Below are 57,245 nucleotides of genomic sequence, written 5' to 3'. Positions count from 1 at the left end.
TCGCCGGCCGGCTTGTCCGGGTAGTCCGGCACCGTCGTCCACTCGGTCGGCGGCTCGGAGGACGCCTCGCGGACCTCGGTGAAGACGCGCTCCAGCTGCTGCTGGTAGTCGCGCAGCACCTGCTCGGCCTCGTCGATGGTGATGTCGCCACGGCCGATGAGGGACTCGGTGTACAGCTTGCGCACCGAGCGCTTCTGCTCGATGAGGTCGTACATCAGCGGCTGGGTGTAGCTCGGGTCGTCGCCCTCGTTGTGGCCGCGGCGGCGGTAGCAGACGAGGTCGATGACGACGTCCTTGTGGAACGCCTGGCGGTACTCGAAGGCGAGCCGGGCCGCGTGGATGCAGGCCTCGGGGTCGTCGCCGTTCACGTGCAGGATCGGCGCCTGGACCATCCGCGCGACGTCGGTGCAGTACAGCGACGAGCGGGAGGAGCCGGGGGAGGTGGTGAAGCCGACCTGGTTGTTGATGATCAGGTGGATCGTGCCGCCGGTGCGGTAGCCGCGCAGCTGGGAGAGGTTGAGCGTCTCCGCCACGACGCCCTGGCCCGCGAAGGCCGCGTCGCCGTGGACGAGCAGCGGGAGGACCGGGAAGTCCTCGCCCCGGTCCAGCACGTCCTGCTTGGCGCGGGCGATGCCGGTGAGCACCGGGTCCACGGTCTCCAGGTGGGAGGGGTTCGCGGCCACGGACACGGCGATCTTCTCGCCACCGCCGGCGGTGAACTCGCCCTCGGCGCCGAGGTGGTACTTCACGTCGCCGGAGCCCTGGACCGTGCGCGGGTCCACGTTGCCCTCGAACTCGCGGAAGATCTGGCTGTACTTCTTGCCGACGATGTTCGCGAGGACGTTGAGGCGGCCGCGGTGAGCCATGCCGATGGTGACCTCGTCGAGGCCCACCTCCGCGGCGGCCTCGCAGATCTCGTCGAGGACGGGGACGGCGGTCTCGCCGCCCTCCAGGCTGAACCGCTTCTGCCCGACGAACTTGGTCTGCAGGAACGTCTCGAACGCCTCGGCCTGGTTCAGCTTGAGCAGGATGCGCAGCTGCTCCTCGCGCGGCGGCTTGGTGTGCGGCACCTCCACGCGCTCCTGGAGCCAGCGACGCTGCTCCGGGTCCATGATGTGCATGTACTCGATGCCGGTCGTGCGGCAGTAGGAGTCACGCAGGATCCCGAGGATGTCGCGCAGCTTCATGAACGGGCGGCCGGTCGGGCCGAACGCGCCGGTGGCGAACTCGCGGTCCAGGTCCCACATGGTGAGGCCGTGGTTCTCGACCTCGAGGTCGGGGTGGGTGCGCTGGCGGTACTCCAGCGGGTCGGTGTCGGCCATCAGGTGGCCGCGCACGCGGTAGGCGTGGATCAGCTCGAGGATGCGCGCCTGCTTGGAGATCTCGTCGTCGTGCGACGTCGCGATGTCGTTGGCCCAGCGGATCGGCTGGTAGGGGATGCGCAGCGAGCGGAAGATCTCGTCGTAGAAGCCGTCACCGCCCAGCAGCAGCTGGTGCACGCGCTTGAGGAACTCGCCGGACTGGGCGCCCTGGATGACGCGGTGGTCGTAGGTCGAGGTGATCGTCATGACCTTGCTGATCGCGTTTCGCGCGATCGCGTCGGCCGAGGCGCCCTGCCACTCCGGCGGGTAGTCCATCGCGCCGACGCCGATGATGGCCGCCTGGCCACCCATGAGGCGCGGCACCGAGTGGTTCGTTCCCAGACCGCCCACGTTGGTGAGGCTGATCGTGGTGCCCTGGAAGTCGGCGACGGTGAGCTTGCCGTCGCGGGCCTTGACCACGACGTCCTCGTAGGCCGTCCAGAAGCCCGCGAAGTCCATGGACTCGCAGCCCTTGATGCTGGGCACGAGCAGCTGACGGGTGCTGCCCTTCTTGATGTCGATGGCCAGGCCCAGGTTCACGTGGGCCGGCGTCACCAGGTTCGGCTTGCCGTCGACCTCGGCGTAGGAGTTGTTCATCTCCGGCATCGACTTCAGCGCCTGCACCAGGGCGTAGCCGATGAGGTGGGTGAAGGACACCTTGCCGCCGCGCGCACGAGCGAGGTGGTTGTTGATGACGGTGCGGTTGTCCCACAGCAGCTTCACCGGGACGGAGCGCACCGACGTGGCCGTGGGCACCGTCAGCGAGGCGTCCATGTTCTGCGCCGTGCGGGCCGGAGCGCCGCGCAGCACCGTGTAGGTGGGCTCGTCGCTGGTCGCGTTCTTGGCGGCGGGCGCCGACTCCTTGGGCATGGGCGTGGACGTGCCCCGGCTGGGCTCGGCGGCCTTGCCGGACGGGCGCGGCTTGGCGACGGGGGCGGGCTTGCCGGTCGACTTCGCCTCGGCGGGCTTCTCGGCGGGCTTCTCGGCGGGCTTGGCAGCCGGGGCCGGGGCCTTGGCGGGGGCCTTCGCGGTGCCGTTGCTGCTGCCGGTGCTCGGGGCGGCGGGCTTGGCGGTGCCGTTGCTCGTGCCGTTGCTCGTGCCGTTGCTGGTGCCGTTGCCGGCGCCGGGCTGGTGGCTCTTGAAGTACGCGGCCCACGTGGGGTCGACGCTGGCAGGGTCCTTGCGGAACTGCTCGTACATCTCCTCCACGAGCCACTCGTTGGCGCCGAAGTCGTCGGAGACCTCGGTCGTCGTGGCGGAGGTGGAGCTGCCTGGGGACTGCGGCACGGCTGGGTTCGCCTCTTCCGGGTTTCGCGCGCTGGTGGTGGCGGGGTGTGACGGAGGACTCCAGGTTAGACCGGTTCCGCAGGCTGCACCCACGCCGGGTCGCAGCATGCGGGAGCCACCTGCCGGGGTCGCACGCGTCACGGTTGCGCACCATTGTTGCTCGCCCGGTGGCGCGAGGACGACCCCTGGTCCCGAGTCGTGGTCCCGATCGGTCCGGCAGGGATGGACTTGATCGTTCCAGAGGCCGTGGCCACGGCGGGACGGGCCGTCCGGCCCGGTCGATGTGATCCCTGTCCCACCTCCACGTACCGTGGTGCGCCGATCGCGGACGGCACTCGGGCACGACCGCGGCGACGACGTCCCCAGGAGGGTGAGCAGTGACGGTGCGCCGGGGCCGGGGGCCCGACGACGAGGTCGCGCATGAGCGACGCACGGGGGCCGGCGCCACGCCGAGGGCGGCGCTCGTCCCGGCCAGGCTCCTCGCCCTGGCCCTGGCGCTCGCCCTGGGGCTGGGCGGGCTGGCCGCCTGCACCGGGCAGGACGAGGCGGAGCGGCCGGACGCCCCGACGTCGCCTCCCTCGGCCTCGGTCCAGGAGGGGGAGACGCTGACTGCCCGTCCGGTGCGGACGACGGTCCAGGTCGGCACCGTCGTCGGCGCGCTGCCCTTCGACCGCCGACGCCAGGTGGCCGCGTCCGTGGGTCGGGCCGCCGACGCGTGGATCGACGGGGCCTTCGTGGAGCGCCGCTACCCGCGGCCGGGCTCGAGGCAGGCCTTCCAGGGCGCGTTCTCCTCCTTCACCCGCTCCACCGCGCGGCAGGCCGCGACCGACCGTCGTCTCACCACCGCGGCCGCCGTGAGCGCCCGGGTCGACGACCTCGTGGCCGTGCGACGTCGGGTGCTGGTCGACGTGCTCTCGGTCAAGCGCGTGCCGCGCGCCGCCACGGCCCGGGTCGGCCTCGTCTACGCCACCGACGGTCGGGTCCGCGACCGCTTCCTCGTGCAGGCGCGCCTCGCCATGACCCACGACGCCCGCGAGGGCTGGCAGGTCGTGGCCTACGACGTCACGCAGGCGCGCGGCGCGGCGGCCGCACCCCGGGCGGGCGAGCAGAAGAGCAGCAAGCAGAACAACCAGAAGAAGACGCGGACGGGGGCGAGCCGATGAGCCGGTACGTGGTGAGCACGGTCCGCAGGCTCGGCCTGCTCGCCGTCGTCCTGGCCCTCGTGGCCGTGCTGGTGCCCGACAGCGCCACCCCCGAGGACGAGGTCACGGTGGTGGCCCTGCCGCACGCCCGCGGCCTCGACACCAGCGACCGGGTGGTGTGGATCCTCGCGGTCGGCTCGGACGCGCGGCCGGGGCAGGACATGACCCGCTCGCGCGGCGACGCCCTGCAGATGGTCGGTATCGACACCCGCACCGGCGCGGCGGCGAGCATCGGCATCCCGCGGGACTCCTGGGTCCCGATCCCCGGCCACGGCAGCAACCGCGTCAACGCCGCCCTCTACTACGGCGGCCCGCAGCTGCTCGGCCGCACGGTGGGCAGCTTCCTCGGGCTGCAGCCCGACTACGTGATGGTCACGCGGTTCACGTTCTTCGAGAACATGGTGCGCGACATCGGCGGCATCACCGTGAGCAACCCGCGTCCCTTCGCCGACGAGTTCCTCAAGCCGAAGGGGTTCAAGGCCGGACGCATCCACCTCGGCGGCTACGACGCACACGTGTTCTCGCGCATCCGCAAGTCGCTGCCGGGCGGGGACTTCGACCGCTCTGCCAACCAGCAGCGGGTGCTGCGCGGCATCGCGGCCAAGGTGCGCCAGCGTGCCGGCCAGCCGGGCTTCCTCGAGCGGGGCGTGCTCAGCGTGCTGCGCAACACCCGCGCGAACGCGGCGCCCGCCGAGCTGTTCCGGCTCGCCCAGGCCGTGGCGCAGGTGCGCCCCGGGCGGATCTCCACCTGCGTGCTCGGGGGCTCGTTCGCCACCATCAACGGCGCCAGCGTCATCCGCCCCAGCTACGCCCAGGCGCGTCGGCTCGCGAACGCCGCCCGACGCGACGCCACCCTGCCCCGGGGCTGCTGAGCGGGGGCTGCTGAGCGGGGGCTGCTGAGCGAGGGAGAGCCCGAGCGAGCGGAGCGGGAACGACGAAGGCCCGGCCCACTGTGGGCCGGGCCTTCGCTCGTCTGCGCCTCCGGCAGGAATCGAACCTGCGACACCCGGTACCGGAAACCGGTGCTCTATCCCCTGAGCTACGGAGGCACGTCCTCGACGACCGGCGGACCGGTGTCGCGACGGCGACAACATAGCGCGCCGCCGCCCCGGGGGCTCAATCGGCCTCCTCGGCGGGCCGGGTGTCCGCCGCGGGTATTGCGGTTCGGCCGGGGCACCGCCCGCCGATAGGGTGACCTGGTGACTCCCGAGCAGCTCTCCACCGCGATCGTCGACGTGCTGACGACCCTGACCTCGACTGGTGACCTCACCGTCGAGGGCGGCGTCCCGACCTCCGTGACGGTGGAGCGACCCCGGCAGAAGGGTCACGGCGACTACGCCACGAACGTCGCGATGCAGCTGGGCAAGAAGGCGGGGATGAACCCGCGCGCTCTCGCCGAGAAGCTGAAGTCGGGCCTCGAGGCCATCGACGGCGTCGCCGAGGTCGAGATCGCGGGGCCGGGCTTCCTCAACATCACCGTGGCCGCCGGCGCGCAGGGGGAGGTCGCGGCCCGCGTCGTGGCCGCGGGCCGGGCCTACGGCAGCAACGACGCGTTCGCCGGCGAGAAGGTGAACCTGGAGTTCGTCTCCGCCAACCCCACCGGCCCCATCCACATCGGTGGCGTGCGCTGGGCCGCCGTCGGCGACGCCCTGGGCCGGGTGTTCACGATGTCGGGCGCCGCGGTCACCCGCGAGTACTACTTCAACGACCACGGCAGCCAGATCGACCGGTTCTCCTCCTCCGTGCTGGCCTCGGCCAAGGGCGAGCCCGCGCCGGAGGACGGCTACGGCGGCCAGTACATCCACGACATCGCCGCCGCGGTGCTGGCCGAGCGTCCGGACGCCCTGTCCGCCGAGGACCCGCAGGAGGTCTTCCGGGCGGTCGGCGTGGACATGATGTTCACCGAGATCAAGCGCTCGATGACCGCCTTCGGGGTGGACTTCGACGTCTTCTTCCACGAGGACGAGCTGCACAAGTCCGGGGCCGTGGAGCGGGCCGTGGCCCGGTTGCGCGAGCTGGGCAACGTCTACGAGAAGGACGGCGCCACCTGGCTGGCCACCGAGAAGTTCGGTGACGACAAGGACCGCGTGGTCATCAAGTCCGACGGCAACGGCGCGTACCTCTCCGGCGACCTGGCCTACTACCTGGACAAGCGCGAGCGCGGCTTCGACCGCTGCCTGATCATGCTCGGCGCCGACCACCACGGCTACGTCGGCCGGATGATGGCGATGTGCGCCGCGTTCGGCGACACCCCGGGCACCAACCTGGAGATCCTCATCGGCCAGATGGTCAACCTCCTGCGCGACGGCCAGCCGATGCGGATGTCCAAGCGTGCCGGCACCGTCGTCACGATCGACGACCTCGTCGAGGCCATCGGCGTGGACGCCGGCCGCTACGCGCTGACCCGCTACTCCAGCGACGTCAACATCGACCTCGACCTCGAGCTGTGGGCGCGGGCCACCAACGACAACCCGGTCTACTACGTGCAGTACGGGCACGCCCGCACCTGCCGGATGATCGAGAACGCGACCGCCCTCGGCATGAGCCTGGAGGACGCCGTCGCCGGGTTCGACCCCGCGCTGCTCGACCACGAGCGCGAGGGCGAGCTGCTCCGTGCGCTCGCCGAGTTCCCGCGCGTCGTCGCCAGCGCCGCCGACCTGCGGCACCCGCACCGCGTGGCGCGCTACCTGGAGGACACCACGGCGGTGTTCAACAAGTGGTACGACACCAAGGAGTGCCGGATGCTGCCGCAGGGCGACGAGCCCGTCGCCCCGGTCAACCTGGCCCGCCTCGTCCTGACCCGGGCGGCGCAGACCGTCATCGCCAACGGCCTGGACCTGCTCGGCGTCTCCGCGCCCGAGCGGATGTGAGGACGCGACCATGAGCCACACCCACGAGGCCGGCTGGGCGCACGCCGCCGGCGCCCTGCGCGGGCCGTCCTGGCTGCGGCAGCCCACCGACGTCGACGCGCTCGTCCCGCAGCTGTGGTCGGCCACCGCGAGCAAGGACGAGGCGGGCGTGCTGAGCGTCGGCGGCGTCCCGCTCCCGGCGCTGGCCGCCGAGCACGGCACCCCCGCCTACGTCCTGGACGAGGCGGACTTCCGCGCCCGTGCCGGCGCCTTCCGCGACGCGTTCGCCGGCTACGGCGTCTACTACGCCGGCAAGGCGTTCCTGTGCACCGCGGTCGCGCGCTGGATCGACGAGGAGGGGCTCAACCTCGACGTCTGCTCCGGCGGCGAGCTGGCCGTGGCCGAGCGGGCCGGCTTCCCGATGGAGCGCGTCGGCTTCCACGGCAACAACAAGTCCACCGCCGAGCTGGCCACGGCCCTGCGCGTCGGGGTGGGGCGCATCATCGTCGACTCCTTCGACGAGATCGAGCGCCTGGCCGCGTTGACGGCCGAGACCGGCACGAGCGCCCAGGTGCTCATCCGGGTCACCGCCGGCGTCGAGGCGCACACCCACGAGTACATCGCCACCGCGCACGAGGACCAGAAGTTCGGCCTCTCGATCTCCTCCGGTGCCGCCCTGGAGGCCGCGCGCCGCGTGCTGGCGGCCCCGGGCATCGAGCTGCGCGGCCTGCACAGCCACATCGGCAGCCAGATCTTCGCCTCCGCCGGCTTCGAGGTCGCCGCCCGCCGGGTGCTGCGCCTGCACGCGCAGATCGCCACCGAGCTGGGCGTGACGCTGCCCGAGATGGACCTCGGCGGCGGCTTCGGCATCGCCTACACGACGCAGGACGACCCCTCGACGCCGGCCACGCTGGCGTCCGAGCTGACCGCGATCGTCGACGGCGAGTGCGCCGCGCTCGGCATCGAGCGCCCGCACCTCTCGATCGAGCCGGGCCGCGCGATCGTCGGCCCCTCGATGTGCACCGTGTACGAGGTCGGCACGGTCAAGCCGGTCGCGCTCGACGGCGGCGCCGTGCGCACCTACGTCTCCGTGGACGGCGGGATGAGCGACAACGTGCGCACCGCCCTCTACGACGCCGACTACTCCTGCACCCTGGCCGGGCGCCGCTCGGACGCCGAGCCCGTGCTCTCCCGGGTCGTGGGCAAGCACTGCGAGGCGGGCGACATCGTGGTCAAGGACGAGTTCCTGCCCGGTGACGTGGCCGGCGGCGACCTGCTGGCCGTGCCGGCGACCGGCGCGTACTGCCGTTCACTGGCCTCGAACTACAACCACGCGCTGCGGCCCCCGGTGGTCGCGGTGCGGGACGGGGTCGCGCGTACGCTCCTGCGGCGCGAGACTGTTGAGGATCTGCTGTCGACCGACGTGGGTGATCTGTAGAGATGGACGGCGTCAAGCCGCTGAAGGTGGCGGTGCTGGGCTGCGGCTCCGTGGGTTCCCAGGTGGTGCGGCTGCTGCGTGAGCAGGCCGGCGACCTGACGGCGCGCGTGGGCGCGCCCGTGGAGCTGGTGGGCGTGGCGGTGCGCCGCCTCGAGGCGACCCGCGAGGTGGAGGTGCCCGAGCACCTGCTCACCACCGACGCGCACGCCCTGGTGATCCGCGAGGACGTCGACCTGGTGGTCGAGGTCATCGGCGGCATCGAGCCCGCCCGCGGGCTGATCCTGGCCGCGCTCGAGAGCGGGGCCTCGGTCGTGACCGCCAACAAGGCGCTGCTGGCCGAGGACGGCCCGACGCTGTTCGAGGCCGCCGCCAAGGCCGGCCGCGACCTCTACTACGAGGCCGCGGTGGCCGGCGCCATCCCGATCCTGCGCCCGCTGCGCGAGTCGCTGGCCGGTGACCGGGTGACCCGCGTGCTCGGCATCGTCAACGGCACCACGAACTTCATCCTCGACAAGATGGACACCACGGGGGCGGGCTTCTCCGAGTCGCTCACCGAGGCCCAGGACCTGGGCTACGCCGAGGCGGACCCCACCGCCGACGTCGAGGGCTTCGACGCGGCCGCGAAGGCCGCCATCCTGGCGTCGCTGGCCTTCCACACCAGGGTCACCGCCTCCGACGTGCACCGCGAGGGCATCACCGAGGTCAGCGCGGCCGACGTGGCCTCCGCCGCCGACATGGGCTGCGTGGTGAAGCTGCTGGCCATCTGCGAGCTGCGCGAGGGCCCCGACGGCGAGGAGGCGGTCTCCGCCCGCGTCCACCCCGCCATGATCCCGGCGAGCCACCCCCTGGCGTCCGTGCGCGAGGCCTACAACGCGGTCTTCGTCGAGTCCGAGGCCGCCGGCCAGCTGATGTTCTACGGCCCCGGTGCCGGCGGCGCCCCCACGGCGTCCGCGGTGCTGGGCGACCTGGTGACGATCGCGCGGAACCGGCTCGCCGGCGCGCGCGGCGCGGGGGAGTCCGCCTACACCCAGCGGCCCGTGCTGCCGATGGGGGAGACCCGCACCCGCTACCACGTGGCGGCCGCGGTCGACGACAAGGCCGGCGTGCTGGCCGCCGTCGCGCAGGCCTTCGCCGAGCACGGCGTCTCGATCCAGACCGTCCGCCAGGAGGGCCGCGGCGACGACGCGACCCTCGTGGTCGTCTCCCACGAGGCCAGCGACGCCCAGCTGGCCGCGACGGTCACCCACCTGCAGGGCATGGACATCGTCCGCGAGGTCACCTCGGTGATGCGCGTCGAAGGAGGACACGAGTGAGCACCCAGGCGCCCGCCGGGCCCCGCACCCGACAGTGGCGCGGCGTCATCGAGGAGTACCGCGACCTGCTGGAGATCCCCGAGGGGACGCCGGCGGTCACGCTGCGCGAGGGCGGCACGCCGCTCGTGCACTCCGAGTGGCTCTCCGGGCTCACCGGTGCCGAGGTGTTCGTCAAGGTCGAGGGCTCGAACCCGACCGGCTCCTTCAAGGACCGCGGCATGACCGCGGCCATGTCGGTGGCCAAGTTCCAGGGCGCCCAGGCCTGCGTCTGCGCCTCCACCGGCAACACCTCCGCCTCGATGGCCGCCTACGCCGCCAAGGCGGGGATGAAGCCGCTGGTGCTCGTGCCCGAGGGCAAGATCGCCGCCGGCAAGATGGCCCAGGCCATCGTCCACGGCGCCCAGGTGATCATGGTGCGCGGCAACTTCGACGACTGCCTGATGATGGCCCGCGGCCTGTCCGAGAAGTACCCGGTCGCGCTGGTGAACTCGGTGAACCCGGTGCGTCTGGAGGGGCAGAAGACCGCCGCCTTCGAGATCGCCGACTTCCTCGGTGACGCCCCCGACCACCACGTCCTGCCCGTCGGCAACGCCGGCAACATCTCGGCCTACTGGCTGGGCTACCGGCAGTACCGCGACCTCGGCCAGACCACCCGGCTGCCCGTCATGCACGGGTTCCAGGCGGCCGGCGCGGCCCCGCTGGTGATCGGCGAGCCCGTCCCGAACCCGGAGACGAAGGCCACCGCGATCCGCATCGGCAACCCGGCGTCCTGGGACCTGGCCATCGCGGCCCGTGACCAGTCGCGCGGCAGCATCGCCTCGGTCACCGACGAGCAGATCCTCGCCGCCCAGCAGGACCTCGCCCAGCGCGACGGCGTCTTCGTGGAGCCCGGCTCCGCGGCCAGCGTCGCCGGCCTGCTCCAGGAGGTCGCCGCGGGCGTGGAGTACCGCGGCAGCACGGTCGTCGTCACCGTGACCGGCCACGGGCTCAAGGACACCGCGACCGCGCTGGAGGGCTTCTCCGCGGGCGGTCGCAGCGTCGTGGACACCGTGGTCGACGCGGACGTGGACGCCGCGGCCGAGGCCGCGGGCCTGACCACCTCCGGCCTGGCCTGAGCCCCGCGTGGTCTCCTTCGCCTCCGGGCCGGTCCGCGTCCGCGTCCCTGCCACCTCCGCCAACCTCGGCCCGGGCTTCGACTCCCTCGGGCTGGCCCTGGGCCTGCACGACCACCTCGAGGCCGAGGTGCTCGACGAGGGGCTCGTCGTCGAGGTGTCGGGCTCGGGCGCGCAGGACGTGCCGCGCGACGAGTCGCACCTCGTGGTCCGCTCGATGCGGGCCCTCTTCGACCTCGTCGGCGCCCAGCCCCCGGGGCTGCGCCTGTCCTGCGAGAACGTCATCCCGCACGCCCGCGGACTGGGCTCCTCCTCCGCGGCGATCGTCGCCGGCCTGGTGCTCGCCCGCGGCCTCGTGGCCGGCGGTGCCCTGCTGGTCGACGACGACGCGGTGCTCGACCTGGCGGCGCGGATCGAGGGCCACCCCGACAACGTCGCCCCCGCCTTCCTCGGCGGCTTCGTGGTCTCCGGGCAGGACGAGGACGGCACCTTCTACGCCGTGGGCGCGCCGGTCGACCCGCGCGTCGGCGCCGTGGTGCTGGTGCCGCCCACCCCGGTCTCCACCGAGGCCGCCCGCGGCCTGCTCCCCGCCACCGTGCCCCACGCCGACGCCGCCGCGGACGCGGGTCGCACCGCCCTGCTGGTAGCCGCGCTCGGCGGCCGGCCCGAGCACCTCCTGCGGGCCACCCGGGACTACCTGCACCAGGACTACCGCCGCCCGGCGATGCCCGAGTCCCTGGCCCTCGTCGACGCGCTGCGCGCCTCGGGCGTCGCGGCGGTCGTCTCCGGCGCCGGGCCGACGGTGCTGGCGTTCACCGACGGTCCCGACGGCGGGCTGACCGCCGACGTGCTGGCCCGCTGCCCCGAGGGCTGGTGGGTCTCCTACCTGCCGGTGGAGACAGCGGGCGCGGCGCTGGTCTGACGCCGGTCGGGCGCCTGCCCGGTGACCTGCCTGCGCGACCTGGGACGTGCCCGCCCATGGGCCACGGTCGTGCTGCTAGCCTGCTCGCGTCGCTCGGTGGCCGCCTCACGTCGCCCACCTGCGACGTCCCCGCACCGCCCGGCCCGGGTCCACTCCCGGCAACGGTCCTCCGGCGCGGGAGTCCGATCCAGCAGATGGACTCTGGAGATCAACCTCACCGATCAGCCGTCCGGCGTCGTCCGGCGGTACCCCGTCGTGGGAAAGGAACGTACGTGACCGAGAGCCCCGAGGCCGCCACCGCGGCCAAGGCCCGCAAGAAGCCGACCAGCCTGAACGGCATGCTGGTGGCCGACCTCAAGGCCATGGCCGGCGCGCTCGGCATCGCCGACGCCGAGCAGATGCGCAAGCCGCAGCTCGTCGAGGCGATCAAGAACCTGCAGGACGGTGCCGCCGCGGAGAAGGCCGCCGCCCCCGCGCGGCAGCCGGCGCAGGAGACGGCCCAGAAGCGCGCCCGGAAGACCGCCCAGAAGCCGGACGAGAAGGCGGACGAGCCGTCGGCGGACCGGCCCGCCGAGCAGTCTGCCGAGACCGAGGGCGGTGAGCGCCCGTCGCGTCGCTCCCGCCGTTCCCGTGGCCAGGGCGACGGCCAGCAGCCCGACGGCGCCGAGAAGCAGGGCAACCAGCAGGACGAGAAGTCCGGGGGCAACCAGCAGGGGGGCCAGCAGGGGGGCCAGCAGGGCAACCAGCAGAAGGGCCAGAAGGGCCAGCAGAAGGGCGACAAGCAGCCCCAGCAGAAGCAGGGCGGCCAGCAGGGCAACCAGCAGAAGTCCGGCGACAAGCAGCAGGGCGGCCAGCAGAGCAACCAGCAGGGGGGCCAGCAGAACAACCAGCAGGGCCAGAACAACCCCGGCAACCAGAACCTGCAGCAGGACGAGGACGACGACGAGGAGGGCGGCGGCCGCCGCAACCGTCGTCGCCGCGCCCGCGAGCGCGAGCGCGGCCGGACCCGTGGCGAGGTCGACACCACGATCCTCGAGGACGACGTGCTCGTGCCGGCCGCCGGCATCCTCGACGTCCTGGAGAACTACGCCTTCGTGCGCACCACCGGCTACCTGCCCGGCCCGGACGACGTCTACGTCTCGCTCTCCATGGTCCGCAAGCACGGCCTGCGCCGCGGCGACGCCGTGACCGGTCAGGTCCGCACGCCCCGCGAGGGCGAGCGCAAGGAGAAGTTCAACCCGCTCGTGCGCATCGACACGGTCAACGGGCTGGACCCCGAGGAAGCCCGCGACCGTCCGGAGTTCTCCGACCTGACCCCGCTGTTCCCCACCGAGCGGCTGCGCCTGGAGACGACCGCCGACGAGCTGGTCGGCCGGGTTGTCGACCTCGTGGCCCCGCTGGGCAAGGGCCAGCGCGCCCTGCTCGTGTCCCCGCCCCAGGCGGGCAAGACGATGGTGCTCCAGGCGGTCGCCGACGCGATCACCCGCAACAACCCCGAGACCCACGTGATGGTCGTGCTGGTCGACGAGCGGCCCGAGGAGGTCACCGACTTCACCCGCTCCGTGCGCGGCGAGGTCATCCCCTCCACCTTCGACCGTCAGCCGGCCGACCACACGGTCGTCGCCGAGCTCGCCGTGGAGCGTGCCAAGCGCCTGGTCGAGCTCGGGATGGACGTGGTGCTCCTCGTCGACGGCCTCACCCGGCTCGCCCGTGCCTACAACCTGTCGGCCACCGGTGGCGGTCGCGTGCTCGCCGGCGGCGTGGACTCCTCGGCGTTGCACCCTACGAAGAAGTTCTTCGGTGCCGCCCGCAACATCGAGGACGGCGGGTCGCTGACGATCCTCGCGACGGCGCTGGCCGACACGGGCTCGGCGACCGACGAGGTCATCCTGGAGGAGCTCGAGGGCACCGCGAACGCCGAGATCCGGCTGCGCCGCGAGCTGGCCGAGCGGCGGGTCTTCCCGGCCGTCGACGTCACCGCCTCGGGCACGCGACGCTCCGCGGACCTCGCGGCGGCCGCCGAGGTCGCCACGACCGTGGCGGTGCAGGACGCGGTCCGTGACGCGGGCCTGCTCGAGGGCACGACCCGCCTCGTGGAGAAGCTGCGCACCACCGCGTCCAACGCCGACGTCGTGGCGGCCAAGGACCCGCTCGGCTGACGCACCCGCGACGCCCGGTCCGGCCGGGTGCCCGCGTCTCTCCGTCCCGGGGAGGGGCGGGTGCCCGGACCGGTACCGACGTCCGGCGCCGCGACGGGGTCCGCTGTGGCACGCTTCTCCCGTGGCACGCATCCTGGTGGCGGACGACGACGTCGACATCCGCGAGCTCGTCGAGTTCAAGCTCTCCTCGCTGGGGCACGACATCGTCGCCGTCTCGGACGGCGCCCAGGCCGTGGCCGCCGCCCGCGCCGACCGCCCCGACCTGGCCGTGCTCGACGTGATGATGCCGGTCGCCTCCGGCCTCGACGCGATCCGCGAGATGCGGGCGGACCCGGCGCTGGCCGACCTGCCGGTCATCCTGCTGACCGCGCGGGCCCAGGAGTCCGACGTCGAGAGCGGCTTCGACTCGGGCGCCGACGACTACATCACCAAGCCCTTCAGCCCCCGCGAGCTGGCCTCGCGGGTGGAGGCCCTGCTCGAGCGATCCCGCTGAGCACCGCTCCGCGGGACCTGTGACGAAGCCGCCCTCGGGGGAGCCCCGGGCGGTATTCTCGTCGGCACACAACCGTGCCGCCGGGGGCTCAGGCGAGCGGCAGGGGAGGGAGTCTCAGCATGGCCGAGGGGACGAGTCGCAGTGTCGCGTCGACCGTGAACCCGGCGCTGCACCGGCTGATGGGCCTGGTCGTGGCCCTGGTCGTGGTCGGGGTGGTCAGCGTCGTGCTCTCCGCGCAGGCGCTCAGCGGTCTCACCGGCTCCTTCCAGCCCGCGGTCGCCGCCCACGCGGGCGTGCTCCAGGACGTGACCGCCATCGACGCCGCGGTCGGTGACTGGGCGCGCACGGGGGACCCGGCCAAGCCGGCCGAGGTGGCCGACCTGCGGGAGCGGCTGGCCGGACACCTGCTCCGGGTGCGGGCCGGGGTCGGGGACGACGCCGAGCTGCTCGCCCTCGTCGAGGCCGAGGCCGGGGCGGCCGAGACCTGGCTGGACGACTACGTCGAGCCGCGGCTGGCGCTGCCGGGCGCGCGCTACCGCCCGGCGCTCTACGCCGTGGGCCAGGACCGCCTCGCCGACGTCGAGCAGGCGCACCAGTCGACCACCAGCGCGCTCGCCGCGGGCCTGGCCGAGGCCGAGGCCGCCGCGACCTGGCGCCAGTGGGGCGCGGTCGGCAGCCTGCTCGTGCTCGCGGTGCTCGCCGTGTGGGTGCTCGTCACGGCCCGCCGCTCGTTGCTGACCCGCCTGTCCACCCCGCTGCTGGAGCTGGAGGCCTGCGTCCAGCGGATGGCCGCCGACCCGACCGTCCGGGCCCGCCCGGCCGGCCCACGGGAGGTGCGCTCGATCGCGCTGGCCGTCAACGAGCTGGCCGAGGCGCAGGCCCGGGCCCGGGCCGTGGAGTCCCACATCCAGAGCTCGCTGCACACCCTCGACAGCGCCCGCGACGACTTCGTCTCCAACGTCTCCCACGAGCTGCGGACCCCGCTGACCACCATCGCCGGCTACCTGGAGCTCGTCGCCGAGGAGTTCGAGGGCCGCATGCAGCCGCGGCACGAGCGCATCCTCGACGCCACGCGCCGCAACGTGGGCCGGCTCAAGGCCCTCATCGACGACCTGCTGACGCTCTCCCGGGCCGAGACGGTCCGCACCGAGCGCGAGGCCAGCGACCTGGCCACCATCGTGCGCGACGCGGTCACCGACGTGCGGATCACCGCCGCCGGCCGTGACATCCGCGTCGTCATGGACGAGCCCGCGGGCACCGTCCCGACGCTGGTGGACCGGGCCCTCATGGGGCGCGCCCTGCTCAACATCGTCTCCAACGCGGTGAAGTTCTCCCGCCCCGACTCCAACGTCGAGGTCTCCGTGGTCGCCCTGCCCGACGACCAGGTGGCCGCGGTGACGGTGACCGACCACGGCATCGGCATCCCCGAGGACGAGGTGGAGCGGCTGGGCACGCGGTTCTTCCGCGCCCGCAACGCGGTGCAGAACGAGATCGCCGGCACCGGCCTGGGCCTGCGGATCGTCCAGACCGTCGTCGACCGCCACGGCGGCGACCTGCGGCTGAGCAGCGTCGAGGGCCAGGGCACCACCGTCGTCCTGCGGGTGCCGCTGCTGCGGGCGGGGGTCCTGCCCGAGCCCGGCGAGCCCACCGACGACGGCCAGGACGCGCTCGCCGACCCCGAGGAGGCGGGAGCCGCCCCGACGCCCGAGGCAGCCGAGCCCGCCGAGGCGATCGAGGCGGCCGACGACCGCGAGGACGACGCGGCCGAGGACGTCCCCGAGCTGCGTCTGCCGGAGCGCCTCGACCTCAAGCCCGGCGAGGTCTCGACCGGCGGCGGTGAGCGGCTGCCGAGCACGCCGCGCGCGCCACGGCTGGAGCAGCCCGGCGAGCCGACGGTCGACACGCCCCCGCCGTTCGTCGCCTCCGGACGGCACCCCGGCTGAGGCGTCCCCGGCGCAGCGGACGGGACGGCGCGCGGCAACCGGGAGCGCGGGAATTCGCCGCCGCCCGCGGCCGTTGGGCACAATGGTCCGTACGGTCCCGGTTCACGTCCGTCGACGCTCGCGCATCGGCCAGTGACGACCCGGGACGACCCATCGAGAAGGGACTTCCCATGAAGGCTGACATCCACCCGGAGTACGTCGAGACCGAGGTCATCTGCACCTGCGGCTCCACGTTCACCACCCGCAGCACCGTGACCAGCGGCCAGATCCGCTCGGACGTGTGCTCGCAGTGCCACCCGTTCTACACGGGCAAGCAGAAGATCCTCGACACCGGTGGGCGCGTGGCCCGCTTCGAGGCTCGCTACGGCAAGAAGAAGTAGCACCTCCGACCGAGCGCCGGTCTCCGTCCCTTGCGGACGGGGCCGGCGCTCGTCGTGTTCGAAGAGGTGACACCGCAGCGCCGGCGCAGGGCCGGGGGAGGGGACCACGCGTGTTCGAGGCCGTGGAGCACATGCTCGAGGAGCACACCGAGCTGGAGGGGCGGCTGGCGCTGCCCGAGACGCACGCGGACGCGCGCCTGGCCAAGCAGCTGAACCGCCGCTACGCCGAGCTGTCCGCGATCATCACCACCTGGCGCACCTGGGGCTCGCTGGCCGACGACCTCGAGGCCGCCCGTGAGCTGTCGGCCGACGACCCGTCCTTCGCCGAGGAGGCCGACCGTCTGGCGATCGCGCGCGAGGACGCGGAGGAGCGGCTGCGCCGTCTCCTCGTGCCGCGCGACCCCGCCGACGACAAGGACGCCATCCTCGAGATCAAGTCCGGCGAGGGCGGTGAGGAGTCCGCGCTGTTCGCCGGCGACCTGCTGCGGATGTACTCGCGCTACGCCGAGACCGCGGGCTGGGGCGTGGAGGTGCTCGACGCCGCCGAGTCCGACCTGGGCGGCTACAAGTCGGTCACCGTGGCGGTCAAGGCCAAGGGGAGCACCGAGCCCGGCCGCACCCCGTTCGCGCGGCTGAAGTTCGAGGGCGGGGTGCACCGCGTCCAGCGGGTCCCCGTGACCGAGTCCCAGGGTCGTGTGCACACCAGCGCCGCCGGCGTCCTGGTGCTGCCGGAGGCGGAGCAGGTCGACGTCGTCGTGGACGACAACGACCTGCGCATCGACGTCTTCCGCTCCTCCGGACCCGGCGGGCAGAGCGTCAACACCACCGACTCGGCCGTGCGGATCACCCACCTGCCCACCGGCATCGTCGTCTCCTGCCAGAACGAGAAGTCCCAGCTGCAGAACAAGGAGCAGGCCCTGCGCATCCTGCGCTCGCGCCTGCTGGCCGCGGCCCAGGAGGAGGCGGACGCCGCCGCAGGCGAGGCCCGCCGCAGCCAGGTGCGCACCGTGGACCGCTCGGAGCGGATCCGCACCTACAACTACCCGGAGAACCGCATCTCCGACCACCGCACCGGCTACAAGGCCTACAACCTCGACCAGGTGCTCGACGGCGACCTCGGCCCCGTCCTGGACTCCTGCGTCGACGCCGACATGGCCGCCCGCCTCACGGCCCTGGAGGAGTGAGCGTGGCCGCCGTGCGGGCCCTGCTGCGCGAGGCGTCGGCCGTGCTGACGGACGCCGGGGTGGCCAGCCCGGAGCACGACGCCGCCGCCCTGCTGGCGCACGTGCTCGACGTGCCGCGTTCGCGCCTGCCGCTGGTCGACGACGTGGGGGAGCAGGACGCCGGCCGGCTGGCCGCCCTGGTCGCGCGACGTGCCTCCCGGGAGCCGCTCCAGCACCTCGTGGGCACCGCTGCGTTCCGGCACCTCGAGCTCGCCGTCGGCCCGGGCGTCTTCGTGCCGCGGCCGGAGACCGAGCTGCTGGCGGGCTGGGCCGTCGAGGCCGCGCTGGCCCTCCAGGCGGCCGGCACCGCCGAGCCCGTCGTCGTCGACCTGTGCACCGGCTCCGGGGCCATCGCCGGCAGCGTCGCCCACGAGGTGCCCGGCGCTCGCGTGCACGCGGTGGAGCTCTCCGAGGACGCCTTCGACTGGGCCTCGCGCAACCTCGCCGGCAGCGGCGTCGACCTGCGCCAGGGCGACCTGGCCGACGCCTTCGAGGACCTACTCGGGCACGTCGACGTGGTGGTCTCCAACCCGCCCTACGTGCCGCTGGAGGCCTGGGAGTCCGTGGCCCCCGAGGCCCGCGACCACGACCCCCACCTCGCCCTGTTCAGCGGTGACGACGGGCTCGACGCGATCCGGGTCATCGCCCGCCGCGCACAGCGCCTGCTGCGCCCCGGCGGCGTGCTCGGGTTCGAGCACGCCGACGCCCAGGGCGAGTCCGCGCCCGAGGTGCTCGTGCAGGTCGGGGGCTGGGAGGACGTGCGCGACCACGCCGACCTGGCCGGGCGGGCGCGGTACTGCACGGCGCGACTGGCACGATGAGCACCATGGAGCGTTTTCCCACCGGGTCCGAGGAGGAGCGCGAGACCGCCGTCGCGGCCGCGAGCCGGGCCCTCCAGCGGGGCGGCCTGGCCGTCCTGCCCACCGACACCGTCTACGGCATCGCCGCGGACGCCTTCGACGCCGACGCGGTCGCCGACCTGCTGGCCGCGAAGGGCCGCGGTCGCGACATGCCGCCGCCGGTCCTCGTCTCCGCCCGCACGACCCTGGACGCCCTGGCCACCAAGGTCCCGAGCTACGCCCGGGCGCTGGTCGAGGAGTTCTGGCCCGGCCCGCTCACCATCGTGTGCCACCAGCAGCAGTCGCTGCGGTGGGACCTCGGGGAGACCCGGGGCACCGTCGCGGTGCGGATGCCCGACCACGACCTGATGCGCGAGGTCCTCGAGCGCACCGGCCCCCTGGCGGTGTCCTCGGCGAACCTGTCGGGGCGCCCGGCCGCCCTCGACGCGGACGCGGCCGAGGAGATGCTGGGCGAGGCCGTCGACGTGATCGTGGACGACGGGGCCTCGCCGGGCGGTGAGGCCTCGACCATCGTCGACGCGACCGGTGGCCAGGGCCGCGTGCTGCGGCTCGGGGCGCTCAGCCTGGAGCAGCTCAACGCGGTGCTGGAGCCGCTCGGCGCCACGCTGACCCTCGACGAGGACTGAGGCCCGGTGCGGGAGTACCTCCTCGTCCTCCTCGTCGCGGCCTCGGTCACCTACCTGCTGACCGTCGTCGCGCGCGAGATCGCGCTGCGCACCGGGGCCGTGGCCCGGGTGCGCGACCGCGACGTGCACGACGAGCCCACCCCCTACATGGGCGGGCTGGCCATGCTGGGCGGCCTCGGCGCCGCCTACCTGGTCGCCCGGCAGCTGCCGTTCCTCTCCCAGCAGTCGCCACCCTTCGTCTTCCGGGACGCGGCGGTGGTGCTGGTCGCCGGCGCGCTGATCTGCTTCGTCGGCGTCCTGGACGACATCTTCGAGCTGGACGCCCTGACCAAGCTGGGCGGCCAGCTGATCGCGGTCGGCATCCTCATCGGCTTCGGGGTGCAGTTCTACTTCGTGACGCTGCTGGACGGCACGCAGTTCACGCTGGACCTGAGCCAGGGCGCCCTCTTCACCGGGTTCCTGGTGGTGGCGACCATCAACGCGGTGAACTTCGTGGACGGCCTCGACGGCCTGGCCACCGGCGTGGTCGGGATCGGGGCGCTGGCGTTCTTCGCCTTCTGCTACCAGCTGACCAGCATCAACAACACCTCGCGCGCCTCCACGGCCGCCCTGCTGAGCATCGCCCTGGCCGGCGTGTGCCTCGGCTTCCTGCCGCACAACTTCAACCCCGCCCGCCTGTTCATGGGTGACTCGGGGTCGATGCTCATCGGGCTGGTGCTCTCGGCCAGCGCGGTCACCCTGAGCGGGCAGTTCTCCGCCAGCGAGCTGAGCGTGGACGGGTCGGGCTCGCCCGCCAGCCTGGCCCCGACGCTGCTGCCGATCGTGCTGCCCATCTCGATCCTGCTGGTGCCCCTGCTGGACCTCGTGCTGGCCGTGGTCAGACGGACCTGGGCCGGGCGCTCGCCGTTCTCGCCGGACAAGCAGCACCTGCACCACCGGCTGCTCGAGATCGGCCACTCCCAGCGGCGCGCGGTCTTCATCATGTGGCTGTGGGCGGCGCTGGTCGCGTTCGGCACCGTCTTCGCCAGCCTCTACTCGGGGCCGATGGTGGTCGCGGCCCTGGTGGTGGGCCTGCTCGTGACGGTCGCCCTCACCTTCCTGCTCCCCGCCGTCGGCCCGCGGAGGGTGCTGCCGAGCCAGGCCGCCACCGAGGTCGAACGCGTCCTGGACGCCTCGGGGGAGAGGACGCAGGATGGGACGGCCGGCCCCGGTGACGGGCGCCACCCGAGTTTGTGATAACTTTCACGAGCGCTCGGCGCCCCGCGGACCACCTGGTCGCAGGTCCGCGGAGCACGGTGTCCGGCACCGTCCCGGCGTCCCCGAGCGGGTGACTGTCGGGTGCGGACGCACAGCGGAGGGAGGCACATGAGCCAGGCAGCACGAGGCCCGTCGCAGGCACTGCTGCGGCCGCTGGTGCTCGCCCCCGCCGTGGCTCTGGCCGTCGTCGGCGTGGCCGCGTTGCTGGCCGCCGTCACCTCCGGCGGCGACGCCGCGCTGGGGGCCGTGGCCGGAGGCGTCGTCGGCGTCGTCGTCCTCGTCCTGGGCGCCGGAGCCGTGGCCCTGGTCGCCCGCGTCCTGCCGGCCGCGTCCCTGCTCGTCGCGCTCCTCACCTACGGGCTCCAGCTGGTGCTGCTGGTGGTCGCGCTCGGGTCGCTGACGGCAGGGGACGTCCTGGGCTCCGAGGAGGTCCGACCCTGGCTGTCGGGCACCCTGGTGGCCGTCGTCCTCGCCTGGACCCCGGCGCATCTCGTTGCCGCCGTCAAGCAGCGTGTCCCCGTGTACGACGCCCCCGTGAACAGCCCGAACGACACCAGTCGGACGGATGCGGATGCGGGTGCGCGATGAGCACCACAGCCTGCTATCGTCCGTGGCGCGATGGCCCGGCACGACACTCCCGCACGGCGGCCCGACCCCTCGGTGGGGAGCGGCTCCGGTGGGGACCCGTGGTCGGCCTTCGGCTACCTGGTGGCCGGGGTGTTCGTCTACGGCGGCATCGGCTGGGGCCTCGACCGTTGGTGGGGGACCGGCTGGCTGGTGGCCGTGGGGGTCATCGTCGGCGCCGCACTGGGGACCTACCAGACCTGGGCTCGCTTCCGCACACCGGAGGAGGAGCCCGCCGAGCAGCACCCGGGCAGCACGGACCCGGACACGAACTTGACGGGGGAACCACGGGCCGGCGGCCTTCGTTCCACCGACGACCAGACGCAGTGATCACACAGGAGTCACGTTGAGCAGCCTGATCATCAAAGCCGAGGGCTTCACCCCTCCGGGCCCGGCAGACTTCGAGCTCCCGGCCATCGCCTTCGGCGTGACCAAGCCGATGCTGCAGCTGGTGCTGGCTGCGGTCATCGTCTTCGTCTTCTTCTACGTCGCCGCACGCCACCGCCAGGTCGTGCCGGGTCGCCTCCAGTTCGCCGGCGAGCAGGGCTACAACTTCGTCCGCAACTCGATGAGCCGCGACATCCTCGGCACCCACGACTTCATGAAGTTCACGCCGTACCTCTTCGCGCTGTTCTTCTTCATCCTGGTGAACAACGTCTTCGCGACGATCCCGTTCTTCCAGTTCCCCACGTTCTCCCGCTCCGGCATGGTCTACGGCCTCGCGGCGATGAGCTGGATCATCTACAACGCGGTGGGCATCAAGAAGCACGGCTTCCTGGGCTACCTGAAGCTCCAGTCGGTCCCGTCGGGCGTCACCGGCCCGATCCTGGCGCTGCTCATCCCGCTGGAGTTCCTCTCCAACATCATCGTGCGACCGGTCACGCTGGCCCTGCGTCTGTTCGCGAACATGCTCGCCGGCCACCTGCTGCTGATCCTGTTCGCGCTCGGTGGCGAGTACCTGATCGTGGAGCTCGGCGGCGCCTACGCCGCGGTCGGCATCCTCTCGTGGGTCATGTTCATCGCCATCGCCTTCCTGGAGCTGCTGGTCCAGTTCCTCCAGGCCTACGTCTTCGTCCTCCTCAACGCCATGTACATCCAGGGCGCCCTCGCGGACGAGCACTGACCACCATTCTCAGGTAGCCGGCACCGCCGGACCTGCGGTCCCCGACCACCTCAGCTCTGACTCAGCAGAGAAACCCGAAAGGAAACCCCGTGGAACTCACTGGCTCCATGAACATGATCGGCTACGGCCTGGCCGCCATCGGCCCCGGCGTCGGCATCGGTCTCATCTTCGCCGCCTACATCGCCGGCGTGGCCCGTCAGCCGGAGGCCCAGGGCCGCCTGCAGTCGATCGCCATCCTGGGCTTCGCGCTGGCCGAGGCGCTCGCGATCATCGGTATCGCCCTCGCCTTCGTCCTCTGACCGGGCTCTGCGCCCACTTCTGACGTAGTAGCAGCCGGAAGGACCTGCCATGCACACGTTGACGACGGCTCTCGTCGTTGAGGCGGCCGAGGGGGAGCTCAATCCCCTCGTTCCCCACACGGCCGAGATCGTTCTCTCCCTGATCGTCTTCGGCATCCTCTTCTTCGCGGTGCGCAAGTTCGTGGTCCCTGCCTTTGAGCAGGCCTACGCCGAGCGCACGGCGGCGATCGAGGGCGGCATCGCCGCGGCCGAGTCGAAGCAGGCCGAGGCCGACGCCCGGCTCGCCGAGCTGGAGGCCCAGCTGGCCGACGCTCGTCACGAGGCTGCCCGCATCCGCGAGGAGGCTCGGGAGCAGGGCGCGGCGATCATCGCCGAGATGCGCGACCAGGCCCAGACCGAGGCGACGCGCATCGTCGAGAACGGCAAGACGCAGATCGAGGCGGAGCGTCAGCAGGCCGTCACGGCCCTGCGTGCCGAGGTCGGCGCCATCGCGACCGGCCTCGCCGGTCGCATCGTCGGCGAGAGCCTCGAGGACGAGGCTCGCCAGAGCCGCGTGGTCGAGCGCTTCCTCGTCGACCTCGAGGCCGGGACGTCGGGGGTCAACTGACATGACCTCGGACTTCCGCGGAGCCTCCGCCGATGCCGTCGCCGTCCTCACCGGCGAGCTGGAGAGCGCGCTCTCCGGCTCGCCGGAGGCGGCAGCGACGGTGGCGGACAACCTGTTCAGCGTCGCCCAGACGCTGCGCGGGGAGGCGGCGCTGCGCCGGTTCACCACCGATGTCTCCGTCCCCGTCGAGGCCCGCTCGGGCCTCGTGGGCGAGGTCCTCGGGGGCAAGGTCGACGAGATCAGCCTCGCGCTGTCCCGTTCGGCCGTGAGCCGTCGCTGGACCGTCACCCGTGACCTCGCGGACGCGCTCGAGCACCTCTCGGTGGTCGCTCGTGTCCGCGCGACCGGCGGCGACGCCGGTCGTCTGGCCGACGAGCTGTTCGTCTTCGCCCAGACGGTGAAGAAGAACCCCGCCCTGCGTGACGCCCTGTCCGACCCCGCGCGGTCGGTGGGTGACAAGGGCGCCCTGGTGTCCTCGCTGCTCGAGGGCAAGGCTCTTCCCGCCACCCAGGCGCTCGCCACCCAGGCGCTGTCCGGCACCTACCGGACCGTCGGCGTCGCGCTCGCCGAGTACCAGAAGGTCGCCGCGCACGTGCACGGCCAGGACGTCGCCACGGTCCGCGTGGCGCAGCCCCTGTCCGACACCGACCGTGAGCGTCTCGCCCAGGCCCTGACCCGTCAGTACGGGCGGCCGGTCCACCTCAACCTGGTCGTCGACCCCGCCCTCCTGGGCGGCATGCGCGTCGAGATCGGCGACGACGTCATCGACGGGACGGTCTCCGGCCGGCTCGCTGACGCCCGCCGCTCGCTCGCCGGCTGACCGGCCCCCACCCACCTGACTCCCGCACGACACAGAGAGAAGGAACGACGATGACGGAGCTCTCGATCCGTCCGGACGAGATCCGCGACGCGCTGCAGAAGTACGTGGCCGACTACCAGCCCGACGCGGCCAGCCGCGAAGAGGTCGGCACGGTCGCCCAGGCCGCGGACGGCATCGCGCGTGTCTCCGGCCTCCCGTCCGCGATGGCCAACGAGCTCCTCGAGTTCGAGGACGGCACGCTGGGCATCGCCCTGAACCTCGACACCCGCGAGATCGGTGTCGTCGTGCTGGGTGACTTCGACAAGATCGAGGAGGGTCAGACGGTGCGCCGCACCGGCGAGATCCTCTCGGTGCCGGTCGGCGACGGCTTCATGGGCCGCGTCGTGGACCCGCTGGGCAACCCCATCGACGGCCTCGGCGACATCGAGTCCGTCGGCCGCCGCGCCCTCGAGCTGCAGGCCCCGACGGTGGTCGAGCGCAAGTCGGTGCACGAGCCCCTGGCCACCGGCATCAAGGCGATCGACGCCATGACGCCGATCGGCCGCGGCCAGCGCCAGCTCATCATCGGCGACCGCGCGACCGGCAAGACCACGATCGCGATCGACACGATCATCAACCAGAAGCAGAACTGGGAGTCCGGCGACCCCAGCAAGCAGGTCCGCTGCATCTACGTCGCCGTCGGCCAGAAGGGCTCGACCATCGCCTCCGTGCGCGGTGCCCTCGAGGAGGCCGGCGCCCTGGAGTACACGACCATCGTGGCCGCCCCGGCGTCCGACTCCGCCGGCTTCAAGTACCTCGCCCCCTACACCGGTTCGGCCATCGGCCAGCACTGGATGTACGACGGCAAGCACGTCCTGATCGTCTTCGACGACCTGACCAAGCAGGCCGAGGCCTACCGCGCCGTGTCGCTGCTCCTGCGTCGTCCGCCGGGCCGCGAGGCCTACCCGGGTGACGTCTTCTACCTGCACTCCCGCCTGCTCGAGCGCTGTGCCAAGCTCTCGGACGAGATGGGTGCCGGCTCGATGACCGGTCTGCCGATCATCGAGACCAAGGCGAACGACGTCTCGGCCTTCATCCCGACCAACGTCATCTCCATCACCGACGGCCAGATCTTCCTGCAGTCGGACCTGTTCGCCGCGAACCAGCGCCCGGCCATCGACGTCGGTGTCTCCGTGTCCCGCGTCGGCGGTGCGGCGATGACCAAGGCCATGAAGGGCGTCACCGGCTCCCTCAAGGTCGACCTGGCGCAGTACCGCGCCATGGAGGCCTTCGCCATGTTCGCCTCGGACCTCGATGCCGCGTCGCGCCAGCAGCTGGACCGCGGTCAGCGCCTGATGGCGCTGCTCAAGCAGCCGGCCTACTCCCCGTACCCGGTGGAGGACATGACGGTGTCGCTGTGGCTGGGCACCAGCGGCCGCCTCGACATCGTCCCCGTCGACGACGTGATCCGCTTCGAGCAGGAGTTCATCGACTACCTGCGCCGCTCGCACGAGGGCATCCTGTCCTCCATCCGCGAGAGCCTGAAGTTCGAGGTCGAGGAGGGCCTGAGCGCCGCCTACGACTCGTTCCTCGACCAGTTCGAGACCTCCGACGGCTCCTCGGTGAAGCCGGGCCGCGAGGAGACCCAGGCCCTCGGTGACGACGAGCTCGGCCAGGAGCAGATCGTCAAGCAGAAGCGGGGCTGACCCGTGACGATCCCGACGACGAGCAAGGAGGTGAGCGCACATGGCAGTCTCGCTGCGTGAGTACCGGGCACGCATCAAGTCGACCCAGTCGATGAAGAAGATCACCCGAGCCATGGAGCTCATCGCTGCCTCGCGCATCATCAAGGCGCAGCAGCGGGCACAGGCCGCTGCGCCCTACGCGCGAGAGCTGACGCGTGCCGTGTCGGCCGTGGCGACGTACTCCGACGTCGACCACGTGCTGACGACCGAGCCCGAGAACCCCCAGCGTGCCGCGGTCCTGGTGATCACCAGCGACCGTGGCCTGGCGGGCGCCTACTCCTCGAGCGTGCTGAAGGAGGCCGAGCGTCTGGTCGGTCGCCTCACCGAGGAGGGCAAGGAGGTCGACCTGTACCTCTCGGGGCGCAAGGCCGAGGCCTACTACCGCTTCCGCGGTCGGCCGGTGGCCCAGTCGTGGACGGGCTTCTCCGACAGCCCGACCTACGACGCCGCGGCCGAGATGGGCGCGACGCTGATCGAGGCCTTCCTCAACGGCGCCGGCGGAGCCGAGGCCACGGACAGCGAGATCGCCGGCGTGGACGAGGTCCACGTGGTGTTCACGCGGTTCATCTCGATGCTGACGCAGGAGCCCCACGCGACGCGCCTGCTGCCGCTCGAGGTCGTGGAGGGCGTGGAGCAGCCGGAGAACACCGACCTGCTGCCGCTGTACGAGTTCGAGCCGTCCGCCGAGGAGGTCCTCGACGCGCTGCTGCCGCAGTACGTCGTGAGCCGGATCTACTTCTGCCTGCTGCAGGCCGCAGCCTCCGAGCTGGCCGCCCGTCAGAAGGCGATGAAGTCCGCGACCGACAACGCGGAGGAGCTCATCAAGAAGTACACCCGCATCGCCAACCAGGCCCGCCAGGCCGGCATTACCCAGGAGATCAGCGAGATCGTCGGTGGCGTCAACGCCCTCGCCGACGCCAACGCTGGGTCCGACTGACCACGGAGTGAGTGAGAGACATGACTGCAACTCTTGAAGAGACCAGCCAGGCGGGCGGCGCGAGCGTCGGTCGGATCGCCCGGGTCATCGGCCCCGTCGTCGACGTGGAGTTCCCCGTCGACGCGATGCCTGAGATCTACAACAAGCTCGAGGTCCAGGTGACCCTGGGCGGCGAGACCTCCACCCTGCCGCTGGAGGTGGCCCAGCACATCGGTGACGGCATGGTCCGCGCCATCTCGCTGAAGCCGACCGACGGCCTCGTGCGCGGCGGCCAGGTGACCGACACCGGCAACCCGATCATGGTGCCCGTCGGCGACGCGACGCTGGGCAAGGTCTTCAACGCCACCGGTGACGTCCTGAACCTCGCCGAGGGCGAGACCTTCGAGGTCAACGAGCGCTGGGGCATCCACCGCAAGGCCCCGGCCTTCGACCAGCTCGAGTCCAAGACCCAGATGTTCGAGACCGGCATCAAGGTCATCGACCTGCTGACCCCGTACGTCCAGGGCGGCAAGATCGGCCTGTTCGGCGGCGCCGGCGTGGGCAAGACCGTGCTCATCCAGGAGATGATCGCGCGTGTGGCCCGCGACCACGGTGGTGTGTCGGTGTTCGCCGGTGTCGGCGAGCGCACCCGTGAGGGCAACGACCTCATGGTGGAGATGGAGGAGGCGGGCGTCCTCGGTCAGACCGCGCTCGTCTTCGGCCAGATGGACGAGCCGCCGGGCACGCGTCTGCGCGTCGCCCTGTCGGCGCTGACGATGGCGGAGTACTTCCGCGACGTCCAGAACCAGGACGTGCTGCTGTTCATCGACAACATCTTCCGGTTCACCCAGGCCGGTTCCGAGGTGTCCACGCTGCTCGGCCGCATGCCGTCCGCCGTGGGCTACCAGCCGAACCTCGCCGACGAGATGGGCGTCCTCCAGGAGCGGATCACCTCGACCCGCGGTCACTCGATCACCTCGATGCAGGCGATCTACGTGCCGGCGGACGACTACACCGACCCGGCCCCGGCGACCACGTTCGCCCACCTGGACGCCACCACCGAGCTCTCCCGTGAGATCGCGTCGCTGGGCATCTACCCGGCCGTGGACCCGCTGACCTCGACCTCCCGCATCCTCGACCCGCAGTACATCGGTCGGGAGCACTACGACTGCGCGATCCGCGTGAAGCAGATCCTGCAGCGCAACAAGGAGCTCCAGGACATCATCGCGATCCTCGGTGTCGACGAGCTCTCCGAGGAGGACAAGGTCATCGTCTCCCGAGCCCGTCGCATCCAGCGCTTCCTCTCGCAGAACACCTACGTGGCGAAGCAGTTCACGGGCATCGAGGGCTCGACCGTGCCGGTCAAGGACACCATCGAGGCGTTCAACAAGATCGCGGACGGCGAGTACGACCACGTGGCCGAGCAGGCCTTCTTCATGTGCGGCGGTCTGGACGACGTCGAGCAGAAGTGGGCTGAGATCCAGAAGAGCCTCTGATGGCTGTCTCCGTGGGAACCGGCCTGCAGGTCGAGATGGTCGCGGCCGACCGCATCGTGTGGTCGGGCGAGGCCTCCATGGTGATCGCGCGGACGGTCGAGGGTGACGTCGGCATCCTGCAGGGGCACACGCCCCTGCTGTCGCTGCTGACCGACGCCGCGGTGGAGATCACGACGCCCGAGGGCATCGTGCACGCCGCGGTCGACGGTGGCTTCGTGTCCGTGGCCGACGACCGGGTCTCGATCCTCACCGAGCGGGCGCTGCTCGCCGAGGAGATCAAGATCGACGAGGTGCACGCGGAGCTCGAGTCCGTCGAGCACCTCCCCACCGGCGACGAGCGCGAGATGCGCCTGCGCCGGGCCGAGGCGCGCATGCGTGCCTACGAGGCATCGCGCGGCTGACGTCGTGCGTCCCGGACGCCCCGTGCCCCTGAGGGCACGGGGCGTTCGTGCGCCCACCCTGCCTGCGACAGGTCTCGACCAGGGCCGCTAGGCTCTGGTCACGGGCGCGGCGTGGCGCGGAGGAGGTGCGGATGGCGATCTGGGAGTGGCTGCTGGACGCGGCCCTGGTGCTCCTCGCCCTCCTGCTCCTCTACGTCGTGGGTCTCGTCCTGCGACGTCGCCTCCTCGGCCGCCACGGCGGCACGTTCGAGCTCGCCCACCGGGTCGACGCCAGCCGCCCCGGTCGCGGCTGGGCGCTGGGCGTCGGCCGGTACGCCGACGAGCGTCTCGAGTGGTTCCGCGTCTTCTCCCTCTCCCCGCTGCCGAAGAGCGCCTGGGCGCGGGCCGAGCTGGAGTACCACGGCCGCCGCCAGCCCGACGGCGACGAGCAGATGGCGCTGTACCCGGGCCACGTGGTGATCACCTGCACCGGCCCCCGGGGTGCGGTCGAGCTCGCCATGGCCCCGGAGACGGTCACCGGGTTCCAGGCCTGGCTGGAGGCGCGTCCTCCCGGGGCCGAGATGCCCGGCGGCGCCCGCTCCTGAGGTCGGCCCGGACCGCCGGCTCGGCGCCTTCCGAGGCAGCTGGGTAGACCGGTAAACCTCCGGGGTGTCACAGTGGGCTCGTGAGCACCACCGCACCCCGCCGGAGCCCCCGTCCGGCGTCCCTGCCGCCCCGCCTCGTCCTGGCCCGCAACAGCGTGGCCGGCAGCTTCGCGCTGAACGGGATCGTCTTCGCGACGTTCGCCTCGCGGCTGCCGGACGTCCGCGAGCGGCTCGACCTGAGCAACGGCGCGCTGGGCCTGCTGCTCCTCGCAGCGTCGTGCGGCTCCCTGCTGGCACTGCCCGCCACGGGCTGGGTGATCGGTCGCATCGGTGCGGGCAACACGGTCCGGGTCGGCGCCCTGCTCGACACCGTGGGTCTCCTGGTCGCCGTGCTGGGTGCCGTGCTGGGCACGCCCGCCGTGACGGTCGTCGGGCTCTTCCTGCTGGGGATGGGCAACGGCTCGTGGGACGTGGCGATGAACGTCGAGGGCGCCGAGGTCGAGCGGCGGCTGGGCTACACGATCATGCCCCGCTTCCACGCCGGCTGGAGCCTGGGCTCGTTCCTGGGCCTCGGCGTCGCCACGGTGCTGCTCGCGCTGCACGTCGACGTGCTGGTCCACGTGGGCGTCGTGGTGGCCGTGGTCCTGGTGGCCGCGCACCTGACGGCGGCACGCTTCCTGGAGCCGCAGGACGAGGACGACGAGACCGCGGTAGTGCGTGACTCGCGCTCGGCCTGGGGCGAGGGCCGCACCCTCGCGCTGGGCCTGATGGTGCTCGCCTTCGCCCTCACCGAGGGCACCGCCAACGACTGGCTGTCACTGGCCCTGATCGACGGCTACGACCTGCCGCACTGGGCGGGCGTCGGCGGCTTCACCGTCTTCGTCGTGGCCATGACGACCGGACGCCTGGTAGGCACGGCCCTGCTCGACCGGCTGGGTCGCGTCCGCGTCCTGCTCGCGAGTGCCGCGTGCACCTTCGTGGGCGTGCTCCTCACCGTCTTCGGCCCCCACCTCGCGGTCGTCGTCGTCGGCATCCTCTTCTGGGGCGCCGGCGCCGCCCTCGGCTTCCCCGTCGGCATGTCGGCCGCGGCGGACGACCCGGTGCGGGCCGCCGCCCGGGTCTCCGTGGTCTCCACCATCGGCTACGGCGCGTTCCTCGCGGGCCCGCCGCTGCTGGGCTGGCTGGCCGACCACGTCGGCACCCTGCACATGCTGCTGTTCCTCGCCGCCATGGTGGTGCCCTCGGCGCTGGCCGTGGGTGCTGCCCGCGAGCGCCCGGTGCCGCCGGACCGCACGGTCTGAGGTCCGCGGCGTCGGCCCCCAGTTTCAAACGCAGCTTCAGCCGCACCCTCAGCCGCATCCCGGGAGCGCCGTCAGCGGCCCGTCCGGGGCGGCGCCCGCGGCCGCACCGTCGCCACCGAGGGTGCCGGCCGGCAGCGCGGCCTGGAGCACCACCGCGCCGCCGCGCAGCCGCACGCTCTCGACGGTCAGGCTGTCGCCCGGCCCGCGGGTGGTCGCGCCGGTGCCGTCCCGCCCGGCGAGGCCCGCGGCGATCTCGCGGGCCTGCGCCAGCGGCACCACGAGGGTCAGGCTGCCGCCGTCGTGGGTCAGGGCACCGTCCTCACCGCGTCGTGCGTCGCGCAGCCGGAGGTCGAGGGTCGCGTCGTCGCGCTCCAGGTGCACCCCGACGTCCCCCAGCGAGCCGCCGGCCAGGGCGAGCGGCAGCCGCCAGGTGGACACGTCGAGGTCCACTGTCGCGTCCGCCTCGTCGCTCCCGGTGCAGGCGAGCGCGCCGGCCAGCCGGTCCTCGAGCCGTCGCTCCACGGCGTGGGAGCCCAGCAGCAGGCCCACCAGCAGCACCAGGACGCCGGTCAGCAGCCCGACGACGAGCAGCCGGGTCCGGCGGCGTCTGCTGTCGGGTGGGGGAGAGGAGGGTGGCGTGGCGGGGGCGGGAGGCCTGGTGCTCGACATGGGCACCGAGCCTGGCGCCGACGGCTGAGGGACGACCCCGCCCGCGGCTGACGGTCCTCCGCCCGTCGGGGCGGGCGTCGGCACCGCTCCGGGTGCCGATCGTCAGCCAACCGTCAGGTACGGGCCCCACACTGGGCGGGTGCCCTCCCTGTCGCCCGCCACCGAGACGCGTACGGACCCGCCCGCCGACCTGCTGGTCGTGGAGGACGAGGCGTCGCTGCGCACGGTGCTGGGGCGCACGCTCTCCTTCGCCGGGCACGGGGTGCGCACCGTCGGCACCGTCGCCGCGGCACGCGACGCCCTCGCCGAGCGGCTGCCCGACCTCGTCGTGCTCGACGTGATGCTGCCCGACGGGTCGGGGCTGGACCTCTGCGCGCACGTGCGCGAGCACCACCCGGGCGTGGCCGTCGTCTTCCTCACCGCCCGCGACGGCGTCGACGACCGACTCACCGGCTTCGCCCTCGGCGGCGACGACTACCTGACCAAGCCGTTCTCCGTGGCCGAGCTCGTGGCGCGCGTGCAGGCGGTGCTGCGCCGCACCCGGGCACCGCAGCCGGCCGAGCCGACGCAGCCCGGCCTGCGCGTGGGCGACCTGGAGGTGCGTGAGGACTCCCACGAGGTGCTGCGCGACGGGCAGCCACTCACCCTCTCGCCGACCGAGTTCCGCGTGCTGCACCTGCTGGCCCTCAATGCCGGGCGGGTGCTCAGCAAGCAGCAGATCCTCGACCACGTGTGGCGCTACGACTTCGGCGGCGACGGCGGCGTGGTGGAGAAGTTCGTCAGCCAGCTGCGGCGCAAGGTGGACGCCGGGCGCGAGCCGCTCCTGCACACGGTCCGCGGCTTCGGCTACGTGCTGCGGGAGCCGCGGGCGTGACGCCTCCGGCGACGAGCCTGCGGGGCCGGCTGGTCCTGGTGACCGTGGCGGTGCTGCTCGCCGGCCTCGTCGCCGTCGACGTGACCGCCTGGCTCGGGCTGCGCCACCACCTCGCCGGCCGCACCGACGAGGCGCTCGAGCGCACCGCTGCCCGGGTCGCGCTGCTGGACCCCGGACGCCCCGTCACCGTCGACCCGGGCACGCTCACGGGGATCGTGCCAGGTGGTCTCCTCGTCGTCGCGCTGGACGAGGACGGCGCGGTGGTGGGGGAGCAGGCGCCCACGGGCCTGCCGTCCTCGGCCATGGACGACGCCGTCGACCTCGCCCGCACCGCACCCGAGCAGACGCTGGTCACCGCGGGGGAGGGGGAGGACGCCGTCCGACTGCTGCGGATCTCGCTGGCGCCGGACAGCAGGCTGCTCGTGCGCAGCGGCACCGGACGCGACTCCGACCGGGTCAGGGTCGACGCCGTGGTGGTGGGGCTCCCGTTGGCCGACGACGTGGCGGCGCTGCGGGCCCTGCTGCTGGTCGAGCTGGTCGCCGGCGTCCTGGTGCTCCTCCTGGGCGCGCTGGCGGCCGCAGGGCTGGTGCGGGTCGGGCTGCTCCCGCTGCGCCGGATGACGCGAGCGGCCCGGGCGATCGAGGCCGGTGAGGACGCCGTGGTGCCGCCCGGCGCGCCCGGCACCGAGACCCACGAGGTGGCCACCGCGCTGAACGAGGCGTTCGCGGCCCGGGCACGCTCGGAGGCCGCTGTCCGGCAGTTCCTCGCCGACGCCTCGCACGAGCTGCGCACGCCCGTGACGGCTCTCGCGGCCTGGGGCGACCTGCACCGCGCCGGCGCCCTGCCCACGCCCGCGGACACCGACGAGGCGCTGGACTCCGTGGGTCGGGAGGCCGACCGGCTGCGGGTGCTGGTGGAGGAGATGCTCGTCCTGGCGCGGATGGACGCCGGGGCCCCGCACGCGAGCGAGCCGGTGGACCTGGCCGCGGTCGTCGCGGAGTCGTGCACCTCCCTGGCGGTGCTCGCGGGCACCGACGCAGCGGGCCGTCCGCGGCTCGTCCCACCCGTCGCCGCCGGACCCGCACCGGTGCTGGGCGATCGGCCCGCCCTGCGGCGGGCGGTCGACAACCTCGTGGTGAACGCGGTGCGGCACGGCCTGGGCGGAGGCGGCGGTCGGGTCGAGGTGGTGCTGGCGCACGACGAGACGGGCCACGTCGCCGTGCGGGTGCTGGACGACGGCCCCGGACTGGGTGACGAGCAGCGCGCGCACGCCACCGACCGGTTCTGGCGCGGGGACCCGGGTCGGGCCGGTCGCGCCACCCCCGAGCCCAACGGTGACGCTGCCACGGACGCCACCGACGGCGGTGGCAGCGGGCTCGGCCTGGCGATCGTGGCGGAGACCGCGGCACGGCACGGCGGCGTGCTGAGGCTGCTGCCCCGGGAGGAGGTGACCGGCCTGGTGGCGGAGCTGTCCCTGCCGGGCGCCCCGGGGACCGGAGCCGTCGTCAGCGGATCGTCAGGTGACCGGCAGGACCTCCGCGGTCGGGGCCCGGGTCGCCCCGGAGGCGGAGCCGGTGCGATGGGTCTCGTGTCCACCACTGACGACCGAGAAGCCCCGACCGCCCCGCAGCAGCACCCGGACCCCGGCCCGCCCCCGTGGGGCCGTGCCCGTGTGCGGGCCGCCCGGCTCGTGGGCCGTGCCGCCGACCTGCCGGTCCACCGGCCCCGCTCCGTGCTCGCCGCCTGGCTCGTCCTGGTGGTGGCCCTGCTGGCGGCGGCCGCCACCTGGGGCGGCACCTACACCGACGACATCGACGTGCCCGACAGCCAGGCCGTCGCGGCCGCCGACCTGCTCGCCGAGCACCCGGCAGCGGGCCAGGGGTCGGGCCAGGGGTCGGGCCAGGCCGGCGGGTACAGCGCCACCGTCGTCCTGCACGACCCCGACGGCCTGACCTCCGTCGACGCCGCCGCGCTGGACGCGTTCTCCGTGGACCTGACGGCGGTGGACGGGGTGTCCTCGGTCAGCGAGCCGCTGGCCCCGGGCACGGTCAGCGACGACGGCACCACCGCCCTGGTCACCCTGCGGCTCCCCGAGAACCCCCGCTCCCTCGACGACGCCGAGGTGGACGCGCTCCTGGCGGCGACCGACGACCTGCCGAGCACCGTCGAGGTCTCGTGGGCGGGTGTGCTGGGCGACGTGGTCGAGTCCGCGCAGCACCCCGGCGGCCACCGGCTGCCCGAGATGATCGGGCTGGGCGTGGCGCTGCTGGTCCTGCTGCTGGCGTTCGGCTCGGTGCTCGGCGCGCTGCTGCCCCTGGCCTCGGCGGTGCTGGGCGCGCTGGCCGGGTCCGCGCTGCTGCTGCTCCTGGCCGCGGGGCTGACCCTGGGCACCTCCGCGCCGACGCTCGCGCTCATGATCGGGCTCGGCTGCGGCATCGACTACGCGCTGTTCCTGCTCACCCGCGCCCGGCAGCGGCTGCTCGAGGGCGCCGAGCCGGCCGCCGCCGTCCGCGACGCCCAGCGCAGCGCCGGGCACTCGGTGCTGGTGGCCGCCGGCACCGTCGCCGTGGCCCTGCTGGGCCTCTACGTGAGCGGCGTCGACTTCGTCGGACGGCTGGGCCTGGCCGCCGTCGTCACGCTGGCCACGGCCGCGCTGGCGGCCGTCACCGTGGTGCCGGCCGCGACCGTGCTGCTCGGGCGGCGGATCGACCGGCTGCGCGTGCGGCGGCCCGTGGCGGAGGGGCCGACCAGCCAGGAGGACGCCCGGGAGGGTGGCCAGGAGGGTGGCCGGGACCGCTGGGCCTCGTTCGCCCGTGCCGTGGCCCGGCGCCCGGTGGCGGTCACCGTGCTGGGCGTGCTCCTGCTCGGGGTGCTGGCCGTGCCGCTGGCCTCCATCCGGCTCGGGCACGTGGACGAGGGGGCCGACCCCGTCGGCACCACGACCCGCACGGCCTACGACCGCACCGTCGAGGGGTTCGGCCCGGGCGCGCCCGCCTCCGTCACCGCCGTGCTCGACCTGCGCGAGGTCCCCGAGGCCGCCAGGGCCGAGGCGATGACCGAGGCGGCGACCCTCGTGGGGGACACCGGCGGGGTCGCGTCCGTGACCGCCTTCGTCGCCTCCGCCGACGGCGAGGTCGCGACCGCCACCGTGGTGCCCGACACCGAGCCGCAGGACGCCGGCACCACCGACACCGTGCACCGTCTCCTCGGCGAGACCGGCGACGCCGTCGAGGAGGCCACCGGCGCCCCGCTGATGATGACGGGCCAGACCGTCGGCCAGGTGGAGATGGGGGACCGGCTCACCGACCGGCTGCCGCTCATCGTGGCGTTCGTGGTGGGTGCGGCGTTCGTGCTGCTGACGGTCACCTTCCGCAGCCCCGTCGTCGCGCTCAAGGCCGCGGTGATGAACCTGATCTCCATCGGCGCCTCCTACGGCGTCGTGGTGGCCGTCTTCCAGTGGCAGTGGGGCTCGCAGCTCTTCGGCCTGGACGAGGCGGTGCCGGTGGAGTCCTTCGTGCCGATGATGATGTTCGCGATCGTCTTCGGGCTCTCGATGGACTACGAGGTCTTCCTGCTCAGCCGGGTGCGGGAGGAGCACCTGGCCGGGCGCGGCACCACCGACGCGGTGGCCACCGGGCTCTCGGCCACCGCCCGCGTCATCACGGCGGCGGCCGCGATCATGGTCAGCGTGTTCGGGGCGTTCGCGTTCACCGGGGACGTGGTGGTCACGATGCTCGCGGTCGGGCTCGCCGTCGCCGTGCTGGTCGACGCGACCGTCGTGCGGCTGCTGCTGGTGCCGGCCACGATGGTGCTGCTGCGGGAGGCGAACTGGTGGCAGCCGCGGTGGCTGCGCCGGGTGCTGCCCGGCTGAGACCGCCGGGCTGGGACCGCCCGGCTGAGACCGCCGGGCCGGGCCGGAGGGGGCCTCAGGCGTCGGCGGGGGCGCCCCCGGCCAGCTCGCGGGCCAGACCCTCGAGACCGGTGAGCAGCCAGTCGTAGACCTCGACGCGGTTGATGGCCTCCAGCAGCATCGGCGGCGGCACGACCAGCACGACGTGCTCGGGCTCCTCGACGTTCGGCCACAGGGTGGGGGTGGGCTCGTCGAAGCCCTCCATCACCGCCAGGTGCAGCTGCGGTGCGGCCGTGGGCCAGTCCTGGTGGCGCGCCAGCGCCCGGTCGAAGGCCGGGTCGGAGGCGGGCACGGGTCCGAACGCCGGGTCCGGCCCGATGCCCAGGGCGCCGGTCACCTCGGCGACGTTCTCGTCGTAGGCGGTCTCGACGTCGTCGGGGGAGGTCAGGTGCAGCCACTGGAAGGTCACGGGCGGCGTGGCGGGCAGGCCGAACGCCTCGTCCTCGCCCTCGACGGGGGCGACCACGAGCAGTGCCTCCGCCTCGTCCCACGCCCAGCGCTCGGGGTCGAGCGGCTCGCCGGCGGCCAGGGTCGCCTCGTAGGTCTCGCGGCCGGCGGCGATCACCGCGGCGGCCAGCCACTCGGCGGTGTCGCCGGTGTGGGTGCCGGGCACGTCGCAGGCGCGCAGCAGCTCCTCGACGAGCACCTCCACCCGCTCGGCGAACGCCTCGGCCTCGGCCGTGCTCAACCGCTCGACCAGGTCCTCCACGGTGCCGTCGTCCGCGACGCCGCCGAGGGAGTCGACGTGGGCCCAGAACTCCTCGGGGGTCACGGCCGGGCCTCCTCGTCGGTGGTGCTCTGGTCGGTGGTGGTCTGGTCGGTGCCCCGCTCGCCCCCGGGCACCCACAGCACGTCGCCCTGTGCGCGGTTGGCGTGCCGGGCGAGGATGAACAGCAGGTCCGAGAGGCGGTTGAGGTAGGTGACGGCGAGGAGGTTCATGGACGCGCCGTGCTCCTCGACCGCGGCCCAGGCCGCGCGCTCGGCACGCCGGGCCACGGTGCGGGCCACGTGCAGGTGCGCGGCGCCGGGGGTGCCGCCGGAGAGGATGAACGAGCGCAGGGTCGGCAGGTCGGCGTTGTAGGTGTCGCACCAGCCCTCGAGCCGGTCGACGTAGGCCTGCTCCACGCGCAGCGGCGGGAACTCCGGGTCGGGCACCACCGGCGTGCACAGGTCGGCGCCGACGTCGAAGAGGTCGTTCTGCACGTGCGTGAGCACGGCCACCACGTCGTCCTCGAGGCCACCGCAGGCCACCGCGAGCCCGACGGTCGCGTTCGTCTCGTCGACGTCGGCGTAGGCGTGCAGGCGGCTGTCGTTCTTGGTGGTCTCGCTCATGTCGCCGAGGCGGGTGCGGCCGCCGTCGCCGGTACGGGTGTAGATGCGGGTGAGGTTGACCATGCCTCGCAGCGTAGTGGCAGGTCGGTGGCCCCGCGCACGCCCCGCGGGGCGCTCCGCGAGCGCGCCTCGGCCCCGTCGGCCACAGCCTCGCGACAGGCCCGGGAGAGGCGGGGGAGAGGGACACGGAGAAAAGTCCGGCCCCGGGTGCAACCCCTGGCCCTGCTCGCGCGTCACAGTAGGTAAAGAACCACGTGACGGGCCCTCGGGGGTCCGCGCACCGGAGAGGCTGGCTCATGGAGATCGAGGCGGACGGGAGCACCCTGCGCCTGCACGGCGACTGCGTCGCGCAGACGACCGGGGTCGTGCGCGAGGCGCTGTACGCGCACCTGGAGGAGCACCCGCGGGCGACCGTCGACCTGGCCGACGTGGAGGTCGTGGACCTGACGAGCCTGCGGATGATCGCCGCCGCGAGCCGTCGCGCCCACCTCGAGGGCCGCCGCCTGGCGCTGCGGGGGTGCCGCCCCTCCGTGCGTCGCCTGCTGGCCGTCTCGCGGCTGAACCGGGTCGTGGAGGTCGAGAGGCAGCCGGTCTCCGCCTGAGCCGGACCCCCGCCCGGCCCCGCAGCTCCACGGTGCTGGGCGTCCGGCATCCGAGCGCCCGCGTCCGATCGTCAAGGCCCCGGACGCGTGTGACGTGCCACACGGAACCGGGTTACCGGCGCGTACGGGTCGGCCTACGCTCCCCTGCATGAGCGAGCAGCAGCAGTCGCCGGAGCAGGGTCGCCCGGCGAGCGACCGTCCCGAGCGCGACCGCCCCTGGGTGATGCGCACCTACGCGGGCCACTCCACCGCGGCGGCCTCGAACGCGCTGTTCCGCACGAACCTCTCCAAGGGCCAGACCGGCCTGTCGGTGGCGTTCGACCTCCCGACCCAGACGGGGTACGACCCGGACTCCCCGCTCGCGCGCGGTGAGGTCGGCAAGGTCGGCGTCCCGGTGCCGCACCTGGGGGAGATGCGCCGGCTCTTCGACGGCATCCCGCTGGCGGACATGAACACGTCGATGACGATCAACGCCACTGCCATGTGGCTGCTGGCGCTGTACCAGGTCGTGGCCGAGGAGCAGGCCGGCGTCCCGGACGGGCAGGCCGACCCCGCCGAGGTGGCCGCCCGGCTGGCGGGCACCACGCAGAACGACATCATCAAGGAGTACCTCTCCCGGGGCACCTACGTGTTCGGGCCGGAGGCGTCGCTGCGACTGACCGCGGACGTCATCGCCTACACGGTCAACGCCGTGCCGAAGTGGAACCCGATCAACATCTGCAGCTACCACCTGCAGGAGGCGGGCGCGACGCCCACCCAGGAGCTGGCCTACGCGCTGTGCACCGCGATCGCGGTGCTCGACCGCGTCCGCGACTCCGGGCAGGTGGCGCCCGAGGACTTCGGCCGGGTGGTCGGACGCATCTCCTTCTTCGTCAACGCGGGCGTCCGCTTCGTCGAGGAGATGTGCAAGATGCGCGCCTTCGTCCAGCTGTGGGACGAGATCACCCGCGAGCGCTACGGCGTCGAGGACGCGAAGATGCGGCGCTTCCGCTACGGCGTCCAGGTCAACTCCCTCGGGCTGACCGAGGCGCAGCCGGAGAACAACGTCCAGCGGATCGTCCTGGAGATGCTGGGCGTCACCCTCAGCAAGGACGCCCGCGCCCGCGCCGTGCAGCTGCCGGCCTGGAACGAGGCGCTCGGGCTGCCGCGCCCGTGGGACCAGCAGTGGTCGCTGCGCCTGCAGCAGGTGCTCGCCTACGAGTCCGACCTGCTCGAGCACGAGGACCTCTTCGCCGGCAGCCACGTCGTCGAGGCGAAGGTCGCGGCGCTCGTCGAGGGGGCCCGGGCCGAGATGGACCGGGTGCAGGCCATGGGCGGCGCGATCGCCGCCGTGGAGTCCGGCTACATGAAGTCCGAGCTGGTCTCGGCGCACGCCGCGCGCCGTGCCCGGATCGAGTCGGGCGACGAGGTGGTCGTGGGCGTCAACCGCTTCACCAGCACCGAGCCGTCCCCGCTCACGGCCGACCTGGACGCCGCGATCCAGACCGCCGACCCGGCCGCCGAGGCCGCGGCGCTGGAGTCCGTGCGCGCCTGGAAGGAGCAGCGGGACGAGGCGGGCGTGACCGAGGCCCTCGCCGCACTGGCGGCGGCCGCGAAGACCGACGAGAACCTGATGACCGCGACCCTGGCGGCCGCCCGTGCCGGCGCGACGACGGGGGAGTGGGCCCAGACGCTGCGCGAGGTGTTCGGCGAGTTCCGTGCCCCCACCGGCGTGGCCGGAGCGGTGGGTGCTGCGGCCGCGGGCACCGAGCTGACCGCGGTCCGAGAGCGGGTGCAGGCCACCGGCGAGGAGGTCGGCGGACCGGGCGCACGGCTGCGGCTGCTGGTCGGCAAGCCGGGCCTCGACGGCCACTCCAACGGCGCCGAGCAGGTCGCCGTGCGGGCTCGCGACGCCGGGTTCGAGGTGATCTACCAGGGCATCCGGCTCACGCCCGAGCAGATCGTCGCCGCCGCCGTGGCCGAGGACGTGCACTGCGTCGGCCTCTCGATCCTCTCCGGCTCGCACATGGAGCTCGTGCCGGCCGTGCTCGACGGGCTGCACGCGGCCGGTGCCGACGACGTGCCGGTCGTGGTCGGCGGGATCATCCCCGACTCCGACGCCCGGGCGCTGCTCGAGCGGGGCGTGGCGGCCGTGTACACGCCCAAGGACTTCGGCCTGACCGAGATCATGGGCGGCATCGTCGACGTCGTCCGCTCAGCACAGGGCCTGGACCCGCGTCCCTGACCGCCGTGCGGAGGCCCTGGTGTGTGAGGAACGTATGAGATCCACAGGTGAGGTGAGGCATACCTTCCTTCTTCTTGCTACCGTCGTCGCGTGAGCAAGAAGAAGGGCAAGAAGAGCGGCAAGGCCTGCGTGCCGAAGCTCAAGTGCTGCGAGTCGAAGTCCAAGTGCGGCCGCTGCCCGCTGCGCATGCTCAAGGAGGGCACGCTGCCGGACGGCTACACCGTCAAGCGCCGCAAGCTCGTGCGCCTGGACGGGGGCACCTTCTCCAAGAAGGACCTCACGCGCGCGGCCTGAGGCTCCTCGCCTAGGCTCGTCCCACCCCCGCGGGTGAGGAGCCGCCCTCCCCGCGACACCCGCACCGAAGGAGTCGGCCGTGGTCGCCGCACGTTTCGCAGACGCCCTGAACACCCAGATCGCGCACGAGCTCGCCGCCCACCACCAGTACCTGGCGTGCGCGGTGCACTACGACTCCCAGACGATGCCCCGCATGGCGGCGTTCTTCTACGCCCAGGCGCTCGAGGAGCGCGAGCACGCCATGATGATGGTGCAGTACCTGCTCGACACCGACGCCGAGGTGCGCATCCCCGGCACCGAGGCCCCGATCACCACCTTCGACGACGTGGTGGCGCCCGTCGCGCTCGCGCTGGAGCAGGAGAAGCGGGTCACCGAGCAGATCAACGGCCTCATGCGGATCGCCCGCGAGGAGATGGACTTCGCCAGCGACCAGTTCATGGCCTGGTTCGTCAAGGAGCAGGTCGAGGAGGTCTCCTCCATGTCCGACCTGCTCGCCGTCTGCATGCGCAACGCCGACGACGTGGACGAGATCGAGGAGTGGGTGACCCGCGAGGGCGGGAGCGAGGGCGAGGACCCGACCGCCCCGCCGGCCGCCGGCGCCTGAGCCGCGTCGCGGCACGGAGGGGGGCGGACGTGGGGCGCGTGCTCGTCGTGGGTGCCGGCGTCATCGGGCTGAGCGCGGGGGTGCGGCTCCTCGAGGCCGGGCACCGCGTCGACGTCCTGGCCCGGGACCTGCCCGCGGAGACGACCTCCGCCGTGGCCGCGGCCATCTGGTACCCCTACCTCGCCGAGCCGCGTGAGCGGGTGGGGGCCTGGGCGGCCACGACGTTCGCCGAGCTCACGGCCCTCGCGGACGTCGAGGACGCCGGCGTGCGGCTCCTCGCCGGTCGCGAGCTGCGCCGGGTCGGCGGCGAGGAGCCGTGGTGGCGCGCGGCCGTCCCGGACGTCGGTCGCACCGACGACGTGCCCCGCGGGTACGCCGAGGCCTGGACGCTGACCGTGCCGGTCGCCGACATGAGCGTCTACCTGGCCTGGTTGCGCCGTCGCTTCCTCGCCCTCGGCGGCACCCTCACCCGGCACGCCCTCACGGTGCTGCCCACCGCGCCCGAGGGCGGTGCCGTCGTGGACGCCTCCGGGATCGGTGCCCGGCTCCTCGCCGGCGACGACAGCGTGGGGCCGGTCCGCGGGCAGGTCTTCCGGGTGCACGCACCCGATGTCGACTCCTGGACCCTGGACGGCGAGGGCCCCACCTACGTGGTGCCGCGCGTGCACGACGTGGTGGTCGGTGGCACCGAGGAGCCCGGCGACTGGGACCGCACGGTCCGGGCGGGCACCGCCGAGGACATCTGGCGGCGGGCCCTCGCGGTCGAGCCGCGACTGGCCGGCGCCCGCGTGCTGGCCCAGCGCGTCGGCCTGCGGCCGCGTCGCCCGCAGGTGCGGCTCGAGCGGGTGGGACGCACCGTCCACTGCTACGGCCACGGCGGTGCCGGCGTCACGTTGTCGTGGGGCTGCGCCGACGAGGTCAGGGCGCTGGTGGACGAGGCGCTGGCCGGCTGAGGCCCCTGCTGGGGGCTGGTGCACGAAAAGATACCGGACGGGGTATTCCAACCCGGTGAACCGAGCGCCGGGATGAGGCAATAATGTGCCCCTATGTCTGGTGGTTTCTCGGGATCCGCCGGCCACGAGGAAGACCCCGTGCCCGGCACGTGGGCGCCTGCGGGTGCGCACGGGGACGGCGCGCGCCCTCCCGGCCCGCTCCACCGCGTCCCGGAGCCGGAGGCCGACGACCGGCTGCCGGCCCCGTCCGACCCCGCCTCCTTCTGGCGGCTGCTGGCGCAGGCCAGCCCCGACGCGCTCTGCGTGCTGGACCGCGAGGGCCGGGTGGCCGAGCTCAACGACCTGGCCCTCGGGATACTCGGCTGCGCGGCCGAGGACGTCGTGGGCACCGCGCTCTCGCCGCTCCTGGACCCGCCGCTCGGCCTCCCCTCGGACCCGGTCCCGACCGTGCGGCCCGACGGTGAGGCGCGCGAGGCCGTGCTGCGCCGTCCCGGCGGCGAGGAGCGGCACGTGCGCGTGGTCCTCAGCGAGCCGCCCTCCGGCCTGGCGCCGGGCGTCGTCCTCGTGGGCCTGCGGGACGTCACCGAGGAGCGGGTCCTGCACGACCGGGCCGACCGTCTGCGCGACGACCTGGTGGCCACGGTCTCCCACGAGCTGCGCACCCCGCTGACCTCGATCATCGGCTACGTCGAGCTGCTGCGCGACGTGGAGTCCGACCGGCTCGGCGCCCGTGCGGCCTCCATGCTCGAGGTGATCGCCCGCAACGCGCAGCGCGAGCTGCGGCTGGTCAACGACCTGCTCGACCTCACCTCGCTCCAGGCGGGGGTCTCCAGCGCGTCGATGCGGCACGTGCCGGTGGCCGACCTGGTGCGCCGCTGCGCCGAGGGCCTGCGGATCGCCGTGCGGCAGCACGGGCTGCGGCTGCTGGTGGAGATCGAGGACGAGGCCGTCGTCCGTGGTGACGCGCAGCGGCTGGAGCAGGTGCTCGACAACCTCGTCACCAACGCCGTGAAGTTCACCCCGCCCGGAGGCACGGTGCGGGTCGTGGCCCGGGTGGAGCAGGACGAGGCGGTGCTGCTCGTCGCGGACACCGGCGAGGGGATCGCTGCCCACGACCTGCCCCGGGTGTGCGACCGGCTCTACCGGGGCGAGAACGCCGTCCGCTCGGCCGCGCAGGGCGCGGGCCTCGGGCTCAGCATCGCCCGCGCCGTGGTGAGCACCCACGGCGGGCGGCTGGAGATCGACAGCGAGGTCGGGGCGGGCACCTGCGTCACGGTGCGGCTCCCGCTCGACGAGGCCCGCTAGGGTCCGCTGCCGGTCGGTCGGTCGGCCGGCCCGGCTCAGGCAGGCAGGCTCAGGCGGGCGGTGCGCTCACCGGACGGACCTCGACGACCGCGCCGGGCGTGATCGGCCCGTACAGGTGCGGGAACGTCTCGGTGCCGCCGGGCACGGCCGGCTCCTCCACCAGCGGTGCGGCCAGGAGGTCGGTGTCGACCACGAGCAGCACCAGCGGCTCGGTGACGCCGGCGTAGAACCGCGCGAGCACGCCCGCGACCTGCTCGGGCCGGGCCGCGTGCAGGAAGCCCTCCTCGGCGAGGGTGCGGCCGCGGGTGGAGGTCGTGTACTCGCCGGACGCCTGGGCGGCCTCCCAGTCGGCGACGGTGGCGACGTGGTGGACGATCATCGCGCGCCCTCGCTGCTCAGAAGAGCCGGCTCTCCGGGTCGTCGAGACCCCGGAGCGCGTCGTAGTCGACCAGCGCGCAGGTGATGCCGCGGTCCTCGGCGAGCACGCGGGCCTGCGGCTTGATCAGCTGCGCGGCGAACATCCCCTGCACGGGGCCCTTCGCGGTGAGCAGCGGGTCGCGGTTGAGCAGCTCGAGGTAGCGGGAGAGCTGCTCGACGCCGTCGATCTCGCCGCGGCGCTTGATCTCGACCGCGACGGTGCGCCCGTCGGCGTCCCGGCAGAGCAGGTCGACGGGGCCGATGGCGGTGGGGAACTCGCGGCGCACGAGCGTGAGCCCGGGGGCGAGGGTGGCCGGGTGGTCGGCCAGCAGCTCCTGGAGGTGCTTCTCGACGCCGTCCTTCTGGAGCCCGGGGTCGACGCCGAGGTCGTGGCTGGAGTCGTGCAGCACCTCGGCGAGCAGGATGCGCAGGGTGTCGTCGGTCTTCGGGCTCGTGACGACCCACTCGGGCGTGCCCTCGTCGGTGGTGCCCTCGTCGACGGTGCACGGCGGGCTCATCCAGTTCAGCGGCTTGTAGGAGCCGCCGTCGGAGTGCACCAGCACGGAGCCGTCGGCCTTGATCATCAGGACGCGGGTGGCGAGCGGGAGGTGGGCGGTCAGCCGGCCGGCGTAGTCGACCTGGCAGCGCGCGACGACGAGTCTCACGCCGCGCAAATGTACGGGTCGGGTGGTGGCACCTGCCCGGAGGGGTGAACCGGGACGGGTGAGGCCTCCGGAAGTCTGGCTGCGCATGACCCTCTCGGCACTCACGCCCCTCGCTGCGGAAGGCGGGGCCATCGCCTCCCTCGAGGACGGCATCAACACCGTCTTCGAGCCGATCGCCACGTTCGCGACCGACGTCGTGTTCTGGGAGGTCCCGCTCGGGGACTACTCCTTCCCGCTCATCGTCTTCTGGCTGGTGGTCGCGGCCGCCGTCTTCACCGTCTACTTCAAGGGCATCCAGTTCCGGTCGATGCCCATCTCCTGGGCGCTGGTCCGGGGTCGCTACTCCCGGGAGTCCGACCCCGGGGAGGTGACCCACTTCCAGGCCCTCGCCTCGGCCGTCTCCGGCACCGTCGGGCTCGGCAACATCGCCGGTGTGGCGGTCGCGGTCACGGTCGGTGGCCCCGGTGCCACCTTCTGGATGATCCTGGCCGGCCTCCTCGGCATGTGCACCAAGTTCGTCGAGTGCACCCTCGGCGTGAAGTACCGCGAGGTGCACGAGGACGGCACCGTCACCGGCGGTCCGTTCAAGTACCTGCCGATGGCCTTCAACCGCTTCGGGTCGCTGGCCTCGAAGATCGGCGTCGGCATCTTCGCCGTCGCCCTGATCCTGTTCGGTGCGCTCGGCGGCAACGCGTTCCAGGCCAACCAGACCTACGCGCAGGCCAAGGAGATCACCGGCGGTGACGACGGCTGGCTCGGCTCGGCCGGCGCCTCGCTCGGGTTCGGCGTGCTGCTGGCCCTCGGCGTCGGCCTGGTGATCCTCGGTGGTGTCACCTCGATCGCCAAGGTCACCTCCAAGCTGGTGCCGTTCATGGCCGGCATCTACGTGCTCGCCTGCCTGGCCGTCATCGTCGGCAACCTCGGCGCCGTGCCCGGCGCCGTCGGCACCATCATCTCCTCCGCCTTCAGCCCCGACGGTGTCACCGGCGGTGCCATCGGCGTGCTGATCATCGGCTTCCAGCGCGCCGCGTTCTCCAACGAGGCGGGCGTGGGCTCCGCGCCGATCGTGCACTCCGCGGTGAAGACCAAGCACCCCGTCTCCGAGGGCTTCGTCGCCCTGCTGGAGCCGTTCATCGACACCGTCGTCATCTGCACCATGACCGCCCTGACGATCGTCATCGCCGACGTCCCGTCCTACTCCGAGCTCCAGGCCGACGCCCAGGCCGGCGGCAGCGTCAGCAGCGACGCCGGCGTGGTGCTGACCTCGCGCTCGTTCGACTCGTTCCTGCCCGGCTTCGACAACATCCTGACCCTCGCCGTGGCGCTGTTCGCGTTCTCCACCCTCATCACCTGGAGCTACTACACGCTGAAGGCGTGGACCACGCTCGTGGGCCGCAGCAAGACCAAGGAGAACATCTTCAAGGGCCTGTTCCTGATCTTCACCGTGCTCGGTGCCGTGGTCGACCTGGGCCAGGTCCTCAACTTCGCCGACGCGATGCTCTTCGTCTGCGCCGTGGTCAACCTCCTCGCCTGCTACCTGCTGCTGCCGGTGGTCAAGCGCGAGGTGACCTCGTTCCTCGCCGGGCTGCGCTCCGGTGAGATCGCGGAGGTCCCCAAGGAGGAGCGCGTGGGGTCCTGACAGGCTAGGGGCATGACCCCGAGCCCGAGCCCGCGGATCCGCCCCGCTCGTCCCTCCGACCTGCGCCGTCTGGCGCACGTCGAGGACAGCGGGGCGGAGCCGTTCCTGGCGCTGTGGGGCGAGGACTGCCCGCCGGCGCTCGTCGGTGCCTCCCCGTCCGGCTTCGACCGGGACGCGGCGCCCGGCACCCTGCTGGTCGCCGACGCCGGCAGTCCGCCCCGCGGGCGCAGCATCGTGGGGTTCGCGCACGTGCTGCACCTCGAGGGCGACGACGGCTACCCGCGCGCGCACCTGGAGCAGCTCTCCGTGCTGCTGCCGGCCTGGGGCAGGCAGGGCATCGGCTCGGCCCTGGTGCGCGCCGCGCTCACCGAGTCGCGCCGCGACGGGTTCAACGAGCTCACCCTGTCCACCTACGCCGAGGTGCCGTGGAACGGCCCGTTCTACGCCCGGCTCGGGTTCGCCGAGGTCCCCGAGGAGCGGCTCCCGGCCTGGCTGCGCCGGATCACCGAGCACGAGCGCTCGCTGCACCTGGAGGACGTCGGCCACCGGCCGGACGGGGCGGGGCGCCGTGTGGTCATGGCGCGCCCCACGGCCGGGAGCTGACGTCCGCCCTGGTCCCCGGTGGTGTGGACCGCCGGGAATTTTCTGGGCGCCGTGGAGGCCGCCCGTCCCGCATGTCCGCTGGTGGGACGCCCTGATCCGGTAGTCGGACGAATCCAGGGTCTCACGAGGTGACTCAGGTCACGCGCGAGGCGGGGTCGCGCTGTCATCATCCGGGCCATGAGCAGCGTCGCGAGCACCCCCGGGGCCACCACCGAGACCACCACCCGCACCGTCGACCAGGTCGGCGTCGTCGGCCTCGGCACCATGGGCGCCGGCATCGCCGAGGTGTTCGCCCGGCACGGCTTCTCGGTGACCGGCGTCGAGCTCGACGAGGACGGGGTCGCGCGGGGCCGCACGCACCTGGAGACGTCCACCGCCCGGGCGGTCGAGCGCGGCAAGCTGACCGAGGAGGAGCGCGCGGGGCTGCTCGGCCGGATCTCGTTCTCCACCAGCCTCAAGGACCTCGCGCACGCCGACCTCGTGGTCGAGGCCGCCGTGGAGTCCATGGCCACCAAGAAGGCGATCCTCGCCGAGCTCGACGACGTGGTGGCGCCCGAGGCGGTCCTGGCCACCAACACCTCCTCCCTCTCGGTGACCGAGCTCTCCAGCGCCACCCGGCACCCCGGGCGGGTCGTGGGCATGCACTTCTTCAACCCCGCCCCCGTGCAGAAGCTGGTGGAGGTCGTCCGCACCGTCGTCACGCTGCCCGCGGTGCTCGACGACGTCGCCGCGGTGCTGGACCGGATCGGCAAGAGCCCGGTCGTGTGCGGCGACAAGGCGGGCTTCATCGCCAACGCGCTGCTCTTCGGCTACCTCAACCACGCGGTGTCGATGTTCGAGAACCGCTACGCCTCCCGCGAGGACGTCGACGCGGCGATGCGCTTCGGCTGCGGCTACCCGATGGGGCCGCTGGCGCTGCTGGACCTCATCGGCCTCGACACCGCCTACGAGATCCTGGACACGATGTACAAGCAGGGCCGGGACCGGCTGCACGCCCCCGCGCCGATCCTCAAGCAGATGGTCACTGCGGGCCTGCTGGGTCGCAAGAGCGGCCGCGGCTTCTACACCTACGAGGCCCCCGACAGCCCGGTCGTGGTCGCCGACGCCGCCACCCCCAGCGCGGACGACGCCCCGCAGATGCGCCACGACGTCCGCACCGTCGGCGTCGTCGGCACCGGCACCATGGCTGCCGGCATCGTCGAGGTGTTCGCCAAGGCCGGCTACCCCGTGACCTACGTCGGCCGCTCGGAGGAGAAGAACGCAGGCGTGGTCGCCCAGATCACCAAGAACTTCGACCGGCTGATCGCCAAGGGCCGCGCGACCGAGGAGAAGAAGGCCGCGACGCTGGCCCTGCTCACCGCGGCCACCAGCCGGGAGGCCCTGGCCGACGCCGACCTCGTCGTCGAGGCCATCGCCGAGGACCTCGCGGTCAAGACCGCGCTCTTCGCCGACCTCGACCGCATCTGCAAGCCCGGCGCCGTGCTGGCGACCACCACGTCCTCGCTGCCGATCATCGCGTGCGCCCGGGCCACGACCCGGCCGCAGGACGTCGTGGGCATGCACTTCTTCAACCCGGCACCGATCATGAAGCTGGTCGAGGTGGTCTCCACCGTGGCGACCTCGGCGGAGGTCACCGAGACCACGCGGGCGCTGTGCGCGCAGCTGGGCAAGGTGGCCGTCTCCTGCGGCGACCGGGCCGGGTTCATCGTCAACGCGCTGCTGTTCCCCTACCTCAACGACGCGGTGAAGATGCTCGAGGCGCACTACGCCGACGCCGACGACATCGACGTGGCGATGAAGGCGGGCTGCGCGCTGCCGATGGGCCCGTTCGAGCTGCTCGACGTGGTTGGCAACGACGTGTCCCTGGCGATCCAGAAGGAGCTGTACCTGGAGTTCCGCGAGCCCGGGTTCGCGCCCGCGCCGCTCCTGGAGCACCTGGTCACGGCCGGCTACCTGGGACGCAAGACCGGCCGGGGCTTCCGGGACCACTCACGACGCTGAGGCCCGCTCAGTCGAGGCAGAACTCGTTGCCCTCGGGGTCGGCCATCACGACGAACCCGTGCGAGCGCGGGCCGGGCTCGTGCCGCTCCAGCCGGGTGGCACCGAGCCCGACCAGCCGCGCGCACTCGGACTCGAGGGCCGCCATCCGCTCCTCGCCCCGCAGGCCGGGGGCGGCCCGGACGTCGAGGTGCATCCGGTTCTTGCCCGACCTCTCCTCCGGCACCTGCTGGAGGAACAGCCGCGGCCCCGAGCCCTGAGGGTCCACGAGCGCGAACGCGCTGTCGTGGGCCGCCTCGGGCACGCCCTGGGCGCGCAGGAAGACCAGCCAGGCGTCCGCCGTCTCCTCGACCCGGGCCGGGTCCGGGGCCTCGCCGGAGCCCGGCACCGGGTCGGCGGCGTAGCCCAGGACCTCGGCCCAGAACAGGCCCAGGCGCCGGGGCGAGGCCGCGTCCAGGGTCACCTGGACGGCACGGACGGGGCGGGGCGTGGTGGTCATGGGTCCACCGTCCCGCGGGTCCCGGCGCGCGTCCAGCGTCGAGCGCCGGTCGGTACTGCCCTCAGCCGCGCCGGGGCCCGGACGCCTCGGGGCCGGGCAGGGCGTTCGGCAGCTGCAGCGAGGCGCGCTCCAGCGCCGCGGCCAGCGAGTCGATCGTCATCGGCTTGGAGACGTAGTCGTCCATGCCGGCGGCCATGAACCGCTCCCGGTCGCCGGAGAGGGCGTTGGCGGTCAGCGCCACCACCCACGGCCGGGGCGTCGGGTCCAGGTCGCGCACCAGGCGCACGGCGCGCACGCCGTCCATCACCGGCATCTGCACGTCCATGAGGATGATGTCGTAGACCTCCTCGGCGACGGCGTCGACGGCCTCCTGGCCGTTGGCGACGATCACGGGGCTGACGCCGAGCCGCTGGAGCATCCGCTTCACGACCTTCTGGTTGACCAGGTCGTCCTCGGCCACCAGCACGCGCAGGCCACCGTGGTGCGGCAGCGTGTCGGGGGAGCGGACGGCCGCCGTCTGCTCCTCCTCCACCACGGCGAGGTCGAGGGTGATCCGCACGGTGGTGCCGTGGCCCAGCTCGGAGTCGAGCTCGATCGTGCCGCCCATGGCCTCGGCCAGGGTCCGGGAGATCGCCAGGCCCAGGCCGCTGCCGCCGTAGGTGCGGGTCGAGGAGACGTCGCCGCGGGCGAAGGAGCGGAACAGCTGGGGGATGCGCCACTTCGGCACGCCGATGCCGGTGTCGGCCACGACGACCTCGAGCTGGCAGCGACCGTCCGCGCGGCCGGTGACGCGGGGGCTGACCCGCACCGAGCCGGTCTCGGTGAACTTCAGGGCGTTGCCGACGACGTTGACGAGGATCTGGCGCACGCGCACGGCGTCGCCGCGCAGCAGCGGCGGGATGCCGGGGTCCGGGTCGAGCCGCAGGTCGAGGCCCTTGCGCTCGGCCTGGGCCACGAACATCGTCGTGGTCTCGTCCAGCACCTCGGCCAGCGAGAACGGGTCGTCGTGGTACTCCATGCGCCCGGCCTCGAGCGCCGAGATGTCGAGGATGTCGTTGACGAGGGCGAGCAGGTGCTGGCCCGACTGCTGCGCCGTCTCGACGTAGTCGCGCTGCTCGACGTTGAGCTCGGTGAGCAGCAGCAGGTCGGTGAGCCCGAGCACCGCGTTGAGGGGGGTGCGGATCTCGTGCGACATGGTCGCGAGGAAGGCGGCCTTGGCCCGGGCCGAGGCCTCGGCGTCCAGGCGTGCCTGCTTGAGAAGGAGCTCGGCCTCGTGCCGCTCGGAGATGTCGGACTGGATGGCGCAGAAGCCGGTGACCGCGCCCTCCTCGTCGAGCACGGGGGAGACGTCCACGGCCATCCAGATCTCCTGGCCGTCGGCGGTGTAGTTGGCCAGCTCGCAGCGGAACTGCTCGCCGTCCTGGAGCTTCTCCTGCAGCGCCCGGACCGTCTCGGGGTCGGTCGCCGGGCCGTGCAGCACGTCCGGCGGGCGCTTGCCGGTGACGTCGGAGTAGGCGTAGCCCATCGTCCGCTCGAAGGCCTCGTTGACCCAGGTGAAGCGGCCGTCGTTGTCGATGGTGAACAGGATCGAGTCCGTCGCCTGCACGATGCGGGCGTACCACATCAGGTCCTCGTTGAGCTGGCTGAGCCGCTCGTGGGCGGCGCTGCGCTGCTGGTGCAGGCGGAACATCAACGCGCCGCCGGCCGCGAGCAGCACGGCAGCGGTGGCGAACGTGCCCGTCAGCCACATGAAGAGGTCCTGGGTGGAGTTCACGAGCTCCTCGTTGTCCGCGTTGGCCTGGGCCGCCTGCTCACGACGGTAGATCTCCCCGAGGGAGACGAGGTCGAAGTACGACTCCTCGAGGACCTCCAAGTCTGCCAGGAGTTGCCTGGTCGCGGCAGGGTCCCGCCGGGCGGGGGGCACGGCCGCGAGCGCCCGGACGTCGGGGAGCAGGTCGCTGCGCCACGCCTGCGCGTCCTGGCGGGCGACCGCGATGAGATCTGCGGCACCGAGCGTGGCCCGGTGGGAGTCCAGGGCGCTCTCCTGGGTCCGCTGGGTGACGAAGGCCGCCTGCCGGCGCAGGGTCGGGCCGTCGGCGCCCGTCACGACGAGCACCTGCAGGCGCAGCACCTCCCGCTGGGTCTGGCCGAGGGTGCGGACGTTCGCCAGCACCAGGTCCTCGGTGGTGTCGACGCGGTCGACGAGTGCCCGCGACTGCTGGGCGACCTCCAGGCCGACCAGGGTTGTCATGGCCAGCACGACGAGGCCCAGCCCCGCGACCACCCAGGCGGCGGGGCGGCGTCCCCGCAGCGGGTGGCTCACGGAGCGCCTCACTCGACGTCGATGGACGCCAGCTGCCAGATCCAGCGCGGGTTGTAGGTGGCGGGGTCGAGGTCGTAGCCGTCGGTGGGGTAGACGAAGCGGGTCGGGCCGTAGCGGGCCACGCTCATCGGCTCGCCGTCCATGGTGGTGGCGAGCATCAGCGGCAGCTCGGCGGCGTCGGAGACGGGCACGTCGACCTTGTAGTCGTTGATCGCGACCGTGTGCATCGTGGTGGCATCCTCCGGCACGCCGGCCACGGCCAGGACGTCACGGACCAGCGGGCCGGAGAAGGTGACGACCTCGCCGGTGGCCTGCACGTCGTCGACCTCGTAGCTGACGGTGCCGAGGGCGTCCAGGAGCGCGCGGTCGAGCTGGAGCTCCCCGTCGACGTTGGTGACCGTGCCGCCGGTGACGGTGAGCAGGACCTTGCCCGTGGGGGCGGGCACCTCGTCCCCGGCGACGAGCGTCGCGCCGGTGGCCCCGTCCTCCTCGGGCGCGGCCGTCGTGGCGGTCTCGGAGCCGCACGCGGTCAGCCCGACCAGCAGGCCGGCGAGCAGGAGCGCGTTCAGCCCGCCGCGCAGGGCGTGGACGCGCGGGCGCGCGTGCAGGCGCACCCGGGGGCGCCGGGTCGGGGTCGCAGCCGCTGGGGGCATGGCGTGGCTCACGACGACCACGGTGGCCTCGTCACCGGTAGGCAGTGGCAAGCCAGGAGCAAGATTGCGACAAGACGACCCCAGCGGCCCCTCCTCAGGTGCCGTCCACGCCTGCCGAGTGTTGACTGTGCACACCGCCCCCGCGCGTCCGGGTCCGGTTGACGCACCGCTCGCACGAGACAGACCTGGAGCCCCGATGACCACCCCCTCCTCCTCCGACCCCGCCGGCCCGCTCGTGGACACCGCCGTCCTGGACGACCTGGGGGCGCAGCTCGGGGCCCGTGAGGAGGCCGAGGAGATCCTGGAGATGCTGCTGGACTCCCTCGACGACCGGCTCTCCCAGCTCGTGGCCGCCGAGCGCGACGGCGACGCCGAGGCCCTGCGCCGGGTGGCGCACAGCCTGCGCTCGACCTCGAACCAGATGGGCTCCCTCGTGCTGGCCGAGGCCGCCGGACGCGTCGAGCACGGCGAGGCGGACGCCGCCTCGGTGCTGCCCGTCGCCCGCGCGGCCGAGGCGGAGTGGCACGCCTGGCTGGGGCGATGACCGCGCCGCGCCCGACGAGGGCCGGCCGGTGACGTCGGCCGACCCTAGCCGGGCGCACCGGGGCAGCCGCACGGATCTGGCCGCGAACTGTGCCGGTACTTGTCCGTTCCTTGCGGCAGCCGGGTCAGCCTGGGGTCATGACCACCACGCAGGAGCACCCCGTCCCCGGCGCCGCGCGGGTCGACCCGCTGCCCACCGCGCCGCTGGCCGCCGGGCGTCCGGCGGTCTACGCGCGCCTGGCGATCGTCACCGACCTCGACGCGGTGCGACGGCGTCGGGCCGCCGAGAAGGCGCTCGCTGAGAGCTCGCCTGCGATGACCGACTCCACCCTGGCCGACTCCCTGGCCGACTCCCTGGCCGGCGCACCGCGCCGGCCCGCCGTCGACGGCTCCGACCCCGAGGTGCTCGTCGCCGACCTCCTGGGCGATGACGGCCTGCCGTCCGTGCCCGGCGTCGCCCGCGAGGACGTGGTCTCCGCCGCCACCGACCTGATCGGCCAGCTCATGGGCGTCGAGGACTGCTGGCTGCAGGCCCCGGGCCGCTTCGCCGAGTCGCTGGCCGCCCAGCTCGACCGTGGCCAGGGCGTGCGCCTGAGCAACCTCAGCCCGAAGGACGGGGCGTGGGGCCCGCTCGGCGGCGGCAGCGCCCGCGGGGCGGCCGTGGGCCTGGCCGAGGTCGTCGTGGCCGGCGAGCGGCACCTGCTCGTGGTGTGGAGCCGCGGCCCGCGGGCCTGGACCCCGCGCGACCACCGCCTGCTCGTCTTCTCCGCCGACACGCTCGCGGCGGCGCTGGAGCGGATGGTCGCCGGTCAGCGCTCCCCGGCGCAGCGCGCCCGCGCCCAGTTCGACGAGATGCGCCGCGAGCTGCTCACCACGGTCAACCACGAGCTGCGGACGCCGCTGAGCGTCATCCGCGGCGGGGTCGAGCTGCTGGCCGAGGCAGCCGAGGACCACCTCTCCGGCCCGGAGCAGCGGCTCCTGGCCCGCGTCGAGACCTCCGTGGCCCGGCTGCTCGACATCGCGCAGAACGCCTCGCTCATGGCGCGGGGCACGCCCGACCCGCTGCTGGCCGACCTGGCCCGCGCCGACGTCGACGAGGTCGTCACCGACGTCCTGGCGCGGGCCGTGCCGGCCTCCCGCGAGCTCGGCGTGCGCCAGCACACCGCGCCCGGCACCAGCGCACGGATCGCGAGCGACGACCTGCGCGAGATCCTCGACCGCCTCGTCGACAACGCCGTCACGTTCACCCCCGACGGCGGCATGGTCTCGGTCTCGGTGGCCGAGGTCGAGGGCGAGCAGGTCGAGATCGTCGTCGCCGACACGGGCGTCGGCATCCCCGAGGACGAGCAGCACCACGTGGGCGAGCCGTTCTTCCGCTCCCGCACCTCCAGCAGCCTCGAGCACCAGGGCGCCGGGCTCAGCCTGGCGGCTGCCATGGCGATGGCCGCCTCCTGGCAGGGCTCGATCGTGCTCGACAGCGCGCCCGGTGGCGGCACGGAGGCGCGGCTGCGCCTGCCGCGCGGGGCGGCACGTCAGGACTGACCCGGGCGGTGCCCCAGGCCCCCACGGCCGCCCGGAGGGTTCCTCAGAGAGCGGCGGGGTCGAACTTGTAGCCGACGCCGCGCACGGTGCGGATCAGGTCGACGTCGTCGCCGTGCGCGCGCAGCTTGCGGCGCATGTTGCCCATGTGGACGTTCACGACGTGGTCGTCGCCGTCGGAGTAGCCCCAGACGGTCTCCAGCAGCTGGGCGCGGGTGAACACGCGCTTGGGCGCGGAGCTGAGCACCGCCAGCAGGTCGAACTCGATGCGGGTGAGCTCGACGAGCTGCCCGTCCACGCGGACCTCGCGGCCGTCGGCGTCCAGCTCGAGCCGGCCGAAGCTGCGCGCCTGGCCGTCGCTCTGCGGCGCCGCGCGCGGCCGGCGCCGCATCGCCAGGATGCGCGCGGAGAGCTCCAGCGGGGAGTAGGGCTTGGTGACGTAGTCGTCCGCGCCCATCCGGAAGCCGACGACCTTCTCGGCGTCGGCGTCGCGGCCGGTCACCATGATCACGTAGGCGTCGCTGCTCTCGCGCAGCCGGCGGCAGAACTCGAAGCCGTCCATGCCGGGCAGCGTCACGTCGACCAGGTAGAGCTCGAAGGACGAGCCGGGCACCAGGGCGAGGCCGGCCTCCGCGGAGACCGCGTGGGTGACCTCGAAGCCCTCCTGCTCGAGGACCTTGCGGCCCATGCGGGCGAACTCCTCGGTGTCCTCGACGATGAGGGCCTGGGGGCGTGGCATGGACGAAAGACTGCCACGACCTGCGCGTGCGCGCAGTGACTGACGCGGCGTGGACCGCACATTTCCACACCTGTCGCGAAGCCGGGGCGCCCTCCGCCCGCCGGGTAGCCTCGCACCATGGAGCTCCTGGTGGTCCTGCTGGTCGTCGTCGGCGGTGCGATCGCGCTCGCCGTCGGGATCTCCCGCGCGAGCGAGCGCAAGGCCGCCGCGCAGCGCGAGGCGGAGCTGGAGCCGGTGCGTCGCCTCGCGGAGGAGGACGTGACCGCCCTGGGCGTGGAGCTGCAGGAGCTGGACGCCGACCTGGCCGGTGCGCCCCTGGACGCCGGCGCGAACGCCGACTACCAGCGGGCGCTCGACGCCTACGAGTCGGCGAAGGGCTCGGTGGCGGCCATGACGCGGCCCGACGACGTCCGGCACGTCACCGAGATCCTCGAGGACGGCAGGTACGCGATGGCCTGCGTGCGGGCCCGGGTCGCCGGGGAGCCGCTGCCGGTCCGTCGTCCGCCGTGCTTCTTCGACCCCCGCCACGGGCTGTCGGTCACGGACGTGCCGTGGACGCCGCCGGGCGGCAGCCAGCGCGACGTGCCCGCCTGTGCGCTGGACGCCGAGCGGGTCCGCGCGGGTGCCGAGCCGGACAGCCGCAAGGTGATGGTGGGCTCCCAGCGGGTGCCCTACTACCAGGCCGGTCGCGCCTACCAGCCGTACGCCGCCGGCTACTTCGGCGCGTTCACGCCCATGGACTGGATGTTCGCCGGCCTGCTCTTCGGCGGGCTCGGCGGCTTCGACGCGCTCGGTGGCATCGGCGAGGGCATCGGGGACGGCATCGCCGGGCTGGGCGAGGGCATCGGGGACGGCTTCGGCGAGATCGGCGAGGGGATCGGCGACTTCTTCGACGGCTTCGACTTCTAGGTCGCAGGCCGGCCCGGGAGCAGGGTCAGGCGACCCGCGCCTCCACGACGGCGGTGAGGGCCTGGAGCAGGGTCGCGGAGTCGAACGGCTTGCGGATCACGTGGTCGATCCCGGCCTCCAGCGCGGGGCCGTGGTCCGGCATCGCGGTCACCATCAGCAGCGGCAGGCGCTGCCAGCGCTCGTCCCCGCGCACCGCGGTCGCCAGGCCGATCCCGTCCAGCCGCGGCATCGACCAGTCGAGGACGACGGCCTCGACGGCACCGTCGGCGGCCAGGACGTCCAGGGCCTCGAGGCCGTCGCCGGCGGTCACCACGTCGTGCCCGCCCTGGCGACGCAGGAACAGGCTGATGAGCAGGACGAGGTCGGGGTCGTCGTCGACGACGAGGACGCGCACGGTTCCTCCTGGGGGAGCGGGCGGGACCGGACGGTCGTCGTGGTCCCAGGGTTCAGCGGTGGTGCTGGGTGGTGCGGGGTGGTGCTGGCTGGTGCCGGGTGGTGCTGCCGGGCGGGTGGTGGCCCTGTCCTCAGAATCCCACACCCGCGGGCGGGTCGCACCCGCCTGGTCGGAACCTTGACCTTGCGGCACGGCGGTCCCAGGAGCAGAACGAGCGGGCACGGCGGAGGTCACGCCTGTCGGCGACGGCCTGGCGGGGCTACCGTCACGCCCATGGGCGGACGCAGCGTGCGGGCGGGGTGGACGCCGGGGATGACGGCGGGGTGGACGGCGGGGGTCGTGACGCTCCTGCTGCTGGCGGGCTGCTCGGTGCCGTCGGGCCACGAGGCCCGGTCCGCCGGGGCGTCCGATGCCGTGCCATCGGGTGCCGCCGCGTCGACCGGGGCCACGGCGGCCACGGCGGGGGACTCCCCGACGCGGGCCCCGCGGCTGCCGGCGGACGAGGACGTGGACTACCAGCTCGGCGGCGCCGCCGAGCCGGACGACTCCGTGGGCATCGTGGTGCGGGACCGGACGGAGGACCCGGCGGGGCTCTACGACGTCTGCTACGTCAACGGCTTCCAGACCCAGCCCGACCAGCGCCGGTTCTGGCGCCAGCGCTGGCGCCTGGTGCTCACCGACGCCGACGGCGACCCCGTGGTCGACGAGGGGTGGGGCGAGTGGCTGCTCGACATCCGCACCCCGCGGCGACGGGCGCGGCTGGCGCGCATCATGGCCGGCTGGACGCAGGGCTGCGCGGACGACGGCTACGAGGCGGTCGAGTACGACAACCTGGACTCCTTCACCCGCAGCCGTGGCCTCCTGAGCCCGCGGGACGCCCGGGCCTACGCGCGGCTGCTGGCGCGCGGGGCGCACGCGGCCGGGCTCCGGGCCGCGCAGAAGAACCGCGCCGGCTGGGACGGCACGTCGGTCGGCCTCGACCTCGCGGTGGCCGAGGAGTGCGGCCGCTACCGCGAGTGCGGGAGCTACCGACGCCACTACGGCCGCCAGGTGCTGATGGTGGAGTACCGCCGCCGCGACTTCCGACGCACGTGCCGCACGCAGGGCGCCGCGGTGCCGGTGGTGCTGCGGGACCGGGCGCTGAGCGTCGACGGGGTGCGGGCCTACTGCTGAGCCCCCCGCGTCCCCGCGAGCCGCCTCAGGCGTCCGCGGCCTGGCGGGCCCGGTAGGCGGCGA

The 57,245-nt window shown here is 73.3% G+C and carries 54 protein-coding genes and 1 tRNA gene (2 of these 55 only partly in view); 42 read left to right on the top strand and 13 right to left on the bottom strand.

Translation table 11 applies throughout. The annotated features are described in order from the left end of the window. Positions 1-2,648 carry the 5' portion of a multifunctional oxoglutarate decarboxylase/oxoglutarate dehydrogenase thiamine pyrophosphate-binding subunit/dihydrolipoyllysine-residue succinyltransferase subunit gene (locus M8316_RS05275; protein WP_250052656.1) on the bottom strand. It extends 1,156 nt beyond the left edge of the window, so only the first 2,648 of its 3,804 coding nucleotides appear in the window; it begins with the start codon at positions 2,646-2,648; the stop codon falls past the left edge of the window. Between the two features lie 377 nt (positions 2,649-3,025). Between M8316_RS05275 and M8316_RS05270 the strand changes: the two genes are divergently transcribed. Next, positions 3,026-3,811 (top strand): hypothetical protein, encoded by a 786-nt coding sequence (locus M8316_RS05270; RefSeq protein WP_250052654.1) that lies wholly within the window; start codon positions 3,026-3,028, stop codon positions 3,809-3,811. Next, positions 3,808-4,722, top strand: coding sequence for an LCP family protein (locus tag M8316_RS05265; protein ID WP_250052652.1), 915 nt, complete (start codon positions 3,808-3,810; stop codon positions 4,720-4,722). Before M8316_RS05270 ends, M8316_RS05265 begins: the two co-directional genes overlap by 4 nt. A gap of 104 nt (positions 4,723-4,826) precedes the next feature. Here the strand turns inward: M8316_RS05265 and M8316_RS05260 are convergent. After that, a tRNA-Arg gene (locus M8316_RS05260) sits at positions 4,827-4,899 on the bottom strand. Between the two features lie 150 nt (positions 4,900-5,049). Here M8316_RS05260 and argS point away from each other — a divergent pair. From argS to M8316_RS05135, 25 genes are all read left to right on the top strand, one after another. After that, positions 5,050-6,720, top strand: a complete 1,671-nt coding sequence (gene argS / locus M8316_RS05255) for an arginine--tRNA ligase (protein ID WP_250052650.1) — start codon at positions 5,050-5,052, stop codon at positions 6,718-6,720. 10 nt (positions 6,721-6,730) lie between these two features. Continuing rightward, positions 6,731-8,137 carry a diaminopimelate decarboxylase gene (gene lysA / locus M8316_RS05250; RefSeq protein WP_250052648.1) on the top strand — a complete coding sequence of 469 codons (1,407 nt, stop codon included), beginning with the start codon at positions 6,731-6,733 and terminating at the stop codon, positions 8,135-8,137. A 2-nt stretch (positions 8,138-8,139) separates the two neighbouring features. Continuing rightward, positions 8,140-9,450: a homoserine dehydrogenase gene (locus tag M8316_RS05245; protein ID WP_250052638.1), complete on the top strand. Its 1,311-nt coding sequence runs from the start codon at positions 8,140-8,142 to the stop codon at positions 9,448-9,450. Next, positions 9,447-10,565 (top strand): threonine synthase, encoded by a 1,119-nt coding sequence (thrC, locus tag M8316_RS05240; RefSeq protein ID WP_250052637.1) that lies wholly within the window; start codon positions 9,447-9,449, stop codon positions 10,563-10,565. The genes M8316_RS05245 and thrC overlap by 4 nt, the downstream gene beginning before the upstream one ends. A gap of 7 nt (positions 10,566-10,572) precedes the next feature. Further along, a complete protein-coding gene (thrB, locus tag M8316_RS05235; protein ID WP_250052636.1) occupies positions 10,573-11,484 on the top strand; it encodes a homoserine kinase in 912 nt (303 codons plus the stop codon). Between the two features lie 272 nt (positions 11,485-11,756). Then, positions 11,757-13,643 (top strand): transcription termination factor Rho, encoded by a 1,887-nt coding sequence (rho, locus tag M8316_RS05230; RefSeq protein WP_250052635.1) that lies wholly within the window; start codon positions 11,757-11,759, stop codon positions 13,641-13,643. A 121-nt stretch (positions 13,644-13,764) separates the two neighbouring features. Beyond that, the gene (locus M8316_RS05225) at positions 13,765-14,136 is read left to right on the top strand and encodes a response regulator transcription factor (RefSeq protein ID WP_250052634.1); all 372 of its coding nucleotides are present in this window, start codon (positions 13,765-13,767) and stop codon (positions 14,134-14,136) included. 155 nt (positions 14,137-14,291) lie between these two features. Continuing rightward, entirely contained in the window at positions 14,292-16,079 is a 1,788-nt protein-coding gene (locus M8316_RS20995) for a sensor histidine kinase (protein WP_250052633.1), read from the top strand. Between the two features lie 170 nt (positions 16,080-16,249). Continuing rightward, complete coding sequence (gene rpmE / locus M8316_RS05215; RefSeq protein WP_250052632.1) at positions 16,250-16,459, top strand: 50S ribosomal protein L31; 210 nt, start codon at positions 16,250-16,252, stop codon at positions 16,457-16,459. Positions 16,460-16,569: 110 nt separating this feature from the next. Then, complete coding sequence (prfA, locus tag M8316_RS05210) at positions 16,570-17,643, top strand: peptide chain release factor 1 (RefSeq protein WP_250052631.1); 1,074 nt, start codon at positions 16,570-16,572, stop codon at positions 17,641-17,643. A 2-nt stretch (positions 17,644-17,645) separates the two neighbouring features. Next, entirely contained in the window at positions 17,646-18,503 is an 858-nt protein-coding gene (prmC, locus tag M8316_RS05205; protein WP_250052627.1) for a peptide chain release factor N(5)-glutamine methyltransferase, read from the top strand. Positions 18,504-18,508: 5 nt separating this feature from the next. Beyond that, positions 18,509-19,168, top strand: coding sequence for an L-threonylcarbamoyladenylate synthase (locus M8316_RS05200; RefSeq protein ID WP_308195962.1), 660 nt, complete (start codon positions 18,509-18,511; stop codon positions 19,166-19,168). Between the two features lie 6 nt (positions 19,169-19,174). Beyond that, the gene (locus tag M8316_RS05195) at positions 19,175-20,404 is read left to right on the top strand and encodes an MraY family glycosyltransferase (protein WP_250052623.1); all 1,230 of its coding nucleotides are present in this window, start codon (positions 19,175-19,177) and stop codon (positions 20,402-20,404) included. Positions 20,405-20,533: 129 nt separating this feature from the next. Next, a complete protein-coding gene (locus tag M8316_RS05190; protein WP_250052621.1) occupies positions 20,534-21,013 on the top strand; it encodes a hypothetical protein in 480 nt (159 codons plus the stop codon). A gap of 30 nt (positions 21,014-21,043) precedes the next feature. Continuing rightward, entirely contained in the window at positions 21,044-21,379 is a 336-nt protein-coding gene (locus M8316_RS05185) for an AtpZ/AtpI family protein (protein WP_250052620.1), read from the top strand. Between the two features lie 16 nt (positions 21,380-21,395). Continuing rightward, positions 21,396-22,172 (top strand): F0F1 ATP synthase subunit A, encoded by a 777-nt coding sequence (gene atpB / locus M8316_RS05180; protein WP_250052619.1) that lies wholly within the window; start codon positions 21,396-21,398, stop codon positions 22,170-22,172. A gap of 107 nt (positions 22,173-22,279) precedes the next feature. After that, entirely contained in the window at positions 22,280-22,471 is a 192-nt protein-coding gene (atpE, locus tag M8316_RS05175) for an ATP synthase F0 subunit C (protein WP_250052859.1), read from the top strand. 49 nt (positions 22,472-22,520) lie between these two features. Further along, the gene (locus tag M8316_RS05170; RefSeq protein ID WP_250052618.1) at positions 22,521-23,078 is read left to right on the top strand and encodes a F0F1 ATP synthase subunit B; all 558 of its coding nucleotides are present in this window, start codon (positions 22,521-22,523) and stop codon (positions 23,076-23,078) included. 1 nt (position 23,079) lies between these two features. Beyond that, positions 23,080-23,898: a F0F1 ATP synthase subunit delta gene (locus M8316_RS05165; protein WP_250052617.1), complete on the top strand. Its 819-nt coding sequence runs from the start codon at positions 23,080-23,082 to the stop codon at positions 23,896-23,898. 50 nt (positions 23,899-23,948) lie between these two features. Then, the gene (gene atpA / locus M8316_RS05160) at positions 23,949-25,583 is read left to right on the top strand and encodes a F0F1 ATP synthase subunit alpha (protein ID WP_250052616.1); all 1,635 of its coding nucleotides are present in this window, start codon (positions 23,949-23,951) and stop codon (positions 25,581-25,583) included. A 40-nt stretch (positions 25,584-25,623) separates the two neighbouring features. Next, positions 25,624-26,559, top strand: coding sequence for a F0F1 ATP synthase subunit gamma (locus tag M8316_RS05155; protein ID WP_250052615.1), 936 nt, complete (start codon positions 25,624-25,626; stop codon positions 26,557-26,559). Positions 26,560-26,579: 20 nt separating this feature from the next. Then, positions 26,580-28,034 carry a F0F1 ATP synthase subunit beta gene (gene atpD, locus M8316_RS05150; RefSeq protein ID WP_250052614.1) on the top strand — a complete coding sequence of 485 codons (1,455 nt, stop codon included), beginning with the start codon at positions 26,580-26,582 and terminating at the stop codon, positions 28,032-28,034. Continuing rightward, on the top strand, positions 28,034-28,435 hold the full coding sequence (locus tag M8316_RS05145; protein ID WP_250052612.1) for a F0F1 ATP synthase subunit epsilon: 402 nt from the start codon (positions 28,034-28,036) through the stop codon (positions 28,433-28,435). Before atpD ends, M8316_RS05145 begins: the two co-directional genes overlap by 1 nt. 131 nt (positions 28,436-28,566) lie before the next feature. Continuing rightward, positions 28,567-29,019, top strand: coding sequence for a DUF2550 domain-containing protein (locus tag M8316_RS05140; protein WP_250052610.1), 453 nt, complete (start codon positions 28,567-28,569; stop codon positions 29,017-29,019). Positions 29,020-29,099: 80 nt separating this feature from the next. Continuing rightward, on the top strand, positions 29,100-30,320 hold the full coding sequence (locus M8316_RS05135; RefSeq protein ID WP_250052607.1) for an MFS transporter: 1,221 nt from the start codon (positions 29,100-29,102) through the stop codon (positions 30,318-30,320). A 48-nt stretch (positions 30,321-30,368) separates the two neighbouring features. Here the strand turns inward: M8316_RS05135 and M8316_RS05130 are convergent, their stop codons facing one another. Further along, the gene (locus M8316_RS05130; protein ID WP_250052605.1) at positions 30,369-30,989 is read right to left on the bottom strand and encodes a hypothetical protein; all 621 of its coding nucleotides are present in this window, start codon (positions 30,987-30,989) and stop codon (positions 30,369-30,371) included. Positions 30,990-31,128: 139 nt separating this feature from the next. Between M8316_RS05130 and M8316_RS05125 the strand changes: the two genes are divergently transcribed. Together M8316_RS05125 and M8316_RS05120 are read left to right on the top strand one after the other, a co-directional pair. Continuing rightward, positions 31,129-31,863, top strand: a complete 735-nt coding sequence (locus tag M8316_RS05125; RefSeq protein WP_250052603.1) for a response regulator transcription factor — start codon at positions 31,129-31,131, stop codon at positions 31,861-31,863. Next, positions 31,860-35,735, top strand: coding sequence for an MMPL family transporter (locus M8316_RS05120; protein WP_250052601.1), 3,876 nt, complete (start codon positions 31,860-31,862; stop codon positions 35,733-35,735). Before M8316_RS05125 ends, M8316_RS05120 begins: the two co-directional genes overlap by 4 nt. Positions 35,736-35,790: 55 nt before the next feature. Here the strand turns inward: M8316_RS05120 and M8316_RS05115 are convergent, their stop codons facing one another. Both M8316_RS05115 and M8316_RS05110 read right to left on the bottom strand, forming a co-directional pair. Then, positions 35,791-36,546 (bottom strand): DUF4240 domain-containing protein, encoded by a 756-nt coding sequence (locus M8316_RS05115; protein ID WP_250052599.1) that lies wholly within the window; start codon positions 36,544-36,546, stop codon positions 35,791-35,793. Then, a complete protein-coding gene (locus M8316_RS05110) occupies positions 36,543-37,169 on the bottom strand; it encodes a cob(I)yrinic acid a,c-diamide adenosyltransferase (RefSeq protein WP_250052597.1) in 627 nt (208 codons plus the stop codon). Before M8316_RS05110 ends, M8316_RS05115 begins: the two co-directional genes overlap by 4 nt. Positions 37,170-37,402: 233 nt before the next feature. On the opposite strand from M8316_RS05110, the gene M8316_RS05105 reads away from it, so the two are divergent. From M8316_RS05105 to M8316_RS05080, 6 genes are all read left to right on the top strand, one after another. Continuing rightward, positions 37,403-37,708 carry an STAS domain-containing protein gene (locus M8316_RS05105; RefSeq protein ID WP_250052595.1) on the top strand — a complete coding sequence of 102 codons (306 nt, stop codon included), beginning with the start codon at positions 37,403-37,405 and terminating at the stop codon, positions 37,706-37,708. 148 nt (positions 37,709-37,856) lie between these two features. Beyond that, positions 37,857-39,932 (top strand): ethylmalonyl-CoA mutase, encoded by a 2,076-nt coding sequence (locus M8316_RS05100; protein WP_272494739.1) that lies wholly within the window; start codon positions 37,857-37,859, stop codon positions 39,930-39,932. Positions 39,933-40,022: 90 nt separating this feature from the next. After that, positions 40,023-40,226: a hypothetical protein gene (locus M8316_RS05095; RefSeq protein ID WP_250052593.1), complete on the top strand. Its 204-nt coding sequence runs from the start codon at positions 40,023-40,025 to the stop codon at positions 40,224-40,226. 79 nt (positions 40,227-40,305) lie between these two features. Beyond that, the gene (locus M8316_RS05090; RefSeq protein ID WP_250052591.1) at positions 40,306-40,830 is read left to right on the top strand and encodes a ferritin; all 525 of its coding nucleotides are present in this window, start codon (positions 40,306-40,308) and stop codon (positions 40,828-40,830) included. A 29-nt stretch (positions 40,831-40,859) separates the two neighbouring features. Then, on the top strand, positions 40,860-41,783 hold the full coding sequence (locus M8316_RS05085; RefSeq protein ID WP_250052589.1) for an FAD-dependent oxidoreductase: 924 nt from the start codon (positions 40,860-40,862) through the stop codon (positions 41,781-41,783). A gap of 138 nt (positions 41,784-41,921) precedes the next feature. Then, positions 41,922-43,088 (top strand): ATP-binding protein, encoded by a 1,167-nt coding sequence (locus tag M8316_RS05080; protein WP_250052587.1) that lies wholly within the window; start codon positions 41,922-41,924, stop codon positions 43,086-43,088. 49 nt (positions 43,089-43,137) lie between these two features. Here the strand turns inward: M8316_RS05080 and M8316_RS05075 are convergent, their stop codons facing one another. Both M8316_RS05075 and nucS read right to left on the bottom strand, forming a co-directional pair. Continuing rightward, positions 43,138-43,467: a DUF952 domain-containing protein gene (locus tag M8316_RS05075; RefSeq protein WP_250052586.1), complete on the bottom strand. Its 330-nt coding sequence runs from the start codon at positions 43,465-43,467 to the stop codon at positions 43,138-43,140. A gap of 16 nt (positions 43,468-43,483) precedes the next feature. Then, positions 43,484-44,170 carry an endonuclease NucS gene (gene nucS / locus M8316_RS05070; RefSeq protein WP_250052584.1) on the bottom strand — a complete coding sequence of 229 codons (687 nt, stop codon included), beginning with the start codon at positions 44,168-44,170 and terminating at the stop codon, positions 43,484-43,486. Between the two features lie 85 nt (positions 44,171-44,255). Here nucS and M8316_RS05065 point away from each other — a divergent pair, with 85 nt between their 5' ends. The 3 genes from M8316_RS05065 (at position 44,256) to M8316_RS05055 (ending at position 48,413) form a co-directional block, all read left to right on the top strand. Beyond that, entirely contained in the window at positions 44,256-45,809 is a 1,554-nt protein-coding gene (locus M8316_RS05065) for an alanine/glycine:cation symporter family protein (protein WP_250052582.1), read from the top strand. A gap of 12 nt (positions 45,810-45,821) precedes the next feature. Beyond that, on the top strand, positions 45,822-46,412 hold the full coding sequence (locus M8316_RS05060; protein ID WP_250052580.1) for a GNAT family N-acetyltransferase: 591 nt from the start codon (positions 45,822-45,824) through the stop codon (positions 46,410-46,412). A gap of 177 nt (positions 46,413-46,589) precedes the next feature. Further along, complete coding sequence (locus M8316_RS05055; RefSeq protein WP_250052578.1) at positions 46,590-48,413, top strand: 3-hydroxyacyl-CoA dehydrogenase family protein; 1,824 nt, start codon at positions 46,590-46,592, stop codon at positions 48,411-48,413. Positions 48,414-48,420: 7 nt separating this feature from the next. Here M8316_RS05055 and M8316_RS05050 read toward each other — a convergent pair whose 3' ends face one another. The 3 genes from M8316_RS05050 to M8316_RS05040 all read right to left on the bottom strand — a co-directional run bounded on the left by M8316_RS05050 (position 48,421) and on the right by M8316_RS05040 (position 51,897). Continuing rightward, complete coding sequence (locus tag M8316_RS05050) at positions 48,421-48,909, bottom strand: VOC family protein (protein WP_250052576.1); 489 nt, start codon at positions 48,907-48,909, stop codon at positions 48,421-48,423. Between the two features lie 61 nt (positions 48,910-48,970). Beyond that, positions 48,971-51,232: a hybrid sensor histidine kinase/response regulator gene (locus tag M8316_RS05045; protein ID WP_250052575.1), complete on the bottom strand. Its 2,262-nt coding sequence runs from the start codon at positions 51,230-51,232 to the stop codon at positions 48,971-48,973. An 8-nt stretch (positions 51,233-51,240) separates the two neighbouring features. Further along, a complete protein-coding gene (locus M8316_RS05040; RefSeq protein WP_250052573.1) occupies positions 51,241-51,897 on the bottom strand; it encodes a putative pterin-binding protein in 657 nt (218 codons plus the stop codon). A 184-nt stretch (positions 51,898-52,081) separates the two neighbouring features. On the opposite strand from M8316_RS05040, the gene M8316_RS05035 reads away from it, so the two are divergent. Both M8316_RS05035 and M8316_RS05030 read left to right on the top strand, forming a co-directional pair. Beyond that, positions 52,082-52,429, top strand: a complete 348-nt coding sequence (locus M8316_RS05035) for an Hpt domain-containing protein (protein ID WP_250052571.1) — start codon at positions 52,082-52,084, stop codon at positions 52,427-52,429. Positions 52,430-52,566: 137 nt separating this feature from the next. Further along, positions 52,567-53,970 (top strand): sensor histidine kinase, encoded by a 1,404-nt coding sequence (locus tag M8316_RS05030; protein WP_250052569.1) that lies wholly within the window; start codon positions 52,567-52,569, stop codon positions 53,968-53,970. Between the two features lie 43 nt (positions 53,971-54,013). Here the strand turns inward: M8316_RS05030 and M8316_RS05025 are convergent, their stop codons facing one another. Beyond that, entirely contained in the window at positions 54,014-54,706 is a 693-nt protein-coding gene (locus tag M8316_RS05025) for a response regulator transcription factor (RefSeq protein ID WP_250052566.1), read from the bottom strand. Positions 54,707-54,823: 117 nt separating this feature from the next. Between M8316_RS05025 and M8316_RS05020 the strand changes: the two genes are divergently transcribed. Next, positions 54,824-55,615, top strand: a complete 792-nt coding sequence (locus M8316_RS05020) for a hypothetical protein (protein WP_250052564.1) — start codon at positions 54,824-54,826, stop codon at positions 55,613-55,615. A 25-nt stretch (positions 55,616-55,640) separates the two neighbouring features. Here M8316_RS05020 and M8316_RS05015 read toward each other — a convergent pair whose 3' ends face one another. After that, positions 55,641-56,009: a response regulator gene (locus M8316_RS05015; protein ID WP_250052562.1), complete on the bottom strand. Its 369-nt coding sequence runs from the start codon at positions 56,007-56,009 to the stop codon at positions 55,641-55,643. A gap of 273 nt (positions 56,010-56,282) precedes the next feature. Between M8316_RS05015 and M8316_RS05010 the strand changes: the two genes are divergently transcribed. Further along, the gene (locus M8316_RS05010; protein WP_250052560.1) at positions 56,283-57,182 is read left to right on the top strand and encodes an endo alpha-1,4 polygalactosaminidase; all 900 of its coding nucleotides are present in this window, start codon (positions 56,283-56,285) and stop codon (positions 57,180-57,182) included. Between the two features lie 25 nt (positions 57,183-57,207). Here M8316_RS05010 and M8316_RS05005 read toward each other — a convergent pair whose 3' ends face one another. Then, positions 57,208-57,245, bottom strand: the 3' portion of a protein-coding gene (locus M8316_RS05005) for a CGNR zinc finger domain-containing protein (protein ID WP_250052557.1). 505 nt of this gene lie beyond the right edge of the window; only the last 38 of its 543 coding nucleotides appear in the window; its start codon lies beyond the right edge, outside the window; it ends in the stop codon at positions 57,208-57,210.

Source organism: Nocardioides bruguierae (assembly GCF_023554635.1).
Taxonomy (GTDB): domain Bacteria; phylum Actinomycetota; class Actinomycetes; order Propionibacteriales; family Nocardioidaceae; genus Nocardioides; species Nocardioides bruguierae.
This window is presented reverse-complemented; position numbering and strand designations above follow the sequence as displayed.

Excerpts from the sequence above, each read along its gene's own strand:
- atpE (WP_250052859.1), top strand. The coding sequence starts at position 22,280 with ATGAACATGATCGGCTACGGCCTGGCCGCCATCGGCCCCGGCGTCGGC.
- M8316_RS05165 (WP_250052617.1), top strand. The coding sequence starts at position 23,080 with ATGACCTCGGACTTCCGCGGAGCCTCCGCCGATGCCGTCGCCGTCCTC.
- M8316_RS05075 (WP_250052586.1), bottom strand. The coding sequence starts at position 43,467 with ATGATCGTCCACCACGTCGCCACCGTCGCCGACTGGGAGGCCGCCCAG.
- atpD (WP_250052614.1), top strand. The coding sequence starts at position 26,580 with ATGACTGCAACTCTTGAAGAGACCAGCCAGGCGGGCGGCGCGAGCGTC.
- M8316_RS05030 (WP_250052569.1), top strand. The coding sequence starts at position 52,567 with ATGACCACCACGCAGGAGCACCCCGTCCCCGGCGCCGCGCGGGTCGAC.
- M8316_RS05155 (WP_250052615.1), top strand. The coding sequence starts at position 25,624 with ATGGCAGTCTCGCTGCGTGAGTACCGGGCACGCATCAAGTCGACCCAG.
- M8316_RS05130 (WP_250052605.1), bottom strand. The coding sequence starts at position 30,989 with ATGTCGAGCACCAGGCCTCCCGCCCCCGCCACGCCACCCTCCTCTCCC.
- M8316_RS05190 (WP_250052621.1), top strand. The coding sequence starts at position 20,534 with ATGAGCCAGGCAGCACGAGGCCCGTCGCAGGCACTGCTGCGGCCGCTG.
- lysA (WP_250052648.1), top strand. The coding sequence starts at position 6,731 with ATGAGCCACACCCACGAGGCCGGCTGGGCGCACGCCGCCGGCGCCCTG.
- M8316_RS05105 (WP_250052595.1), top strand. The coding sequence starts at position 37,403 with ATGGAGATCGAGGCGGACGGGAGCACCCTGCGCCTGCACGGCGACTGC.
- M8316_RS05065 (WP_250052582.1), top strand. The coding sequence starts at position 44,256 with ATGACCCTCTCGGCACTCACGCCCCTCGCTGCGGAAGGCGGGGCCATC.
- M8316_RS05025 (WP_250052566.1), bottom strand. The coding sequence starts at position 54,706 with ATGCCACGCCCCCAGGCCCTCATCGTCGAGGACACCGAGGAGTTCGCC.
- M8316_RS05060 (WP_250052580.1), top strand. The coding sequence starts at position 45,822 with ATGACCCCGAGCCCGAGCCCGCGGATCCGCCCCGCTCGTCCCTCCGAC.
- M8316_RS05035 (WP_250052571.1), top strand. The coding sequence starts at position 52,082 with ATGACCACCCCCTCCTCCTCCGACCCCGCCGGCCCGCTCGTGGACACC.
- M8316_RS05020 (WP_250052564.1), top strand. The coding sequence starts at position 54,824 with ATGGAGCTCCTGGTGGTCCTGCTGGTCGTCGTCGGCGGTGCGATCGCG.
- M8316_RS05200 (WP_308195962.1), top strand. The coding sequence starts at position 18,509 with ATGGAGCGTTTTCCCACCGGGTCCGAGGAGGAGCGCGAGACCGCCGTC.
- M8316_RS05100 (WP_272494739.1), top strand. The coding sequence starts at position 37,857 with ATGAGCGAGCAGCAGCAGTCGCCGGAGCAGGGTCGCCCGGCGAGCGAC.
- atpA (WP_250052616.1), top strand. The coding sequence starts at position 23,949 with ATGACGGAGCTCTCGATCCGTCCGGACGAGATCCGCGACGCGCTGCAG.
- M8316_RS05055 (WP_250052578.1), top strand. The coding sequence starts at position 46,590 with ATGAGCAGCGTCGCGAGCACCCCCGGGGCCACCACCGAGACCACCACC.
- M8316_RS05185 (WP_250052620.1), top strand. The coding sequence starts at position 21,044 with ATGGCCCGGCACGACACTCCCGCACGGCGGCCCGACCCCTCGGTGGGG.
- M8316_RS05265 (WP_250052652.1), top strand. The coding sequence starts at position 3,808 with ATGAGCCGGTACGTGGTGAGCACGGTCCGCAGGCTCGGCCTGCTCGCC.
- M8316_RS05050 (WP_250052576.1), bottom strand. The coding sequence starts at position 48,909 with ATGACCACCACGCCCCGCCCCGTCCGTGCCGTCCAGGTGACCCTGGAC.
- rpmE (WP_250052632.1), top strand. The coding sequence starts at position 16,250 with ATGAAGGCTGACATCCACCCGGAGTACGTCGAGACCGAGGTCATCTGC.
- M8316_RS05145 (WP_250052612.1), top strand. The coding sequence starts at position 28,034 with ATGGCTGTCTCCGTGGGAACCGGCCTGCAGGTCGAGATGGTCGCGGCC.
- M8316_RS05110 (WP_250052597.1), bottom strand. The coding sequence starts at position 37,169 with ATGGTCAACCTCACCCGCATCTACACCCGTACCGGCGACGGCGGCCGC.
- M8316_RS05170 (WP_250052618.1), top strand. The coding sequence starts at position 22,521 with ATGCACACGTTGACGACGGCTCTCGTCGTTGAGGCGGCCGAGGGGGAG.
- M8316_RS05140 (WP_250052610.1), top strand. The coding sequence starts at position 28,567 with ATGGCGATCTGGGAGTGGCTGCTGGACGCGGCCCTGGTGCTCCTCGCC.
- M8316_RS05010 (WP_250052560.1), top strand. The coding sequence starts at position 56,283 with ATGGGCGGACGCAGCGTGCGGGCGGGGTGGACGCCGGGGATGACGGCG.
- M8316_RS05245 (WP_250052638.1), top strand. The coding sequence starts at position 8,140 with ATGGACGGCGTCAAGCCGCTGAAGGTGGCGGTGCTGGGCTGCGGCTCC.